Origin of the sequence: Planctomyces sp. SH-PL62 (assembly GCF_001610895.1) — a bacterium.
Taxonomy (GTDB): Bacteria; Planctomycetota; Planctomycetia; order Isosphaerales; family Isosphaeraceae; genus Paludisphaera.
The window spans coordinates 1,556,265-1,613,935 of the sequence record NZ_CP011273.1 but is presented as its reverse complement, the minus strand read 5'-3'; the positions used below and the strand labels follow the sequence as shown (position 1 = coordinate 1,613,935).

Sequence of the window (57,671 nt, the reverse complement as noted above, 5' to 3'; positions counted from 1 at the left end):
CGCCTCCGTCGAACTCGTCGAGGCGATGGGCCGCGCCGGGATGCTCGGAATTTTCGGCGCGGCGGGGCTCGGCGTGGACGCCGTCGAGAAGGCCGTCGACCGGATTCAGGGCAGTTTGGGCGACAAAGCGCCGTATGGTTTCAATCTGATCCACAGCCCGCAGGAACCGGCGATAGAGTCCGCCGTGGTCGACCTCTACCTCCGGAAGCAAGTCCGTCTGGTGGAGGCCTCCGCGTTCCTCAACCTGACGCCGCCGGTGGTCCGATACCGGGTCGCGGGGATCCATCGCGACGAGCGAGGCCGGGTCGTCGTCCCGAATCGGATCATCGCCAAGGCGTCGCGGGTCGAGGTCGCCCAGCGGTTCCTCGCCCCCCCGCCGGAGAAGATCCTGCGGACGCTCGTCGAGCAAGGGGCGATCACGGCCGAACAGGCCGCGATGGCCGCGACCATCCCCATGGCCGACGACCTGACCGCCGAGGCCGATTCCGGCGGCCACACCGATAATCAGCCCCTGGTCATCCTGCTCCCCACCTTCCTCGCCCTCCGCGACCGGATGGCGGCCCAGTACGGCTACGACCGGCGGCTGCGCATCGGCGCGGCGGGGGGGATCTCCACCCCCTGGGCGGCGGCCGGAGCGCTCGCGATGGGTGCGGGCTACCTGGTGACGGGCTCCGTCAACCAAGCCTGCGTGGAGGCCGGCACCTCCGACGTCGTCCGCACGATGCTCTCCCAGGCCCAGCAGGCCGACATCGCCATGGCCCCCGCCGCCGACATGTTCGAGATGGGGGTCAAGGTGCAGGTCCTCAAGCGTGGGACCATGTTCGCCATGCGGGCCGCCAAGCTCTACGAATACTATCGAGCCTACGACCGCCTGGAATCGATCCCCGACGCCGACCGCGCGACGCTCGAGAAGACCCTCTTCCGCATCCCGCTGCCCGAGGTCTGGGAGCAGACCCGGGCCTTCTTCGCCCGCCGCGACCCGGCCCAGATCGCCAAGGCGGAGGCCGACGCCAAGTACAAGATGGCGCTGGTGTTCCGCTGGTATCTCGGCCAGTCCTCGCACTGGGCGAACGTCGGCGAGCCGTCGCGGGCGGTGGACTACCAGATCTGGTGCGGCCCGGCCATGGCCGCCTTCAACGACTGGACGCGCGGGACGTTCCTCGAGAAGCCCGAGAATCGTCGCGCGGCCGACGTCGCCCTGAACCTGCTCCACAACGCGGCGGTGCTGCTCCGGGCCCGAACCGCCGCGATGCAAGGGGTCGTCGTCCCCGACGGCTCGCCCCGTTTGGCCCCGCTGCCGCGTGAAGAGATTGAGAAGCTGGGGTCGGATCTTTAACATAGAGCCCCGACCTCGCCCGCACCACGCCCGGACGACTGAGATCTCCCCACCCGGCCCGCATCGACGCTCGAAAGGGAAGTGACTTGACTCAGGCCGATTCCCCGCCTCCCGTTCCGGTGGCCATCATCGGGATGGGTTGCTTGTTCCCGATGGCCGAAGACCTCGAGCGCTACTGGTCCAACATCCGCGACCGGCTGGACGCCGTCATCGACGTCCCGGAGACCCACTGGCGGCCCGAGGACTATTTCGACGCCGACCCCAAGGCGGCCGACCGCACCTACGCCCACCGGGGCGGATTCCTCTCGCCGGTCGACTTCCCGCTCCTGGATTTCGGGGTCTCCCCCAACGCCGTCGAGGCGACCGACACGACCCAGCTCCTGGGCCTGCTGGTGGCGCGGAAGGCCCTGGAAGACGCCGGCTACGGCGCGGGGGGGCGGGACTTCGCCCGCGACCGCGCCAGCGTCATCCTGGGCGTGACCGGCACGCTGGAGCTGGTCATCCCCCTGGGCGCCCGGCTGGGACATCCAATCTGGCGGCGGGCGCTCGCCGAGGCGGGGGTCGAGGCCGGCACGGCCGAGGACGTCGTGCGGCGGATCTCCGACTCCTACGTCGGCTGGCAGGAGGCCTCGTTCCCGGGCCTGCTGGGGAACGTCGCGGCCGGCCGGATCGCCAACAAGCTGGACCTCGGCGGCTCGAACTGCGTCGTCGACGCCGCCTGCGCGAGCTCGCTCGGCGCGGTGAACCTGGCGCTCCACGAGCTGGCCTCCGGACGCTGCGACGTCGCCCTCTCCGGCGGCCTCGATACGTTCAATGATATTTTTATGTATATGTGCTTCAGCAAGACCCCGGCGCTCTCGCCCACGGGGGACGCCCGGCCGTTCTCCGCGGACGGCGACGGGACGATCCTGGGCGAAGGCCTGGGCATCCTGGTGCTGAAGCGGCTTGCCGACGCCGAGCGCGACGGCGACCGGATCTACGCCGTCATCCGCTCGATGGGGACCTCGAGCGACGGCGGCGGCCAGGCGATCTACGCCCCCAAGGCGGCGGGACAGGTCAAGGCCCTGCGACGGGCCTACGACCAGGCCGGGATCGCCCCGGAGACCGTCGGGCTGATCGAGGCCCACGGCACCGGCACCAGGGTCGGCGACGGCATCGAGGTCGAGGCGCTGGAGGAGGTCTTCCGGGGTGCGGGGGCCGGGGCCCGGTCGTGCGCCCTGGGCTCGGTGAAGTCGCAAATCGGCCACACCAAGGCGGCGGCGGGGGCGGCGGGGCTCGTCAAGGCGGCCCTGGCTCTGCACCACAAGGTCCTGCCGCCGACGATCAAGGTCGATCGCCCCGTCGACCTCCTGGCGGCCGAGGATTCGCCCTTCTACGTCAACACCGACAACCGACCCTGGGTCGCCCCGGCGGACCATCCCCGCCGCGCGGCCGTCAGCGCCTTCGGCTTCGGCGGCAGCAACTTCCACTGCGTCCTGGAGGAGGCCCGGCCCGATCGACCGGGCGTCGACTGGGGCGGCGACGTCCAGATCCTCGCCTACTCGGCCGACGACCCGAAGACGCTCGCCGCCGCCCTCCCCGCCTGGACCGAGGCGACGACCTGGGGCGAGCTCCGGGCCGAAGCGGCGCGGAGCCGCTCGACCTTCCGGGCCGACCATGCTCAGCGGCTCCTCATCGTGGCTCGTCGCGGCGAGACCGAACCGACCGCACTCCTCGCCGAAGCCATCGAACGCCTGGCGGGCCCGACGGCCCGTCCCTCGAAGCGAGTCTTCCTGGGGAAAGGCCCCGCGGCCGGACGGCTGGCCTTCCTGTTCCCCGGTCAGGGATCGCAGTACGTCGGCATGGGACGCGACCTGGCCTGCCGCTTCCCCCGCATGCTCTCCGCACTCGAACTGGCCGACCGTGAGACCGCCCCAGCACTCGACGGCGCCCGGCTGAGCGAGCGGATCTTCCCCGCGCCAAGCTTCACGGACGAGGGGAGGAAGCGGGACGACGAGCGGCTTCGCGACACCCGGTTCGCCCAACCGGCCATCGGCGCGGTCTCCCTGGGACTGCTCGGAATCCTTGAGGATTTCGGGATCCGCCCCGACCTGACCGGCGGACACAGCTTCGGCGAGCTCTCCGCCTTGCACGCCTCGGGACGGGTCGACGCCCCCTCGATGCTGCGGCTCGCCGCCGAACGAGGGTCGTTGATGGGCCGGCGAGACGGTCGCGACGCCGGCGCGATGCTGGCCGCGTTCGCCCCCGCCGCCCGCCTGGAGGAACTCATCCGCCAGAACGCCCTCGACGTGGTCGTCGCCAACAAGAACGCCCCGCTCCAGTGCGTCATCTCCGGGCCGGTGGACGAGATCGCCCGGGCGGAAACCGTGCTTCGCGAGGCCAGGCTCAGCACGAAGCGCCTGCCCGTCTCGGCGGCCTTCCACAGCCGGTTCGTGGCCGACGCCCGCCAGCCCTTCCGCGACGTCCTGGACGCCGTGACCTTCGGACCCTCGGACGTCCCGACCTTCGCCAACGCGACCGGGGAGGCTTACCCGGCCCCGGCCGAGGCGGCGCGTGAACTGCTCGCCGACCAGCTCGCCCAGCCGGTCGAATTCACCGCCATGATCCAGGCGATGCACCGCGACGGGGCGAGGCTGTTCGTCGAAGTCGGTCCCGACGCCAAGCTCAGCGGGCTCGTCGGCTCGATCCTCGACGGACACGACCACGCCGCGGTGGCGACGGACTCCTCACGCGAGGCGAACGGCCTCGTCGGCCTGGCCCTGGCGCTCGCGGCCGTCGCCGCGTCGGGCCGCCCGGTCGACCTTGCAGTCTGGGACGGAGATTTCGTCCCCGCCGTCGCCGGCAAGCGTCCCGGCCTCACCGTGCCGGTCTGCGGAGCGCACCCGGCCCCGAAGCGTAAGGCCGAGCCTCCCCGGCCGGTCGCGAAGGCCGCCGCCGCCGCTGGGCCCGTGGAGACGCCCGCCCCTCACGGCCATTCCCCCCGTGCGGCCGTTTCGATCGAGCGGCCGTCGCCGCGCGACGACGCACCGGCCCCGACGACCCGGACATCCCAGCCACGACCCTCCTTCGAGCGGACCATGAACGCCCCCGACCGCCTCCCCACCGCCTCGACGAACGGCAACGGCCACGCCCACGATCACGACCACGCGGCGGTCCCCGCCGCTGTCGCGCCTCGACGGCCGGAGCCGCAGCCGGCGCCCTCCGCGGGAATGGCCGCGGCGCTCCAGCAGACCCAGGACCATCTGGTCGCGCTTCAGCAACTCGCGCAGCAGACGGCCCGCCTGCATCAGCAGTTCCTTGAAGGTCAGGAAACCGCCCAGCGGACCTTCCAGACCCTTCTGGAACAGCGGCTCCACCTGGCCGGCGCCCCCACGACGGGACAACCGGCTCCGTCGGTCGCCCCGACCCACGCGACGGCTCGAACCGTCGAGCCCGTCGCCATCCCGGCCCCGCCGGTCTCGAAGCCCGCGCCGGTCGTCGCGGTCGCGCCCGTCGTCCCGACGACGCCCGTCGCCGCCCGTCCCGAGCCGCCCAAGGCCGAAACCCGCCGCATCGAGCCCGCCCCCGCCGCGAAGCCTGTCTCCGCTCCTGCTCGCGCGGTCGCGACGCCGGTCGTCGCGCCCGGCCCGGACGCCGGCCCCGCCCTTCTGTCGGTGGTGTCGGAGAAGACGGGCTATCCGGTGGAGATGCTGGAGCTGGACATGCAGCTCGACGCCGACCTGGGGATCGACTCGATCAAGCGGGTCGAGATCCTCTCGGCGCTGCAGGACCGGCTGCCGGGGACGCCGGCGATCGGCCCGGACCAGCTGGGCTCGATCCACACCCTCCGCGACATCGTCGCCCTCCTCGGCGCCGGCGCGGCCGCGACCGCGACCGCGACCGCGACCGTGACGACCGCCCCGGCTCCGGCGCCCGCGCCGGTTCAGGCTTCGGCCGGCCCGGCGGTGGCGGAGACGCTGCTGTCGGTGGTGTCGGAGAAGACGGGCTATCCGGTGGAGATGCTGGAGCTGGACATGCAGCTCGACGCCGACCTGGGGATCGACTCGATCAAGCGGGTCGAGATCCTCTCGGCGCTGCAGGACCGGCTGCCGGGGACGCCGGCGATCGGCCCGGACCAGCTGGGCTCGATCCACACCCTCCGCGACATCGTCGCCCTCCTCGGCGCCGGCGCGGCCGCGACCGCGACCGCGACCGCGACCGTGACGACCGCCCCGGCTCCGGCGCCCGCGCCGGTTCAGGCTTCGGCCGGCCCGGCGGTGGCGGAGACGCTGCTGTCGGTGGTGTCGGAGAAGACGGGCTATCCGGTGGAGATGCTGGAGCTGGACATGCAGCTCGACGCCGACCTGGGGATCGACTCGATCAAGCGGGTCGAGATCCTCTCGGCGCTGCAGGACCGGCTGCCGGGGACGCCGGCGATCGGCCCGGACCAGCTGGGCTCGATCCACACCCTCCGCGACATCGTCGCCCTCCTCGGCGCCGGCGCGGCCGCGACCGTGACCACGACGATCGCCCCGGCTCCGGCTTCCGCTCCCGTCCCTTCGGTCGTCGTGGAGGTGGCCGCCGACGCCGGCGTTCCGACCTCCTCAGCCCGGCTGGAGCGGCTCTCGGCGCGGGCTCGCGCCCTGGTCTCGCCGGATCGTCGCGAGGGCCTCGCCTTCGCTTCGGGCGCGGAGGTCTGGATCACGAATGAGGATTCGACGCTCACGCCGGCGATCAAGGCGGAACTGGTCGGTCGCGGATATCGCGTTCGTCTCATCGAGTGGGAAGAAACCGACGAGGCGCTCGCCGCGGGCGTCCCGGACGCCCTGATCGTGGCGGTGCCGGCCGTCGGATTCGATTCGGCCGCACTGAAGCGTGCGTTCCGGCTGCTCCGGTCGGTCGGGCCGAAGCTCCGAAGGCGTTCGCCGTCGGCCTTGCTGACGATCTCGCGACTCGACGGCCGGTTCGGGCTGGACGGCCTCGATACGTCGATCGATCCGATCGCGGGGGGACTGGCGGGGCTGGCGAAGACGGCGGGCCACGAATGGCCCGAGGTGAGCTGCAAGGCCGTCGACCTCGCGTGCGACTACGCCGACGTCGACGCCGCAGCCAGGGCGATCGTCGAGGAACTGCTCCGTCGCGGGCCGGTCGAGGTCGGGATCTCGTCGCAAGGAACCCGGGAGATCGTGCTCGAACGGGTCGAGTCGACCTCGGGCAACCACCGCCGCCGTCCGGTCCTGGATCGCGGCGATCTGGTCGCGATCACGGGGGGGGCGCGGGGCATCGCCGCCGAGGCGGCCGTCGCGCTGGCGAAGTCGTACCAGCCCACCCTGCTGCTGCTCGGTCGGACCTCGGCCCCGACCGGCCCCGAGCCGGCCTGGCTCGCCCGCGCGGTCGACGAACCCGCGATCCGCACGGCGATCCTCCGCCACACCCACGAGCCGACGACCCCGCAGAAGGTCAACGAGCAGGCCCGTCTCGTCCTCGCCCGACGCGAGATCGAGGAGACGCTCCGGCGGATCCGCGAGGCCGGCTCCGAGGCGATCTACGAGTCCGTCGACGTCCGCGACCGCGCGGCCGTGCGGGGGGCGATCGAGCGGGCCGAAGGCCGCTGCGGTCCCGTCCGGGGCTTCGTCCACGCCGCCGGAGTCCTCGCCGACCGTCGAATCGAAGACCAGACCGACGCCCAGTTCGACATGGTCTACGGCACCAAGGTCGACGGCCTGGCCTCGGTCTTCGAGGCGCTCGATCCGACCGCCCTACGGGCGATCGCGGTCTTCTCCTCGTCCACGGCCCGCTTCGGCCGGCTCGGCCAGGTGGCCTATGCGGCGGCCAACGAGGTGCTCAACAAGTGGTCTCAGGTGCAGGCCCGCCGGCTGCCGGATTGCCGCGTGGTGGCGTTCAACTGGGGACCCTGGGACGGGGGCATGGTGACGCCCTCGCTTCGCGCCGTCTTCGAACGCGAGGGCCTGGGACTGATCCCAATGGCCGAGGGGGCGGAGCTCGTGGCTCTTGAGATCCAGGAGTCTCGCGAGAACCCCGTCGAGGTCGTCGTGCTGGCCGACCCGCCGCCGTCGGGGCCGTCCCCGGCGTCGACGGAGGCGCCCGGGGCGTACGTGGAGCCGCCGGCCGCGGTCGACGACTTCGAGCCCGACCTGCGACCGGTCTTCGATCGACTGATCGACGTCGAGGCGTTCCCGGTGCTCAAGTCCCACGTGATCGACGGCCACGCGGTCCTTCCGATGGCCCTGATCATGGAATGGCTCTGCGAGGCCGCCGTGCACCGGCATCCGGGCCTCGTCGTCGAAGGGCTCGACGACCTTCGTCTGTTCAAGGGCGTCGTCCTTCGGGATCACCGACCGGCCCCGGTCTCGTTGCGGGCGGGCAAGGGGGAGCAGCGGGGAGGCTCGCTGATCGTCCCGGTGGAGATGCGCGGGACGCTCGGCGAGGGGCGCGAGGTCGTCCACGCCAGGGCGCTCGTCACACTGGCCGAGCGGCATGGCGACGGGGTTCGGAACCTGGCGGAGGGGCCGCTCTCGCAGATGGACGAGGATCGCAAGTCCATCTATGAGCGGATCCTGTTCCACGGGCCGGCTATGCAGGCTCTGGAACGGATCGAGGGTTGCAACGACCGGGCGATCGCGGCCTGGGTCGCGACCTCCCCCGCCCCGGCGGAGTGGATCGCGCGGCCCTTGCGGCGGGAGTGGCTGACGGACCCCCTGGCGGTCGACGCCGCGTTTCAGGTCATGGTGCTCTGGTGCCGGCGGCGGTCGAACGCCAATTCGCTGCCGACGGCCGTGGGCTCCTATCGCCAGTTCCGGCGCCGATTCCCGAGCGACGGGGTCCGCGTCGTCCTCTCGGTGAGGCAGGCGAGCGATCACCGGGCGGTGGCGGACGTCGAATTCCAGGACGCCGACGGCGAGCTGGTCGCTCGGATCGACGGTTACGAATGCGTGATCGACGCCTCGCTCGATCAGGCGTTCCGCAAAAACCGACTGGCTCACCCTCGGGCGGCTGCGAACCCGCGATGAACAAGCGACGAAACGACGGCGTGGCGATCGTAGGCTTCGACGCGGCCTTCCCGGGGGCGCGCGACCCGGACGGCTTCTGGCGACTCGTCGCCGAGGGTCGCGACGCCACGACCGAATTCCCCCCCGGCCGCTGGCTGCTCGACGCCGATCGGGCCTTCGACCCGACCGTCGGCCGCCCGGACCGCGTCTACACCACGCGCGGCGGATTCCTGGACGACGAGGCGCTCGAAGTCGACTGCGACGGCCTCGCCGTCGACCCGGCCCTGGTCGCCCGGCTCGACCCCGCCTTCCGCCTGGCCCTGCGCACGGCGGTCGGGGCCTGGCGATCGGCGAGGACCGACGGGCTCGATCGCGCGCGGGTCGGCGTGGTCTTCGGTCACATCGTCCTCCCGACCGCGACGACCTCGGCGCTGACTCGGGCCACGATCGGGCGGGACGTCGAGCAGGCGCTCGGCGTCGCGCGGATGGAGCCGGAAGCGTTCGAGCCGCGCAACGCGTTCCCGGCCGGGGCTCCGGCCCGGCTGGTGGCCGATGCCCTGGGCCTGGGCGGGGTCGCCTACACGCTGGACGCCGCCTGCGCCTCGTCGCTCTACGCGCTGAAGCTGGCGTGCGACGAGTTGAACTCTGGCCGGGCCGACGCGATGCTCGCCGGCGGCGTCTCGCGGCCGGACGCCCTCTACACCCAGATGGGCTTCTCGCAGCTCCGCGCTCTCTCGCCCCGGGGCCGCGCGGCGCCGTTCGACGCCGACGGGGACGGCCTGATCGTCGGCGAAGGCGCCGGCCTGTTCGTCCTCAAGCGGCTCGACGACGCGATCCGTCAGCGAGACTCGATCCTGGGCGTGATCCGGGGCGTCGGGATCTCCAACGACGTGGCCGGCGACCTGCTCGCCCCCAGCAGCGAGGGCCAGCTCCGGGCCATGCGCTCGGCCTACGACCAGGCCGGCTGGTCGCCCGACGAGGTCGACCTGATCGAATGCCACGCGACCGGCACGCCCGTCGGCGACGCCGTCGAGTTCGAGAGCCTGCGCGCGCTTTGGGCCGACCTCGCAGGCGCGTCGCGGCCGGCCGGTTGCGTCCTGGGATCGGTGAAGTCGAATACGGGGCACGCGCTGACGGCCGCCGGCGCGGCCGGGCTGCTCAAGGTCCTGCTCGCGCTCCGCAATCGTACGAAGCCTCCCACCGCCAACCATCGTGCCCCCTCGTCTCGGATCGCGCTTGAGGGGAGTCCGTTCCGCGTCCTCCAATCGGCCGAGCCCTGGGCCGAGCCCGAATCGGGCCGACCCCGGCGGGCGGCGATCAGCGGCTTCGGCTTCGGCGGGATCAATGCGCACGCCCTGATCGAAGAATGGACCGGGACGGGATCGGGGTCGGTTGCTCCCGTCTCGCCGGTCGCGCCCGAGCCCGTCGCCGTCGTGGGCCTGTCGGCGCGTTACGGAAAGACTCCCGGGCGCGACGCCTTCCAGCAAGGCGTCCTGGGCGGGATCGGACCTGGTTCGTCCGAAAGCTCCAAGCCGGACGGCGTGGTCGACGCCCTCCGGCTGCGGATCGGCCGCTTCCGCATCCCCCCGGTCGAGCTGGAAGCCATGCTGCTCCAGCAGTCGGTCCTGCTCCAGGTCGCCGCCGAAGCGATCGCCGACGCCGGCGGCCCCGCCGAATCCGGGCTCCGTTGCGGGGTGATCGTGGGCCTGGGCCTGGACCCGAACACGACGAACTACCACCTTCGCTGGTGGCTGGCGTCGCGGGCCCCGACCTGGAACGTCGAGCAGGGCTGGAACCTGTCCGAAGCCGATTTGGAGGCCTGGATCTCCGACGCGTGCGACGCGATCCAGCCGGCGCTCACGGCGAACCGGACGATGGGGTCGCTCGGCGGCCTGGTCGCCAGTCGGGTCGCCCGCGAGTTCCGCATCGGGGGGCCCAGCTTCAGCGTATCGAGCGACGAGGGATCGGGACTCGACGCCCTCCGCATCGCCGCCGACTGGCTGGATCGCGGCGAACTCGATTCGGCCGTCGTCGGGGCCGTGGACCTCGTCGCCGACCCCCGCACGGCCGTAGCGGCCCGTCGCCTGGCTGTCGCGGCCGGGCTCGGGCAGGGCGAGGAAGAATTCCGATCCGGCGAATGCGCCGTCGCACTCGTCCTCAAGCGACGTTCCGACGCCCTCCGGGACGGAGACCGGATCTACGCCGTCGTCGGGGAACTCGGCGGGGCTCATGAAGGGCCGACGGTCGTCATCGACGCCCCGCGTCCCGCCCTCGGCTGGACCGGCGCGGCGGAGGGGCTCGCGACGGTCGCCGAGGCCATCCTGGCGATCGACCAGGGGATCGTCCCGCCCAGCGGGCGATGGTCCGCGGACGAGGACGAAATCCTCACCCGCGATCCGAGTTACTGGGTCCGCAACCGCGAGGACGGCCCCCGAACTGCCCGCGTCCGCATACGAGGGCTCGACGGTGCCGCCCGCACCCTCGATTTGCAGGGCGTTGAGCGCGAAGCCGATCCGCGTACGCGACCCCTCGGTCCGGCGCGGCTCGCGCTCTTTCCGGTCTTCGGCGAGGACCCCGCGGCGCGACGGTCGCGGCTCGACGAACTGGCGGCCCTGATCGCCGCCGGGCCGGATCGACCGATCGAGGACCTGGCCGCGTCGTGGTGGGCCGCCGCGCGGGCGTCCGCCGGGAGCGGCCCGGCGCTGGCGTTGATCGCGGCCGACGCGGCTTCGCTGGCGGAGGCCGTCGCCGAGGCTCGCGACGGCGCCAGGCCGGCGCGAGCGGTCGTGAGGTCGCGGCCCGCGAGCTTCGAGGTGTTCGAACCCTCGGCGGCGTGGGACGGCCCGCCGCAGGTGGCCTTCACCTATCCCGGCCTCGGCGCGGCGTACCCCGACATGGGCGCCGAGCTGTCGGCGACCTGGCCCGAACTGGCCCGCGAGCTGGAATCTCGTTTTACGACCGCGCGCGATCAGATCGTCCCGGAGACCTGGTGGAACGGTCGACGCGCCGTCGGTTCCGAGGACCATCGGCCGGTCATCCTGGGGCAGATCTCGGTCGGCGCCCTGATGACGTCGCTGTTCCTGAAGCTGGGGGTCCGGCCCTCCGCGGCCGTCGGCTACAGCCTGGGCGAGTCGGCGGCGCTGGTGTCGCTCGGAGCGTGGTCCGACCGCGACGAGATGACGCGCAGGCTCCGGGAATCGCCCCTCTTCTCGACCGAACTCGCCGGTCCGTGCCTGGGCGCTCGTCGTCTGTGGGGGCTGGCCGACGACGAGGAGGTCGACTGGGTCGCCGCGATCGTCCCTCGATCGCGCGAGCAGGTCGAAGCGGCGATCGGCGACGAGTCGCGCGTCTACGTCCTGATCCGCAACGCCGACGACGAGGTGGTCATCGGCGGCCGGGGCGAGAGCGTCCGCCGGGTCATCGACGCGCTGCGATGCCCGTTCCTGCCCCTGCCCACGGTGAGCACGGTCCATTGCCCGATCGGCGTCGACGCCGAACCGGCCTACCGGGCGCTCCATGATCTTAGGACGTCGCCCGTCGCCGACGTGACGTTCTACAGCGGCGTCTGGGGGACCGGCTACCACCCCGACCACGGCACGGCGACCGCCGCCATCACGGCCCAGGCGTCGCGTCAGATCGACTACCCGGTCGTCGTCGAGAAGGCCTACGAGCAGGGCGCCCGCGTGTTCGTGGACATGGGGCCCGGCTCGGCCTGCACGCGCCTGGTCGGCCGCATCCTCAAAGACCGCCCGCACCTGGCCGTCTCGGCCGACGAGGCCGACGGCGGCGTCCTCTCGTCCGTCCTGAGGGCGCTCGGCGCGCTGATCGCGGCCGGCGTCCCCGTGAATCTCGATCTCCTCTACGACCGCGAGGCGGAAGCTCCCGCCGTGTCGACCGGCGCGAGCGCGCCGGAGATCGTCGTCGAGCGTCCGGACCTGCCGAACCGCTACCCCGATCCGCCGGCCGCCGCGCGGCCTTCCGCGTCCGTGCCCGAACCGGAATCCGAGCCTGAGATCGAGGCCCAGCCTGAGTTCCGGCCCGTCTCGGTCTGCGTCGACCCCTCCCCCGTCTCGGTCTTCGTCGAATCGTCCCCCGCCCCGGTCTTCGCCGCGAGTTTTGCATCCATTATGCCCCACCCCATCGTCGCGACCCCGAGCCTTACTCCCATGACTCGCAGCCACGTCGAGACGCAGCAGGCCTCGGCCGATGCGCATGAGGCGTTCCTGCGGCTCTCGCGGTCGTATTCCGAGACGATGGCCCGTCAGGTCGCCGTCGCGCTCGAGCTGATCGGCGGCGCTGAGGCGGGAAGCGTCGTGGTCGAGACGCCCGTCGCTCCCCCGCCGCCCCCGGCTCCCGTGGCGGCGGCCGTCGCTCCTCCGCAGCGTCGCGAGGACGTGGCCCTGGACCGCGAGCAATGCATGGAATACGCCATCGGCTCGATCGCGGCGGTCCTCGGCCCCCGCTTCGCCGAGGTCGATTCCTATCCGACGCGGGTTCGGCTGCCAGACGAGCCCTTGATGCTCGTCGACCGGGTGGTGACCATCGAGGGGACGCAGTTCACGTTGTCGGCCGCGCGGGTCGTGACCGAGCACGACGTTTTGCACGACGGCTGGTATCTCGACGCCGGCCGGATCGCCTCGTGCGTGGCGATCGAGGCGGGCCAGGCCGACCTGTTCCTCTCCGGCTGGCTGGGGATCGACTTCATCACCAAGGGGCTGTCGGTCTATCGCCTCCTCGACGCGACGGTGACCTTCCATTCGGAGTTGCCCGGCCCGGGCGACGTGATCCGATACGACATTCGGATCACAGATTTCTTCCGCCAGGGGGAGACTCACCTGTTCCGGTTCGAATTCGACGGGACCGTCGACGGCCGGCCGCTGCTGACGATGCGCGGCGGCTGCGCCGGTTTCTTCTCGGCCGAGGCGTTGGCCGCGGGCAAGGGGGTCGTACCCCGGCCGCTCGATGCCCTGCCGATCGCCGGCAAGCGCCCCGCGGACTGGCGAGAGCTGGCCCCGCCCGCCGCCTGCAAGCTCGACCGGAGCCAGGTCGACGCCCTCCGCGCCGGGGATCTCGCCGGGGCGTTCGGCGAGCCCTTCGATCGACTCGATCTCCCCCGCCCGCAACGGCTGCCGGGAGGGATGATGACGCTGGTGCATCGGGTCGAGGCGCTCGAGCCGGAGGGGGGGCGCTTCGGCCTGGGCCTGATCCGCGCCGAGGCCGACGTCCACCCCGACGACTGGTTCATCGTCTGCCACTTCGTGGACGACCGCGTGATGCCGGGCACTCTCATGTACGAGTGCTGCCTGCACACGTTCCGGATCTTCCTGATGCGTATGGGCTGGGTCGGCGACGCCGACCGCGTCCGCTTCGAACCGCTGACGGGCGTCGCCAACCGCCTTCGCTGTCGCGGGCAGGTCACGGAGACGACCCGGGTCGTGACCTATGAAGTGACGATCAAGGAGCTGGGCTACGGTCCCGAGCCGTTCGCGATCGCCGACGCGCTCATGTACGCCGACGGCAAGCCGATCGTCGAGATCACCGACATGGCGCTTCGCCTCGCCGGGACCGGCCGCGAGGAGATCGAGGCTCGCTGGGATCGGGTGCGCTCGACCGCCCCGGCGCTGACGACCGGCCCGACGCTCGTCTACGAGAAGAATCAGATCCTCGCGTTCTCCGACGGCCGTCCGTCCGACTGCTTCGGCGACCGCTACCGGCCGTTCGACGAGGGCCGGTTCATCGCCCGCCTGCCGCGCCCGCCGTATCAGTTCCTGGACCGGGCGACCGTCGTCCAGGGGACGCCGTGGGAGCAGGTGGAAGGGACGACGGCCGAGGTCGAGTACCTCGTCCCCGCCGACGCCTGGTATTTCGAGGCCGATCGCCAGCCCCACGTGCCGTACGGTGTCCTGATCGAGACGGCCCTCCAGTCCTGCGGGTTCATTTCGGCCTTCATGGGCTCGGCCCTGTTGAGCGACGAACCCCTGAAGTTCCGGAACCTCGGCGGGAAGTCGCGACAGCATCGGATCGTCGACCGTAACAGCGGGCTGCTGACCACGACGGCCAAGGTAACGAAGATCAACCGTTCGGCCGGGATGATCATCCAGCACTATGAGATGAGCGTCCGGGACCGCGAGGGGGTCGTCTTCGACGGCGAGACCTATTTCGGCTTCTTCCGTCTCCAGGCCCTGGCCGATCAGGTCGGCGTCCGCGAGGCGTCGCCGTACGCGCCGACGGCCGAGGAGCGGGCGGCCTTCCAGCCGTTCCCGACGCCCGATCGGGCCCCCCTGCCCGACCGCCGCTGGCGGATGGTCGACCGGATCACGGCGCTCTCGGCGAGCGGGGGGCCTCGCGGCCTGGGATTCGTCGAGGGGGAGACGGACGTCGATCCGTCCGCCTGGTTCTTCGAGGCCCATTTCCTGGGCGATCCGGTCTGGCCCGGGTCATTGGGCTTGGAATCGCTCCTGCAACTCCTTAAAGTCTTTGCTGAAGCGCGCTGGGGAGTGGATGCGCGCGCCGTGTTCGACTCGCCCGGCATCGGCGCGGAGCACGGTTGGAGTTACCGGGGCCAGATCACTCCCACCAGCCGTCTCGTGACGACGCAGGCGTGGATCACCGGCGTCGACGACGCTCGGCGCCGGGTGACGGCCGACGGGCTCCTGTCCGTCGACGGCAAGGTGATCTATCAGATGACCGGCTACACGCTCGACGCACGCTCCGAGTGATCGACCCCCTTCCAGCCTGGCGGTGGCGGCCCTGATGGCATCGATGAAATACCAGAACGTCTTTGTCGAGGCGTTCGGCTATGAGGTCGCTCCGGTGGTCGTCTCGTCGGCCGAGCTGGAGGAACGGCTCGCTCCGGTGTACGACAAGCTCCACCTGAGCGTCGGCCAGCTCGAGGCCCTCACGGGGATCGTCGAGCGGCGATGGTGGGAGGAGGGGTATCGGGTCTCCGACGGCGCCGTCGTCGCGGCCGAGCGGGCGCTCGAGGCGGCCGATTTCCCGGCGAAGGAGGTCGAGGCCGTCGTATACGGCGGCGTCTGCCGCGAGTACTTCGAGCCGGCGACCGCCTGCCGAGTGGCGTCGAAGCTGGGCGTGAGCCCGGGGGCGGTCGTCCACGACCTGAGCAACGCCTGCCTGGGCATGATCGACGGAATGACCGACGTGGCGAACCGGATCGAGCTGGGCCAGATCCGCGCCGGGCTGGTCGTGGCCTGCGAGACGGCCCGCGAGATCAACGACGTCATGATCGAGCGGATGATCGAGACCCCGACGATGGAATTCTACAAGCACTCGCTGGCGACCCTCACGGGGGGCTCGGGGGCCGCGGCGGTGCTCATGACGGACGGCTCGCGATCGCGGTCGAAGCGACGGCGGCTGCTGGGGGGCGAGGTGCGCTCCGCCGCTCGCCACCACGACCTCTGCCGCTGGGGCGTCGAAGAACTCGACTCGTCCGCGTCGGGCCGGCTCCGGCCGTACACGACGACGGACTCGGCCGCGGTGCTGAGGCACGGCGTCGACCTGGGCGTGAAGACCTGGCGGGCGTTCCTCAAGAGCCTGGGATGGGTCGAGTCGCAGGTGGACCGGGTGATCAGCCATCAGGTCGGCGGGTCGCACCGCGACCTGATCATGCGGTCGATCCGCGTGCCTCTGGAGAAAGACTTCTCGACGTTCTCCTACCTCGGGAACATGGGGACGGTCTCGCTCCCGTTGACGGCGGCGATCGCCGAGGACCGCCAGGTCCTCCGCCCCGGCGATCGGACGGCGTTCCTGGGTATTGGGAGCGGACTGAACTGCCTGATGCTGGGGCTGGAGTGGTGACCGGGATGACGTCGACGGCCTTGATCCGGAGTAAGAGCCCCGAGCTTTCCGAGTTCCTCGCCGCCCATCCGGGCCGCGACTGGGACCGCGACGGGCTTCGCCAGCATTATCTGGACGAGGGGGACGGCCCCCCCGTCGTCATGGTCCACGGCAATCCGACCTGGTCGTTCTACTATCGCCGACTGGTCGAGGCCCTCAGCCCTTCCCATCGCGCGATCGTGCCGGACCACATCGGCTGCGGCCTCTCGGACAAGCCCGACGACGCCCGCTACCGCTACACGCTGGAGAGCCGCGTCGACGATCTGGAGCGGCTGCTCGACCACCTGGGCGTGCGTGAAGAGATCTCGCTGGTCGTCCACGACTGGGGGGGGATGATCGGGACCGCGTTCGCCGCCCGCCACCCCGAGCGGATCGCCCGGATGGTGGTGATGAACACGGCCGGCTTCCACATGCCTCGCGACAAGACGTTCCCCTGGGCCTTGCACGTCTGCCGCGACACGCCGCTGGGCTCCCTGACGGTGCGCGGGCTGAACGCATTCGTGCGGGGGACGGCCTGGATCGGCTGCAAGAACGAGCGGATGCCCCGCTCCCTCCGCGACGCCTACGCCGCCCCATACGACGGTTGGGCCAACCGGATCGCCATCCACCGCTTCGTCCAGGACATCCCCCTCCGCCCCGGCGATCGGGCGTACGACCTGGTCACCTCGGTCCAGGACCGTCTGCCGCTTTTGGCCCACGCGCCGATGTTCGTGGCCTGGGGGATGAAGGATTTCGTCTTCGACGAGCCGTTCCTGAAGGAGTGGGAGCGGCGCTTCCCCGACGCCGAGGTCCACCGGTTCCCGAATGCCGGGCACTACGTCCTGGAAGACGAGGCCGAGGTCCTGATCCCGATGATCCGGCGGTTCCTCGACGCGCCGGTCCCCGGACCGCATCCGACGGAGAGCCGCGCCGATGGCCGCGAGAGCTGAGACGGGCGCCGCGGCGCAAGGTGGAGGCGTCGGCGCAGGAGATCTTTCGTCGGTCCCGCCGGCAGCTTCGCCCAATATCGCGGCCCATCTCCGCGAGATCGCGGCCCGTCATCCCCACCGCGCGGCGGTCGTCGTCCCCCAGGGCCGAGGGGCGGCGGGGAGGATGCGGTACGCCCACTTCACCTTCGACCAGCTCGATCGCGACAGCGACGCCGTCGCCGCCGGCCTGATCGCCGACGGCGTCGCGCGAGAGACTCGCGCGGCCGTGATGGTCCCTCCGGGGCTGGACTTCTTCTCGCTCGTGTTCGGGCTGTTCAAGGCGGGCGTCGTCCCGGTGCTGATCGACCCGGGGATGGGTCTGAAGAGCCTGGGGAGGTGCCTGGACGAGGCCGAGCCCGAGTTGTTCATTGGGATCGCCAAGGCCCTGGCCGCCCGCCGCGTGCTCGGCTGGGGGAAGCGGACCGTGCGCCGGACGCTGATCGCCGGGCGAGGCGGACGCATCCCCGGATTCGGGGCCCGGTCGCTCGACGCCGTCCGGTCCGGAGGCAGTCGGGCGATCGCCGAGGGTCGCGTCGCCTCCCCGGTGATGCGAGGCGTCGGGCCTGAAGATCCGGCCGCCGTCCTGTTCACCAGCGGGAGCACGGGGCCTCCCAAGGGCGCCGTCTACACCCACCCGATCTTCGAGGCCCAGGTCGCCTGCTTCCGCGACCTCTACGCGATCGAGCCGGGCGAGATCGATCTCTGCACGTTCCCGCTCTTCGCGCTCTTCGCCCCGGCGCTCGGGATGACCTCGGTCGTTCCCCGCATGGATCCGACCCGCCCGGCGAAAGTCGACCCTGAGAGCCTGTTCGAAGCGATCGACGACTTCGGGCCGACGAATCTCTTCGGCTCCCCCGCCCTGCTCAAGCGGGTCGGCCCGGCGGGGACCGCGAAGGGGATGAAGCTCCCCACCCTGCGACGGGTCGTCACGGCGGGGGCGCCGGCCTCTCCCCGCGTGCTGGAGACGTTCGCCAGCCTGCTCGAACCCGGGGCGCAGGTCTTCACCCCCTACGGCGCGACCGAGTCCTTGCCGGTCGCCTCGATCGGCAGCGACGAGATCCTGGGCGAGACCCGACTTGAGACCGAGCGAGGCCGGGGCGTCTGCGTCGGTCGACCGTGCGACGTCGTCCTGGTTCGGATCATCCGCATCAGCGACGACCCGATCCCGTCCTGGTCCGACGACCTGGAGCTCCCCCCGGGTGAAATCGGCGAGATCGTCGTCTCCGGCCCGGTCGTCACGCGGGAGTATTTCGGCCGTCCCGAGGCGACCGCCCTCGCCAAAATCGCCGACCCGGCCCGAGGGACGTTCCACCACCGCATGGGGGACGTCGGCTACCTCGACGAGTCGGGACGCATCTGGTTCTGCGGCCGGAAGGCCCACCGCGTCGTCCTGGCCGACGAGACCCTGTTCACGATCTGCTGCGAGGGGGTGTTCAACGCCCACCCCGAGGTCGCCCGCACGGCGATCGTCGGGGTCGAACGCCCCACCGGCAAGGTTCCGGTCCTCTGCGTCGAACCGGCCCGGCGCCTCGGCCGTCGCGATCGCGCGCGGCTTCGCGAGGAGCTGCTGGCGCTCGGCGCGAGGTTCGATCACACCCGGAAGATTCACACGATCCTGTTCCACCGTTCGTTCCCGGTCGACATCCGCCACAACTCGAAGATCTTCCGCGAGAAGCTGGCGACGTGGGCCGCGGGGAAGGCGCCATGACCCTTGATCCCTCCCGCCCGGTTCTGGTCACCGGCGGCGGCGGCTTCCTCGGCTCGGCGATCGTCGAGATGCTCCGAGGCCGCGGCCAGGCCGTCCGCAGCCTGACCCGCCGGCGGTACGCGAAGCTTGAGGCGCTCGGGGTCGAGCAGGTCCTGGGCGACATCGCCGAGGCCGAGGTCGTCGACCGCGCCGTGGAGGGCTGCGACGCCGTCTTCCACGTGGCCGCGAAGGCGGGCCTCTGGGGGCCGGTGGAGGAGTACCGCCGCACCAACGTCGTCGGCACGGAGAACGTGATCGCCGCTTGCCGACGGTTCGGCGTCCGCAAGTTGATCCACACCAGCTCGCCCAGCGTCGTCTTCCACGGCACCGACCTGGAAGGGGCGGACGAGTCGGCGCCCTATCCCGACCACTATGAGGCCGCATACCCCGAGACGAAGGCGATCGCCGAGCGGCTCGTCCTGAAGGCCGACGACGGCGCGCTTGCGACCGTCGTGCTGCGTCCTCACCTGATCTGGGGGCCGGGGGACAACAACATCCTCCCCCGGATCTACGCCCGCGCCCGGGCCAATCGGCTGTTCCGGATCGGCAGCCGCAACCCGCTCATCGACCTGACGTACATCGACAACGCGGCTGCCGCGCAGCTGCTGGCCGCCGACAAGCTCGACGTGGGCTCGCCGATCGCCGGCAAGGTTTATTTCATCGCCCAGGGCCAGCCGGTGCCGCTCTGGGATATGGTCGACCGGTTTCTGGAGATCGCCCACCTGCCGCCGGTACGCCGCACCGTGCCTCGCGGCCTGGCGATCGCGCTGGGCAGGGTGCTCGAGCTCGCCTACCGGACCCTCCACCTGCCGGGCGAGCCGAGGATGACCCGGTTCCTGGCCCACGAGCTTTCCACCGCCCACTGGTACAACCTCGACGCCGCTCGCCGGGACCTCGGCTACGCCCCGCACGTCGGGATCGAGGAGGGCCTGCGCCGACTGGCCGCCTCACTCGCCGAGCCGTCGTCCGCGCCTTGACTCGCGGCGAGGCCCCGGCCATCGTTGGTTGGGGATCCGGCGGCCGTCGCCGCGAGACGACCACGAGGGGGGTTGCGGCATGAGTTCGGCCGTCTACGCGATCGCCACGATGGATACCAAGGGTCGTGAACTGGGTTACGTCGCCGACCGCCTGCGCGCGGCGGGCGTGGTGGTTCGGACCGTGGACGTCGGCACGAAGGACGACCCGGAGGCGCCGGCCGACGTCTCGAGCCGCGAGGTCTTCGCATCTCTGGTCGAGACCAGCCCCGGCGAGCCTCGGACCCGGGGCGAGGCGATCTCGGCGGCTTCCCGGGCGCTCGTCCGGTTCCTCGTCGCGGAAGAGGAGCGGGGACGCGTCGCGGGAGTGATCGGGATCGGCGGCAGCGGCGGCACCGCGCTCATCACGCCGGCGATGCGGGCCCTGCCGATCGGGCTCCCCAAGCTTATGGTGTCGACGGTCGCCAGCGGCGACGTCTCGGCGTACGTCGGGTGCGCCGACATCTGCATGATGTACCCGGTCGTCGATGTGGCGGGCCTGAACGTCGTCTCCCGGACCGTCCTCGCCAACGCCGCCCACGCCATGGCCGGCATGGTGCGAGACGCGACGCCGATCCAGGCCGACCGCCCCGCGCTCGGCCTGACGATGTTCGGGCTGACCACCCCGTGCGTGGACGCCTGCCGCAAAGCCCTCGACTCCCTCGGCCACGACCCCCTGATCTTCCACGCGACCGGGGCCGGCGGCCGTTCGATGGAGCATCTCGTCGCCTCGGGCCTGATCCGAGGGGTGCTCGACGTCACCACGACCGAGGTCGCCGACTACTTCATGGGGGGGATCTTCGCCTGCACGGAGGACCGATTCGAGGCCCTGATCGCGGCCGAGGTCCCCTGCGTGCTGAGCCTCGGGGCGCTCGACATGGTGAACTTCGGCGGGCTCGCGACCGTGCCGGAGAAGTACCGGGATCGCCGGCTTTTCAGCCATAACGACCAGGTCACCCTGATGCGGACGACCCCCGAGGAGAACCGCCGCATGGGCCGCTGGATCGGCGAGAAGCTCAACCGATGGCGGTCCCCGGTCGCGATGCTGATCCCCGAGGGGGGGCTCTCGGGCCTCGATGCGCGGGGGGGCCGTTCCACGATCCCGAGGCGGACTCGGCGCTGTTCGAAGCGATCGAGACGGTCGTCGACGCGAGCCCGGACCGGATGATCCGCCGGCTCCCCCTGCACATCAACGACCCGGAATTCGCGCGAGGACTCGTCGCGGCGTTCCTTGAGGTTTCAGGCCGAATGCAAAGTCGATCGGAGGCATGAGAATGGCGGAGTCGCGTGAGACGATCCTGGAACGATTCCGCGAGAAGGTGGCCGCCGGCCTGCCGATCGTCGGCGGGGGCGCGGGGACGGGCCTGAGCGCCAAGTGCGAGGAGGCCGGCGGGATCGACCTGATCGTGATCTACAACTCGGGCCGGTTCCGCATGGCGGGCCGGGGCTCGCTGGCGGGGCTCATGCCCTACGGCAACGCCAACGCGATCGTCAAGGAGATGGCCTACGAGGTCCTCACCGCCGTGAGCCGGACGCCGGTCGTCGCGGGGGTCTGCGCCACCGACCCGTTCCTGATCCTCGACCATTTCCTGGGCGAGTTGAAGGCGCTGGGGTTCGCCGGAATCCAGAACTTCCCCACCGTCGGCCTGATCGACGGCGTCTTCCGGGCCAACCTTGAAGAGACCGGCATGGGGTTCGATCGGGAGATCGAATGTATCCGCCGCGCGCATGAGTTGGACCTGCTGACGACCCCTTACGCCTTCGACCCCGACCAGGCCCGGGCGCTGACCGAGGCCGGGGCCGACGTGATCGTGGCGCACATGGGGCTGACGACCAAGGGGAGCATCGGCGCGACCACGGCGCGCTCGCTCGACGATTGCGTCGCCGAGATCGGCGCGATCCTCGACGCCGCGCGGTCGGCCCGGCCGGACGTCTTCGTCCTCTGCCACGGCGGCCCCATCGCCATGCCCGAGGACGCCCGTTACATCCTGGACCGCGTCGATGGGCTCGACGGATTCTACGGCGCCAGTTCGATGGAGCGGCTTCCCACCGAGGAGGCGATCGCTCGCCAGACTCGCGATTTCATGAACCTCCGCCTGCGCCGGACCCGGGACGAACGCGGCTGACGTCGGAGTCGATCGGGGCCGTCGACCGTCAGGCGGCCGGGTCGTCGAGGGGGAGAAGGACCGAGAAGCAGGCCCCCCCCTCGGGATTGTTGGTCGCGCCGAGGCGGCCTCCCAGGTCGCGGATGATTTCGGAAGCGAGATACAGACCGTATCCGCTCCCCCCCTCCCGGGTCGTGAAGAAGGGCTCGAAGATCCGGCCCAGGTAGGTGTCCGGGACTCCGGGGCCGTCGTCGACGACCTCCAGCTTGACCCAGTCGCGGTCGTCCTCTCGCACGCAATCGGTCCTCACCAGGACCCGGCCCTCCCGGCCCGCGCCGGTGATGGCCTGATAGGCGTTCGTCAGGAGGTCGAAGAAGACCTGCATCAGCCGTCCGGCGTCGCCCTGGATCTGCAACGATCTCGGGCAGTCGCACTTCACGACCACGCGGCGGGGGTAGGGTGGCAGTCCGCGTACGAACAGGTCGACCGTCTCGTTGAGGAGCGATGAGACGTCGAGCGGCTGCATCTGGATCGGGCCCGAGCGCACCGCCCCCATCAGGTGTTCGAGCCGGAGTTGGAGCAGGCTCGACCCGCGCAAGATGGAGTCGACCCACTGGCTGTCGTCGGGGCGGTCCTGGAGGCTCAGCCGCAGCAGCTCCGCGCTGCCGCGGATCACCGAGAGCGGTCCTCGGATCTCATGGACGATCCCCGCCAGCAAGCGGCCGATCTGCACCAACTGGCGGTCGAGCATCGCCAGGCCGGCCATCTTGTGATACTCGATCAGCCGTCGGACGCGGGCGAGAATCAGTTGGGGCGCCGAATCGAAGCGGACGTAATCGTCCGCCCCGGCGTCCAGGCCGGCGAGCACGGCGGAGTCCGCGTGCGCGGAACTCATCATGAGGATCGGGGTGCCCGTCACACCCCCTCCCGTCCGGATCGCGCGACAGAGCGCGGTCTCGTCGGCCTCGCTGAGGCTCGGCCCGAGCACGATCAGGTGGGGGCGGATGTGGATGGCCTCGGCGACGGCGTCGGCCGGGTGGGACGTCTCGTGGACCGTGTAGCCCCCGGTCGCGAGAGTCTCGCGCAGCGACGCCCGCTGGGATTCGACGGGATCGACGACCAGGATTGTCGCCTCGGACTCCACGGACGGTTTCCCTCGCGGCGAGCGCCGACGGTCCTCGACGATGCCATCTCCGAGGCCCGGCCCGCGGCGATGAAACGCCCGCACCGCCGCCCGATCATCGTCGCCCAAGGACCGACCGTCACACTTCTTTTCTCGATACTCGGATATAATACCCGGGGCGGTCAATGCCGCGCCCGAATTTGGTCGCGGCGACGCCGCGCCGACAGGATCCGAATTCCGGCCCGAGCCTCCAGCTTCGGCCCCGCTCCAGGAGACCCCCAGGCCGATATGAGCGCCATCACCACCGCCAACGACGCCGCGAGCCTCCCGTTCGAGGACTTCCGCCAGGCCCCCGACGCCGAACTCGATGCGCGGATCGAGGCGGTCCGGCGCGAGCTCGGGGACGCCCTGCTGATCCTCGGCCACCACTACCAGCAGGACGAGGTGATCCGCCACGCCGACCTTCGCGGCGACAGCCTCAAGTTGAGCCAGCTCGCGGCCCAGAGCCGCGACTGCCGGGCGATCGCCTTCTGCGGCGTCCACTTCATGGCCGAGACCGCCGACGTCCTGACCCGCGACGAGGTCACCGTCCACCTCCCGGACATGTCCGCCGGTTGCAGCATGGCCGACATGGCCGACCTCGACTCGGTCGAGGCCGCCTGGGCCGACCTGTCCGAGCTGATCGACGTCGAGGAGGTGACCCCCGTCACCTATATCAATTCGACGGCCGAGCTCAAGGCGTTCTGCGGCCGGCACGGCGGCATCGTCTGCACCAGCTCGAACGCCCGCAAGGTCCTCGACTGGGCGTTCGCCAACCGCCGCCGGGCCCTGTTCTTCCCGGACCAGCACCTGGGCCGGAACACGGCGCGCGCGATGGGCGTCCCGCTCGAACAGATGCCCCTCTGGGACCCCCGCCGCGAACTCGGCGGCAACTCGGCCAGGGCGATCGAGGAGAGTCGGGTGATCCTCTGGCGCGGCCACTGCTCGGTCCACCAGATGTTCAAGCCGGCGCACGTGGCCCAGTTCCGCCGGCAGCACCCGGGGATCAAGATCCTCGTCCATCCCGAATGCTCGATGGAAGTGGTGGACGCGGCCGACCTCGTGGGTTCGACCGAGTTCATCCTCAAGACCGTCGCCGAAGCCCCCGCCGGCTCGTCGTGGGCGGTCGGCACCGAATTGCACCTGGTCAATCGCCTGGCCGCCTCGCATCCCGACAAATCGGTGCATTTCCTCTCGCCGATGGTCTGCATGTGCTCGACCATGTATCGGATCGACCTCCCCCACCTCGCCTGGTGCCTCGAAAACCTGGCACGTGGGACGCCGGTCAATCGGGTGCAGGTCCCCGACGACGTGAAACACTGGGCACGGATTTCGCTCCAGCGGATGCTCGACCTGGGATGACCCCGACGACCAGCGGCGCCGAGGCCGACTTCGCGGTTTCGTGAGGCGGTCCGGGGCCGCTCCGTTGCACGGCGTCGCGAGGACGGCTAAGTATGGACGAACGGCGTAGGCGCCGCACGATCCACGGCGGAACCAACATCGAACGAGAGAGCGAGTCGCGAACCATGGCCCTGATGACACGGCAGCATTCGACGGTCTCCCAGGCGGATCTCGACCTGATCACCCAGGCGGGCCACTGGAACCCCTTCCTGGTCATCGGCCCCCATCCGATCACGACGGCCGACGGCGCCAAGGCCTGGACCATCCGCGCGTTCCTGCCGGAAGCCCGCAAGGCCGGCGTCGTCGACATCTCTCGGGGCGAGCCGGGCAAGCTCATCCCGATGGAGAAGACCCACGCCGACGGGTTCTTCGAGGCCGTCTTCCCCGGCCGAACGGGACCGTTCCCCTACCGGCTCCGGATCGAGAACCACGAAGGCCATTCGTGGGAGTCGGTCGACCCCTACGCCTTCGATCCGATCCTGACCGACTTCGACCTCCACCTGCTCGGCGAGGGGACGCACCTCCACAACTATGAGAAGCTGGGCGCGCACCTGATCACCCATCAGGGCTTCCGCGGCGTCCTCTTCGGCGTCTGGGCGCCGAACGCCCAGCGCGTCAGCGTCGTCGGCAACTTCAACCACTGGGACGGCCGCCGCCACCCGATGCGCAGTCGGGGCGCGACCGGCATCTGGGAACTCTTCATCCCGGACCTCGGCCAGGGCGAGGTCTACAAGTTCGAGATCAAGAGCCGCAACCACGGCTACACCGTCCAGAAGGCCGACCCCTACGGCCTCGCCTCCGAGGTCCGCCCCAAGACGGCTTCGGTCGTCTGGGACATCGATCGCCTCTCCTGGGGCGACGGGGAATGGATGGCCCGCCGCGCCGAGCGCCAGGCCCTCGACAAGCCGATGGCCTTCTACGAGCTGCACCTCGGCTCCTGGAAGCGGGCGGCCGAGAAGGAGAACGGCTTCCTCAGCTACCGCGAGCTGGCCGAGCAGCTGGTCGAGTACCTCGACAAGACCCATTTCACCCACGTCGAGCTGCTGCCGATCACCGAGCACCCCTTCGATGGGAGCTGGGGCTATCAGCCCGTCGGCTACTTCGCGCCGACGGCCCGCCACGGCACGCCCGACGACTTCGCCCACTTCGTCGACCGCCTGCACCAGCACGGCTACGGCGTCATCCTGGACTGGGTCCCCGCCCACTTCCCCACCGACCTTCACGGACTGGGCTACTTCGACGGCACCCATCTCTACGAGCACGCCGACCCCCGCCTCGGCGAGCATCGCGACTGGGGCACCAAGATCTTCAACTACGGCCGCCCCGAGGTCCGCAACTTCCTCCTGGGGAACGCCCTCTTCTGGCTCGACCGCTACCACATCGACGGCCTCCGCGTCGACGCCGTGGCCTCCATGCTCTACCTCGACTACTCCCGCAACGCCGGCGAGTGGGTCCCCAACATCTTCGGCGGCAACGAGAACCTCGAAGCCATCGACTTCCTCAAGACCCTCAACGAAATCTGCCACCGCGAGCACCCCGGCATCCTGACCATCGCCGAGGAATCGACGAGCTGGTCGGGCGTCTCCCGCCCCACCTACCTGGGGGGCCTGGGCTTCAGCCTCAAGTGGAACATGGGCTGGATGAACGACACCCTCCGCTACATGGCGAAGGACCCCGTCCACCGCAAGTACGAGCACGGGGCGCTCACCTTCAGCATGATCTACGCCTTCACCGAGAACTTCGTCCTCCCCCTCTCCCATGACGAGGTCGTCCACGGCAAGAAGTCGATCCTTGACAAGATGCCCGGCGACCTCTGGCAGAAGTTCGCCAACCTTCGCCTCCTCTACGGCTACATGTACGGCCACCCGGGCAAGAAGCTCCTGTTCATGGGCGACGAGATCGCCCAGTGGCGCGAGTGGAACCACGACGAGAGCATCGACTGGCACCTCCTCCAGTGGAAGGACCACCAGGGGGTCGCGCAGATGGTCACCGACCTGAACGCCCTCTACTGCAGCGAGACCGCCCTGCACCAGATCGACTTCGACTGGCAGGGCTACGAGTGGCTGGAACTCCACGACTGGGAGAACAGCGTCATCGCGTTCCTCCGCCGGGGCAAGGACCCCGAGGAAGCGATCGTCGTGGTCTGCAACTTCACGCCGATCGTCCGTCACGACTACCGCGTGGGCGTTCCGACCGGCGGCTTCTACAGCGAGATCTTCAACTCCGACTCGGAGATCTACGGCGGCTCGAACGTCGGCAACCAGGGGGGAGTCGAAGCCGTCCGCGAGCCCCACGCGGGCCGGCCGTTCCACATCTCCCTGAAGGTCCCCCCGCTCGGCGTCCTCTTCCTCAAGGCGCCGAAGTCCGCCCCGGCCCAGCTGGGCAAGTGATGCAGACCGCCGCACCGGGGCTTTCCCCACGCCGGGGGAGGCCCCGCGGCAGGGCGCGGGAGGTGCGGGGACCAGGGCCGATCGCCCGAGCGGTCAGCCCTCGAAGTCTTCCAGCCGGGTCCCCTTGGGCCGCGCGGCCTTGCCCGACCCGACGGGGGCCGCGACGTCTTGCGGCAGCAGCTCGTCGATCGCGACGTTCCAGTTCATGTGGCCGATCGCGACGGTGGCCATCCGCTTGCGGGGGTCGATCTTCACGATCCGGCCGGGGCGATCGTAGCCCATCTTCGGGACCACCACCTTGTCGCCGGGCTGGAGCCGGGCCCGAGCCTCGGCGAGGTCCTCCTCGCGGCGGCCTTCGAGCTGGAGCGACTGGAGCCGCTCGGTGAGGGCGTCGCGCGCCCGCTCGGCCTCGGCCTGGGCCGCGATGGCCTCCTGCCGCGCCGCCTCGGCCTCGCGCTTCATCCTGGCGATCAGGTCCCACTCGGGGACCGTCGACCCTTGCGCCTGATCCAGGTATCGCTCGGCGCGGGAGACCAGATGCTCGGGCATGCTGAGTCGTCGGGCGATCTTCAGCGCGTTCGACTGCCCGACGTCGCCGATGTGGACGTGGTAGCGGGGCTGGAGGGTCTCGACGTCGAATTCGACCGCCGCGTTCTCGGCCCGAGGGTTGGTCAGGGCGTAGGTCTTCAGGTCGCCGATATGGGTCGTGACCATCGCCAGCCCGCCGATCGAATCCAGCTCGTCCAGGATGGCCCTGCCGAGCGCCGCGCCTTCCGCCGGGTCGGTCCCCGCCCCCATCTCGTCAAGCATCACCAGCGATCGCTCAGAGGCCTTGCCGAGGATCTCTGAGATCCTCCTGACGTGCGACGAGAAGGTCGAGAGCGACTGCTCCAGGCTTTGCTCGTCGCCGATGTCCGCCAGCACCTCGTCGAAGACCGGGACCTGGGTCCCCTCGGCGACGGGGATGTGCAGCCCCATCTGCGCCATGATCGCCAGCAGGCCGACCGTCTTGAGCGCAACTGTCTTGCCCCCGGTATTCGGGCCGGTGATGACCAGCATCTGAAATCGAAGGCCCAGATGCACGTCGATGGGGACGACCTCGCGTTCACGCTCGGGCGGGGGCGGCGGGGAAGGTACGACCGCCGACGGCTCTCCCTCCTGCGGCGCGGGCGCGGTGGTCGGCTCCTCCAGCAGCAAGGCCGGGTCGCGACGGAGGATCGCCTCCAGCAGCGGGTGTCGCGCCCGCCTCAGCACGAGTCGACGCTCCTCGTTGATCTCGGGGGCTCGCATCTGGTAGTCGACGCTGTACCGCGCCTTGGCGTAGATCAGGTCGAGCTCCGCCATGACCTCCAGGGTGGAGAGCAACGGGCCGGCGACGAGTCCGAGCTGGGCGCTCAGCCAGCGGAGGATACGACGGATCTCCTTGGTCTCGCGGGCGCGGAGGTAGGAGAGCTGCGCCGACTTCTCGGCGATGGCGGTCGGCTCGATGTAGACCGTCTCGTTCGTGGAGCTGGTGCGCTGGACCGAGCCGGCGATCTCCCCGCGATGCTCCTTGGCGACCGGGAGGACGTAGTGATGGCCGACCATCGAGAAATTCGAATAGCGAAGCGCCCGTTTGATCTCCGGTGATCGGAGCATCGAGCGGAGCTTCTCCTGGATCTTCGCCTCGACTTCCCCCATCTCGTTGCGGATGGCGGAGAGCCGTCGGCTCGCGGTGTCCATCACCTTGGCGCGGTTGTCCAGGCAGCCCTCGATGGCGGTGCTCGCGGCCGAGAACTGGCCGACCTCGGCGCGCATGCCGCCGAGCCGGGGGAAGTGCTCCCCCATGCGTTCGAGCCAGGTCGCGAGCCCGCTGATCGAACGGAGGGTCTCGGCCGCCTCGGCCAGCTCCTCGGCTTCGAGCATCGCGCCGACCTGGGCCCGGCGCACCAGCGGTCGGATGTCGTGCAGCCCGCCCAGCGGGGGGCGAAGTCCCGAGCGGAGCGCCTCGACCATCTCGGAGACGACGGCGAGTCGGGCGTGGATCTCCCGGAAGTCGACGGACGGCTCCAGGTTCCTCGCCGCTTCCTTGCCCAGCGAGCACGCGGCCCTTGCGGCGACCAGCGCGCGGACCTTGGAGACCCCTAGAAGATCGAGCGTATGACTGTCCATTTCGCCTCTCGGAAGCCGACGCGCGAAGGGGCCGCCGGGCGTCGCCTCGCGACGAGTCGGCCGCGTGCGCCCGTCTCTCGACGACCGAGGTCGAGAGGAGGTTCGCGTCGACTTTCGATTATGCCGAAACGGCCCCGTGCGAGACCATCCCAGACGAACCGGACGGCCGTCAACGCGGGGGCGACGGCGAGGTCCGAGCCGCGGAGGTCCTGGACGCGGCGTCGTCGGCCGCGGACGTCCCCGTGCTCGGGGCGGCCAGGTCGGACGGCGTGGCGGCGAGCCTCGGCTCCATCTCGGCCCGCCAGGCGGCGATGTCGGTCCCCAGGTCCTTGCCGATGATCTTGCGAAGGGCGTTGAGCGAGGCCAGGCGGATGGCCGGGTCGTCGTGCTCCATCGCGTCCAGCAGGAGCTTGAGGATCCGCGGGTCCTCGGTCTTGAGGTCGGCCAGGCCCTCGATGGCGGCGATCCTCGCGTCTTCCAGGTTGTCGAGCGTCATCGTCTGGGCCAGGACCGTCGCGTCCTCGGGCAGTCCCACTTTGCCCAGGGCGCGGCAGGCCTCGATCTTCACGACCGGCTCCTGGTGATGCACGGCCTTGAGGAGAACGCCGCGCGCGGCCGGGTCGCCCAGCTCGCCCAGGGTGCGGCAGATGATGGCGCGGATGGCGAGGGGCTCGCGTCCCTTTTCGTATTTCTCGATCAGCGTCGCCACGGCCTCGCTGCGCTGCTCGTCGGTCTCGTAGGCGTCCTTGGAGGCCAGCTTGGTGTAGGCGATGTAGCGGACGTTGGGGTCGGGGTTGTTGCGGACGTGGCCGAGGAAGCTCCGCGCGGTGGTGCCCACGTACGTGGTGCAGCCCGAGGCGCACGCGGCCAGGGCGAGGACCCAGCAGGCCGCCGCGCGTCGCGTCGCGACGTTCCAGTAAGCTCGATCGTCCATGATCGGAGACCATCCTTCGGCGAAGGTCGGGAGTCGGTGACGCGCTCGACCCGGCGTCGAGCCCGAAGGCGCGCCCGGGGCCGCGCGAGGCGGCGAGGCGCGGGGATCATAGCGGGGATCGGTCGTCCCGCCAAGAGCGGCTTGCGCAGGCCTTGCCGCGCCGCCGGGACGGCCGACGATCGCCGCGCAGCAAAAAGGGCCGTAGCCCGTCTCGGATGCGGACTCGGCCCGTTCACGTCGCTTCGCGCGCGGCCTTCGTTCAGGCCGAGGCGCCCGAGGCGGTCCCGGAGGCGAGGTGCTTCGCGCCGATCTTCGTGACGTGGTACTTGAAGAAGTCGCCTTCCTTCTTGCCCTTCTTGATCAGCTTCTTGGCCTGGAGGCCGTCGAGCTGCTTCTGAAGCTTCTTGGTCGCGGTGAGGCCGGCCTCGCTGGCGCCGCTGATCTCCTTCAGGAGGTTCGCCTGGGAGTCGGTCAGCTTGATGGCGGGCGCCTTCTTGGGGGCGGCCTTCTTCGGCGCGGCGGCCTTGGCGGCGGGGGCGGCGGCCTTCGGCGCGGCGGCCTTCGCGGCGGGGGCGGCGGCCTTCTTGGGGGCGGCCTTGGGGGCCATGGCCTTCTCGGCCTTCTCGACCGCCTTCGGAGCGGCGGCCTTCTTGGGGGCGGCCTTGGGGGCGCTGCTCTTGGGTGTCGCTTTCTTCGTGGCCATCGGGGCACCTCGTCGTCAGACATGTTCTCGTGACGGACCTTCTCTCATTGATCGGTCCCTGCGCCAATTACTACCAAATCCTCGACCGAGTGGAAGGGGAAGATCAGCGGAAACCGCCGTTTTTTCCGGGAATTTTCGGGTTTTTCGGCCTGCCTCGGCCTTCGCATCAGCGTAGTCTGGTCCTCTTGCACGGTATCCGTGATGGTTATGTACGTATTTAGACACGACGATTCGTAAGCGTTTCCCCGCATGAAACACTGGGTCTGCGTCGAACGCGCGCAGCGGGCCCGCGCGCTGATCGGCCGACATCGAGCGCCGGGCGAGGTCCCGGAGGGGAGCGTCGAGGAGAGGGGCGCTCGGAGCCGCGCCGGAGCGACGACGGGCGCGCGTCCGGGGGTCGAGAGGACTCGTATCGATGATGGTCCGGCCCTGCCATGTGACGACGCGACGAGCGCGAGGGGCGCGCGATCGTCGGTTCGCGACGCGCCGTCGCGCGCCCCGGGTCGCCCCGACGCCGGTGGTCTTCGGAGTCCTCAGCGCGGGTCGCGCGGCTCATCATCTGGAGCCGACGTGGGACGACCGCCGAGGTCCTGGGCGACGCGCGATCGCGAGAGCGACGAGCGCCGCATCGGTCGAGCGAAGGCCCACGCGAGGCGGCGCCCTTCGGTCGGTCGACCTGAAGCCGGCGCGCCTCGTCGGTCGCCTGGAGGGACCACGACGACGCGGAGCCCGGACACTCCGCCACCCCCGAGTCGGCCGAGACGGCGAGCTGCGGCGGGTCCGCGATCGTCGTCGAATCCACTTCGATGCGCCGCGGTCGTCTCGACGATCGAAGCCCCGGACGGAGGACGGGCGCGGCGTCGATCGCGCTTCCCGAACCACTCCGCGATCGCCACAATCGATCAGGTCGACGGCGCCCCTCGGGATGGCGCCGCCAGCCGGGGGAAGCTTGGGAAATACTGTCTTGCCCGCGCGGCGGGCGTCGACTACAATTACTGAACAAAAACACACAGGCGATGTCAGGGGCGAGGGGCTCTGGTGATCACTCAGATTCAAGGCGTTCTCCGCGCGGTGGCCGAAGAGAGTCTGACCCTGGCGGTCGACCCGTTCGAGCTGGAGGTCCTGATCCCCGAGCACACGCGGAGGCAGGTGCAAGGGAAGGTGGGGGAGGCGATCACGCTCCACACCACGTTCTTCATCGAAGGCCAGGCGATGGGGGGGCGGATGAACCCCCGGCTGATCGGCTTCCTGTCGACGGTCGATCGCGAGTTCTTCGACACCTTCTGCTCGGTGGACGGCGTGGGGGTGCGCAAGGCGCTTCGGGCGATGGTCCGGCCGGTGCGCGAGATCGCCCGAACGATCCAGGAGCAGGACGTGAAGATGCTGGCCACCTTCCCGGGCATCGGCGAGGCGATGGCCGAGCGGATCGTCGCCAAGCTCCGCCGGAAGGTGGGCATCTACGCCCTGATCGTGGGACCCGACGGCAAGGCCGCGCCCCCGGCCCCGACCAACGGCAAGGCCGAGAACGCCGCGCCCGACGTGGTGAGCGACGTCTACGCCCTGCTCCTCTCGGTGGGGCATTCGGAGATGCAGGCCCGCGCCGCCATCGACCGGGCGCTCGCGGGGAAGAAGAAGTTCAAGTCGGTGCCCGATATGATCGAAGCGATCTACCAGCAGGACAAGGATTGAGCCGGCCTCCGGCCCCGCCCCAGGCGGTGAGAGGGACCACGCCATGGCGAGAGAAGTGAAGATCAAGGGGAAGTCGGGCGACGACCGCGAGCCCAGGCCCGAGGCGGACACGACGGCCGCCGGCCCGGCGGCGGCCCTGCCGGTCGACGCGGTCGAGGAGAAGCTGCGCCCTCAGCGGCTCTCCGAGATCATCGGCCAGCGCGCCGTGGCCGAACGGCTCTCCATCGCGCTGGCCGCCGCCAAGAAGCGCGGCGAGCCCTTGCCCCACATTCTCTTCGACGGCCCCCCCGGGCTGGGCAAGACGACGTTCGCCGGCGTGCTCCACAATGAGCTGGGCGTCGAGCTGAACCTGACCAGCGGCGCGTCCCTCGACAAGAAGATGGACGTGATGCCGTACCTGACCAACGCGGCCGAGGGCTCCATCCTCTTCATCGACGAGATCCATCGTCTGCCCCGCGCGGTCGAGGAGTTCATCTACCCCGTGATGGAGGATTTCCGCGTCGACGTCGTCCTGGGCGAGGGGATGGCGGCCCGGACGATCAACCTGCCCCTGAAGCGGTTCACGATCATCGGCGCGACGACTCGCAGCGGCATGCTCTCGGCCCCGCTCCGCGAGCGGTTCCACATGCACGAGCATCTCGAATTCTACGACCCCGACGACCTCGCCCGGATCATCACCATCAACGCCGCCAAGATGCGCGCGACGATCAGCGAGGACGCGGCCTGGGAGCTGGCGGAACGCAGCCGGGGCACCCCCCGGATCGCCAACGCCCGGCTCCGCTGGGTGCGCGACTACGCCATAGCACGCGCCGACGGCTCCATCGACCTGACCGTCGCCCGCGACGCTCTCGACATGCAGGAGATCGACTCCGAGGGGATGGACAAGCAGGACCGCCGCTACCTCGACACCCTGATCCGCGTCTTCAAGGGGGGGCCGACCGGCGCCGAGGCCCTCGCCGCGACGATGACGCTGTCGGTCGACACCATCCGCGACGAGGTCGAGCCCTTCCTCCTCCGTCGCGAGTTCGTCGTGCGGACCCCTCGCGGGCGCGTGGCGACCTCGGCCGCCTATCGCCACCTCGGAATGGCCGAACCCCAGCGAGACGTGATGGACGACATCCTGGAAGGCCAGCGCCGGCTGTTCCTCTAATAAGGGAGCGTCGCCCGCGACAGCCGGTCGCGGACCGCGTCCCACTCTTCCCCGGCCGGCGGCTCGACCGTGACGATCAGGTCGAGTCGCCGGTCGTCGAGTTCGTGAAGGGCGTCGTAGAACCCCCTCGCCGCGGACTCGGGCTCGGCGAGAATCCGCCGCTCCACCCCCTCGGGAGTCGCTCCGACCGCGATCGGTACGAACGCCAGCAGTCCCGCGCGAGCGGGCCAGTCGATGCGGGCCAATGCTTCCGGCGACTCGACCCGGATCGCATGGGTCCGTGGCGCGTAGTGGACGGAGAGCTGGCCAGGGCTCGGCAACGGTCCCGACTCCTGCTCGCGCAAGGCTCGTCGCGGGGCGGCGATCGACGTTTGCAGGGCTGCGGAAAGCGTCTCGCGGCCGATCGGGCCGGGTCGAAGGATGGCGGGCGGGTCGCTGGCCAGGTCGAGGACCGTGGATTCCAGGCCCAGGGTCGTCGGGCCGCTGTCGAGGATCAAGTGGACCCGCCCGTCCAGGTCGGCCAGGACATGCTCCGCGCGGGTCGGCGAGATCCGATTCGATCGGTTGGCGCTCGGTGCGGCCAGGGGGAGCCCGACGCACTCGATCAGCCGGCGCGCGACCGTCGGCGCGGGGACGCGAAGTCCCACGGTCGGGCCGCCCCCCGCGACGATGTCGGGGATCGCCTCGGTCCGAGGGAGGACGAGGGTCAGAGGTCCGGGCCAAAAGCGTCGGGCCAGGACTTCCGCCCGGTCGTCCCAATCGAGCGCGAACCCGCGAGCCTGGGCGATGTCGGCCACGTGGACGATCAAGGGGTTGTTCGAGGGCCGGCCCTTGGCGCGGAAGATCCCCAGGACGGCGTCGGCGTCGGTGGCGACGGCGCCGAGGCCGTAGACCGTCTCGGTCGCGAACGCGACGAGGCCGCCGCCGAGAAGGACGGCGGCGGCCTCGGATAGCACTTCAGGATCGGGCTCCCTGGGAGCCACGGCGACGACCCGCGTTTTGATCACGGCGATGGGGCCTGCGCGGGGTCGAGAGTCCGAATCCAAGAAGAACGGCGGGGCCGACTCAGGGGAGGAGGACGGCGGCCGCGATCACGGTCGTCCAGAGGCCGTCCTTGTGGCCGACGGCGGTCTGGGTGACTTCCTTCGTCTTGTAGATGACGTCGGCGATCTTCCAGAGTTCCCGCTTCTCGTCCCACGAGCTGTTCGGGTTGAACTCGACTCCCAGGATCGTCGCCAGCATTTCGGCGGCGAGGTCCTCGGCGTAATCGGCGGCCGTCTTGGCGGTCTGCCCGTAGGCGTGGTGCTCGGACAGGTAGCCGAACTGATCGCGGTCGCGCGGGATGGCGACCCCGACGCTCGACGCCACCAGACGATTAGGCTCGGCCGAGGCGCACTCGCTGATGACCACGTGGACGATCTGGCCGGGACTCAGTTCCTTGAGCCCCTCCTCGATCGTGACTTCTTCGCAGCGCGGCGGGAAGATGCTGGAGACCCTCACCAGGTTGTAGCAGGCGATCTGGGCGTCCCGAAGCGCCAGCTCGAAGCTGGTCAATTTTTCGCGGTGAGTACCGACTCCCTTGGTGAAGAACAGCTTCGCTGGTACGTACATCTCTGGCTTGAATCCTCCCGCGTCGGCCGGTCCTTGATCTGGACTTCAGCCGACCCGCTGGCTGCGATAGGGCCGCGTCGTCTCCGCACGTCGCGCTCGTTCTGACGAAGGTTCAATTATCGCTGCCCGGGCCCCTCCACTTCAAGATCACCCGGAAAGTCTGAGGACGGTTCTCCACGACGTCGGCCCCTGCAGCCCGTCGCCCCGGCACCATCTTGTAAGCCTCCACGGCCCCTCAGCCCCGCGGAATCACGATCGACTACCCGGCGAGATCGAGGGTGCGATCGGATCTCATCGTCTCGCCCCTGCCCGCGGGCCGGCCCACTCGGGACGGCTCGCCCAGGCCGTGACCGGACATGTCCGAGTTCGTGCGTTTGGAGGTCGTCTCGATGTGAAATGAGATCGACCACCTCCCTGGGATGGTGGGGTTTGGCCTCGAAAGGCCTTTCGGTTGGCCCCGTATCGATACGACGCCAGACGGGTGACCCCGAAAGCGAGTGTTTCAGTGTAACGAAAGAGGGTTCTATGAAATATAAAACACAGGAATCGTCGAGAGGAATATTGACATGACTCAATACCCCAGTAATCCTAAATATCCGGTGTCGCGCGGGTGCTAGATCCCTATTCAGACTTCGTAAGTCCCGCATGTTCCGCAATCGATTCGCCTTCCCGGTCCGTTGCAGCTCTTGGCACCTGAATTCGAGGGCGTCAAGCCTGGTGCACCGGCCTCGAATACTCATCTGGAGGAGACCACGCATGGCTGGATCATGGCGTCGAAAGCGGGCCGAGTTGGGAGAGGATCGTCGTTCCTCGGCGACGATCAAGCGCGTCGAAATCGAGTCCCTCGATCTATTCGTCGTCCCGATGGTCGGAGGGATCTCCGGGGCCGAGGTCGGCTCGGGGGGATCTCGCGGGATCAAGGTGTCCGGATCTCGACCGATTTCCGAGGGAGGGCGCAGGCGGAGTGCGGCTCGGAATCGCGCGGCTCGCGGCGGTCGACGCGCGGGAGCCTTCGGCCTGACCCTCGCGACGGTGGAGTCGCTGGAAGCCAGGCGACTTCTGACGAGCATGTTGTATCTCGATTATGGGGACCTGTTCCCCAGCGGCGTACTCGACGGGATCGACGCCGGCCAGATCAACAGCCACGACGTCGCCGGCGGCGTGAACATCAACGGGCCGCAGCTCGACGGGCCGGACGGCACCTTCGATTCCGGCGCCTCGGTGCAGCTCACCGCGTTCGACACCCTCTACGGCACCGACGCGGCGAGTTTCCGGGCCGCGATCAGCGTGCACGTGCGTCAGATGCTGGCGCCCTTCGACGTGACCGTGGTGGAACTGACGTCCGCCACGACGATGATCGAGGGAAATGAGGTCCGGGCGGCGGCCAACCTCGACGACGTCTCGCGGACGCTGGCCGCCAACAACGCCACGTCCAAGCACAACGACAGTTACATGTTCATCGTCCAGGCCCTGATCGGCGGCACGACCGACGACGACACGACGAATCCGCAGCGATTCCCCGATAACGGCTACGGCGGGATCGCCAACAGCCTGGACATCGGCAGTACGAATCAACACGAGGGCTCGGCGTTCACGCTGCTTCGCGACGACGACCTCTCGGCCGAGCGGCTTGGAGACGTCATCGTCCACGAGGCGGGGCACCTGCTCGGGTTCCGGCACGTCTACCGCCAGGACTCGAGCGATCCGCCGCCGCCGGGCCTCGGCGTCGACGGCCCCCTTTGGGACCTCTACAGCAAGTCCGAGGTGATGTCCTACCTCAGGAATCGTGAGGACTCCAACGTCATCTCCCGACTCCCGATGATCCGGGGCGACGGGAACACGGACCCCGCCGTCCTGAACACGACGCCGAACCCGTACGACCATTTGGCGGCGGACCCGGAGGTGGGCGCCTCCGCGATGGAGTACGTCACCGGCAGCGCCGCGCACGACATCATCACGATCACGAAGATCGGCCCGTCGATGGGCCAGGTCGTGGTCCAGCCCTTCTTCAACGACGACTACACCACCCCGATCACGATCCCGGGGACGACGGGGACGTCGTATTCGTACCTGATCGACCTGACGAAGCCGCTGGTGATCGACGCGGCCGCGGGCGACGATCGGCTCGTCCTGGACGGCGACCTGAACACCGTCGTCACCGTCCGGGGCGGATCCGGCACCGACAGTCTGGTCGTCGACGGCAAGGGGGCCGCGTCCGCCACGTACACCCCGTCGAACAACGTGATCATCGTCGGGGCGACGACCTTCAATCTTGAGGGATTCGAGTCCGACGGGGGCGTTCGGCTGACCGACCTGGTCGACGTTTCGGTCGTCGGCTCCGGCGCCGCCGATTCGTTCACGGCTTCGAACCCCGCCGACGCCGACGTCCGCGTCACCGGGACGGTCGCGGGGGTTTCCATCGTCCCGCTGCTCCTCGAAGACGTGGCCGCGATCCTCTTCGACGCCAGGGGGGGCGACGACAGCCTCTCCATCGACGCCTCCACGGACCTGATCTTCATTCCGATCACGTATGACGGCGGAGCCGGCTCGGACAGCCTGACCATGTCGGGCTCGCCGGCGACGTCCGTCGACGAACTGATCTACACCCCCGGCCCCAACCCGGATCAGGGCCGGCTGGCCTATGAGGACGTGTTCGACGACGCCCTGATGCGGATCGCTTTCGCGAACCTGGAACCTCTCTTCGCTTTCATCCCGGCCGCGACTCTCACCGTCTACGGCACGAACGGCGACGACGCGATCACCTACACCGCCAGCCTCATGAACTCCAACTGGGGGCGTGTGGCGGTGAACGGCTTCGAGTCGATCACCTTCGCCAACAAGGCGAACCTCAACATCCAGGCGCTCGGAGGGACCGACGCCGTCGCGCTCCAGAACGCGTCCACGCCGACGGGATTGACCTCGATCACCGTCGACGGCGGGCCGCCGGCCGACGCGGACCACCTGACGTACACCTCCCGCGTGGGCCTGGCCACGACCCTCAATCTGGCGCTGGGGACCATCGCCGAGACCTCCGCCCCGACCGTCACCTACAGCGGGGTCGCCTCGATCGCGATGGTCGGTTTCGGGACGGCGGCCCTGGCCGTCGTCGGCACGGCGGGGGACGAGCGATTCGAGGTGACCGGGCCGATCACCGGCAGCGGGCGCGTCACGACCGTCGACACGATTCCGACGGTCAGCTTCAACGGCTATCGGGGCGGCCTGACGGCCGACGGCGCGCTCGGCTTCGACACGGTGAGGCTCGTCGGCGGCGATGGGCCGACCCAGGTGACCTCGGCCGGAAACGTCGTCACCATCGACGGCATGCCCGTCACCCTCGCGGGCGGGATCGAACGGCTGGAGGTCGAGACCAGGGGCGGGAACGACGCCGTGACCCTCGGGCTCGCCATCGCCGGCCTCTTCGTCTACGTCGATGCAGGCGACGGCAACGACGTGGTCACCCTGAGCGGGTCGACGACCGCCGCCGAGATTCGTGGCGGAATGGGCGACGACACCCTGACCGGCGGCGACGGGAACGACCGGATCGAGGGCGGACCCGGCAACGACGTCCTGACCGGCGGACGCGGCTCCGACCAGATGTTCGGCGGTGCCGGCTCCGACCGCTTCGTCTGGAACAACGGCGACGGCAGCGACGTGATCGAAGGCGGCGGCGGGAACGACGTGGTCCGAGTCTTCGGCGCCCCGGCGGCCGGAAATGACTTCCTGGTCCAGGCGAACGGCACCCGCGTCCTCTTCCGGCGCACGAACCTCGGACTCTTCGCGCTGGACATCGGCGCGGTCGAGCAGCTCGACGTGACCGGCTCGAACGCCTCCGATTCGTTCGTCGTGGGCGACCTCCGCGACACCGATCTGCGGCGGGTCAACGTCGACCTCGGCGCCGACGCCGTCCGCGACCTCGTCGTCGTCGGCGGCACGAGCCTCGGCGACGTCATCGGCGTCACGTCGCCGAGCGCGGGCGTCGTGGACGTCCAGCAATCGCAGAACGCCCGGGTCGTCATCTCCAACAGCTCGGCGAACTGCCCGCTCCAGCCCGGCGACGACGTCCTCACGATCAACGCCGGCCAGGGCGACGACTCGATCCAGGCGTCGATGGGAGTCGAGGAGGAGATCGGCCTCATCGTCTACGCCGGCGACGGGGACGACTTCGTCCGCGCCAATGGCAGGCTCTTCGGCGAGGCCGGCAACGACCGGCTCGAAGGGGCCGGCGGCGACTGCCCGTTGTTCATCGACGGCGGCGCCGGCAACGACTCGATCTGCGGCAACGACGGCGTCGACGTTCTCCTCGGCGGTCTCGGCAACGACTCGATCTGGGGAGCCGGCGGGAACGACTACATCGACGGCGGGGCGGGCCGCGACCGGCTGGCCGGCAACGACGGCCACGACGTCATCGAGGGTGGGATCGGCTCCGACGTGATCCTCGGCGGCGCCGGCGATGACAAGCTCTCCGGCGGCGACGGCGACGACGTGATCCTCGGCGACGCCGACTCCGACTGTGGGTCGACCGTCATCTACAAGATCGGGGCTGGCCAGGGGAACGACTACATCGACGGCGGCGCCGGTGACGACACGCTCAACGGCGATGCGGGGTATGACGTCATCTTCGGCGGCGACGGCGACGACCTGATCGGCGTCCTCTCGTATCAAGGACTCGCCTTCGGTGAGGACGACATCGACGTCATCCTCGGCGGCGCCGGCGACGACCGGATCTCCGGCGGCGCGGGGGCCGACGTGATCGACGGCGGAGACGGCGACGACACGATCTTCGGCGATGAAGACGCCGACCAGATCTATGGCGGACCCGGCGACGACGTTCTCGAAGGAGGAATCGGCGACGACCGGATCGAGGGGGGGCTCGGCGCCGATCGGATCTCCGGCGGTGACGGCGACGACCTCATCGCCGGCCAAGAGGGCGACGACATCATCTCCGGCGATGCGGGGAACGACCAGATCGACGGCGGAGACGGCGCGGACCAGATCGACGGCGGCGACGGCGACGATCGGATCTGGGGATCGGCCGGCGACGACGTCATCCGCGGGGGAGCCGGTAACGACACGATCGACGCCGGGACCGGCGCCGACCTCGTGATGGGTCAGGACGGCGACGACGTCATCCTGGGCGGCGAGGGCGACGACCGCATCTGGGCCGGCGCGGGCGACGACGTGGTCCACGGCGGCCTCGGCGCCGACTTCATCTACGGCGGAGCCGGTCGCGACCGCCTCTGCGGCGGCCTCGACGACGGTGAACCCGGCGATCCCACGACCGACGGCAACGACTACATCGAAGGCGGCGACGACGACGACGTGCTCGTCGGCGACGCGGGCGACGACACGCTCCTCGGCGGCTCCGGCAGCGATCAGATCTGGGGCTCGGTCGGTAACGATTCCCTGTCCGGCGGCGACGGCGACGACTTCCTGGTCGGCGGCGACGGCGACGACTTCATCGACGCCGGGAACGGCGCCGACGTCGCCTGGGGCCTCGCCGGCAATGACGTGATCTGGGGCGGCTTCGGAAACGACCTCCTCTACGGCGGCGACGGCGACGACGTCATCCTCGGCGGGACTCCCGAGACCGCCAACGTCGTCCACGCCCCGCGCGACCCGAGCCTGCCGAACGACGGCGCCGACGTCATCTACGGCGGCTTAGGCGACGACCAGGTCGACGGCGGCAACGGCGACAACGTCCTCGACGCCGGCGACGACGGCATCCGCGAAATCGTCCTCGGCGGCTTCGGCAACGACATCGGCTACTCCCACCAGCGCACCGACCCCCGCACCTACGACGTCATGGCGCTGGACGGCGGGCAGAACCACGACTTCCACGGCGGCGGACTCTTCGAAGTTCCGCCCCCCGAAGAGGTCTGCGACTTCGTCACCTTCGTCATCCCGGCCTCGGCCTACACCGGCTGGCAGGAGCGGCACGACGGCGTGGTGGTGGCCCACCCGCCCCGCAGGCCCAACCGCTCGGGCCCGGCCCGCGTCCAGTTGAACGGCAAGGCCCCGCTCACGAAGCCCTCACCGTTCGCCGGACGTCAGGCCCTCATCCAGTCCGTCGGCGTCGGCCGCCGTCCTGGCAAGGCCTGATCCTCAACCGACCGCGCCCCCCGTCCCCACGGGGGGCCGACCGACGCGCCGAAGCACGTCGCCGTTTCCAGAGGCTGAGCGGTTCATCCGTGAAGCTCGGGACACGGCGACGGGCGGCGCGTTTTTTTTGACACTCCTCACCTAACACCACCACCTCGAAGGGTCGGGAGGCGGCGATCGGGGTGCCACGGGTTCTGGGAACCCTGGTACGCCAAGGTCTTCCGCCGGAACTCGGTGGAGTTGACTGAGGAGGCTCCTTTTTTGGATGGCTCGTCGATCTCCGACGGTCCATCCAAGGATTCCGGTGCGGAGCGCACCAATTCGTCCATCCCGCCGCGAGGGTGGCGGACGAACCGCCGGAAGGTGGGCGCTCCCGGCCATCGGCGCTTCATGACCAGGCCCGGCGAAACGCCCGATTTGATGCCCAGGCCTGAAACGCAACAACGCCTCCGCGATATTCCCATGTTGGGAGTCGGGAGGCGAAGAAATCGCGATCGGATTGTGTGGGGTGGACTTGAAGATCCACCCTTAAGGACTAGCGAGGATGATGGGGCTCGAACCCACAACCTCCGGCGTGACAGGCCGGTGCTCTAACCAATTGAGCTACATCCCCAAGAGCGTCTGGCCTCGCTTGTGTTTGCGTTGCCGTGTGCTGCGTTGGAATAGTCATAGATTATTGTCCGCGGGGGAGGAAGTCAACAGGGCAGTCCCCGAGTTCCCCGAAATCCGTTCTGGGGGGCCGAAGGGGGGGATGGCCGCGAAGTGGAAGCGGGGGGGCAACCGCCTTTCCCGGCCGTCGCGGCGGTGATTAGACTGCAACCGGGATGCGCGCGGTCGCGCGAGGACGCCGAGCGAAGGCGACTCTTGCGACGCTCCGCGGGGCGCGGCGTGCGGGTCGGGGTTTTCGAGGGGAGCGGGTCTTTCCGCCGAAGGGGTAGGGACGTGTTCATCACGAAGGCAGTCATCACCGCCGCGGGCCGGGGCGCCCGGCAGTATCCGGCGTCGGACACGGTCCAGAAAGCCATGCTGCCGATCGTCGACCGCGACGGCCTCACCAAGCCGGTCATCCAGATCATCGCCGAGGAGGCGCTGGAGAGCGGGATCGAGGAGATCTGCGTCGTCAGCGCCCCCGGCGACGAGGCGGTCTACCGGAGCCATTTCCGCAACTACGCGGAGAATCTCCGCACGGCCTTCCGCGAGGTCGAATGGGCCGACGAGCAGGCCCAGCGGCTGCTGCACCTGGAGGAGCGGCTGACGTTCGCCGTACAGGACGAGCCCCGGGGCTACGGCCATGCCGTCTGGTGCGCCCGACAGTTCGTGGGCGGAGACCCCTTCCTCCTTCTGCTGGGGGACCACCTGTATCTCTCGTCCGACCCCCGGCGCTGCGCCCGCCAGCTCATCGACCTGGCGACGGCCGAGTCGTGCGCGGTCTCGGCGGTGCAGGCGACCCGCGAGCATCTGATCCACCAGTACGGCACGCTGACGGGCCGTCGGCTGGCGGATCGGCCCGACGTCTACGCGATCGACGAGATCCTCGAGAAGCCCAACCCCACCCTCGCCGAGCTTCGGCTGCACGTCCCCGGCCTCCGCGCCGGGCATTACCTCTGCTTCTTCGGGATGCACGTCCTGACGCCCACGGTGTTCGAGCTGCTGGACGAGGCCGTGAACCAGGACCGCCGCGAGCACGGCGCGATCCAGCTCACCTCGGCGCTCAACCAACTGGCGAGGCGCGAGAAGTACCTGGCGCTCGAGACCCACGGCCAGCGGTTCAACCTCGGGGTCAAGTTCGGGACCATCGAGGCCCAGGTCGCGCTGGCGATGTCGGGCGTCGACCGCGAGCGGATCCTGGCCGTCCTGCTGGACGCGGCCGCCCGGATCGAGCCATCCTCGTCGTCGCGTTGAACGGCCGTCCGCCGGCGCGCGTCCCCTCCCCCGCCCCATCACCCGTGAATCGCGGACGATCATGGCATCACTCGGCTCCATCCTCATCGAGACCATCACCGGCTCGGACCCCGCGATCCGCGACCGCTCCGCCCGCTCGCTCGTCGCGGGGGCGAGCCTCGCGGAGAAGCTCCAGGCCTGCGAGGAGCTGGAGCGATTCCGACGACGCTCCGAGAACCTCTACGAGCGGGTCCGCGCCTCGCTCTTCCTGCACGCGATCTATCGGTACGACGTCCAGGAGGACGCCTCCGTCCGCCGTACCGGGCTGATCCCGTTCGACGGCTACATGGACCTGATGGAGCGTCGCTACGAGCAGGCCGTGACCGCGTTCCGGGCCGTGCTCAAGGAGCACCGGCCCAACGGCGCGATCTGCAGCGCCCTGGCGCAGGCGTACGACCAGATCGCGTTCCAGACGCTCGCCGACCAGGTCCGCCGGTCGGTCCGAAGCTGCCCGGGGAACCGCTGGATGTTCCGGGTGGGGGGCGTCGACGAGCATCCGCTCCGGCTCGACGCGAGGCTCCTCGAACGAGACTCGGCCGACGGCCTGCACCCGATCCTGATGGAGCGGACGCCGGTGCGGCTCGACCTCTCGCACAGCGGCTGGTCGGACATCTTCTTCCTGGGGATGGACTTCCCCGAGGGGGCGCGGGTCCTGAACATCTCGGTGGACCTGGGCGTCCACGGCCGCGACGACGCCCCCACGCCCCCCATCGAGTGCCGGCTCCGCGTGATCTCCGAGCCGATCCTCCGCCTCACCAGCATCGACCTCGACGCCACCAAGGACGTCGACACGCTGGAGGAGCTGTTCAACTTCGGCAACGACTATCTCGGGCTGGTGAAGGCCGGGGTGATCGCCTCGGGCCTGGTCCCGCCGTCGCTCGAAGGGACGACCGCCACGCTCGCCGACCTCCTGGCGCGGGTGGTCCGCCCGGGGCACGGCCTGGAGATCGTCAGCAAGGTCAACGACATCCCCAAGGGGTCGCGGCTGGCGGTCTCGACGAACCTGCTCGCCTCGCTGATCGCCTTGCTGATGCGCGCGACCGGCCAGACCACGAACCTCGTCGGCCCGCTGGACCTGGAGGAATCCCGGGTCGTCGTCGCCCGCGCGATCCTGGGCGAGTGGCTGGGGGGCTCGGGCGGCGGCTGGCAGGATTCGGGGGGGGTCTTCCCCGGCGTGAAGCTCATCATGGGCGTCCCCGCCGGAGAGGGGGACCCGGAATGGGGAGTCAGCCGGGGGCGCCTGCTCCCCGAGCACCGCCTGGTCGACGTCGAGCTCAAGTCCCGGGCCGCCGACGGGGCCGGGCCCGGCCTCTCGTTCGCCGAGTCGCTGGCGAGCAGCATGGTCCTGGTCCACGGCGGCATGGCCCAGAACGTCGGGCCGATCCTGAACATGGTGACGGCCAAGTACCTCCTCCGCGACGAGGCCGAATGGCGGGCGCGTCGCGAGGCGCTCCGGATCTTCGAGGGGGTCGTCGAGGCCGTCGACAAGGCCGACGTCCGGGCCCTGGGGGGCTGGACCACGGCGAACTGGGAAGGGCCGCTCAAGGGGATCATCCCCTGGATCACCAGCGCCTTCACCGAGGGGATCATCCGCGAGGCCCGCGAGGCCCTGGGCGACGACTTCTGGGGCTTCCTGATGCTCGGCGGCATGTCCGGCGGCGGCATGGCCTTCATGGTCGACCCCGCGCGGCACGAGGAGTTCAAGGCCCGGATCGGCGACATCATGCGGCGGGTCAAGCGCTCGCTCGACGACGCGCTGCCGTTCGCGATGGAGCCGGTCGTCTACGACTTCCGGATCAACCCGCGAGGGACCTGGGCGACGCTCCAGCAAGACGACTCGGCGCTTATGCCCGCGCGGTACTACACGCTCCAGATCCCCCGGATGATCGCCGAGGGCACGGCGGGCCTCGACCCGCTCCGCAAGGCCGACGTCGACGCCTTCGCCAACCGCCAGGACGAGACGCCCGAGCTGCTGCGGGTCTTTCGGACCATGATCAACAAGCTCTTCCCCGTCGCCCGCAGCGCCATCGACTCGACCTCGACGAAGTGGGACCAGGAGGCCGAGGCCGTTCGGCTCGCGAACGGGTTCGACGCCGTCCAGCACGAGGCGCTCCGCGAGGACCTGATCCGGGGCCGCATCGGCCTGGCGCGCAATCGGCTCCCGGTCGACATGCAGATCCACGACGTCGACGACTCGGACCTGATCGACGCCCACGACCACGCCCCGAAAGAGGCCGTCGCGCTGGGCGAGCGGCTGATCCGAAACGGCGAGGTCGCGGTCGTTTCGCTGGCCGCGGGCGTCGGCAGCCGTTGGACCAGCGGCGCGGGGGTCGTCAAGGCGATCAACCCGTTCGCGATCTTCGAGGGCCGCCACCGCTCCTTTCTGGAGGTCCACCTCGCCAAGACGAAGGCCGTCCAGGACGCCCTGGGCGCGACCATCCCCCACGTGGTCACCACCAGCTACCTGACGCATGAGGCCATCGCCCGCCGACTTGCGATCACCGGCAATTACGGTCACGACGGTCCCGTCCACCTCTCGCGAGGCCAGTCGATCGGCCAGCGGCTCGTGCCGATGGCCCGCGACCTGACGTTCCTCTGGGAAGAGTCGACGCACGAGACCCTCGACGAGAACAAGCAGAAGGTCCGCGAGGCGGGCCGTCGCGCGATCCTCGACTGGGCCAGGTCTCAGGGCGAAGGGGCCGACTACGTCGACAACGTCCCGCTCCAGCGATTCAACCCGCCGGGGCACTTCTACGAGGTCCCCAACCTCCTTCGCAACGGCCTGCTCGCGAAGCTTCTGGTCGACCATCCGAACCTCAAGTGGCTGATGGTCCACAACATCGACACGCTGGGCGCGTCCGTCGATCCGGGCGTGCTCGGCCTGGTCGTCGAGGCCGGATCGACCCTGAGCTTCGAAGTGCTCCCGAGGCGGATCGACGACCGGGGGGGCGGGCTGGCGCGGGTCGGCGGGCGGCTTCGGCTGCTCGAAGGGCTGGCGCAGCCGCGCGAGGATTCGGAGTTCGCCCTCCGCTACTACAATTCGATGACGACGTGGGTCCGCATCGACGGCCTGCTCCAGGCGCTCCACCTCTCGCGGGACGACCTGGGCCGCTCTCCCGAGAAGGTCGCCGCCGCCGTGCGCTCGCTGGCCGCGCGGGTGCCGACCTACGTCACCATCAAGGACGTGAAGAAGCGCTGGGGGCACGGCCAGGAGGACGTCCTCCCGGTCGCGCAGTTCGAGAAGCTCTGGGGCGACCTGACCTCGCTGCCGGACCTCCCCTGCTCGTTCCTGTCCGTCGACCGCCGCCGGGGTCAGCAGCTCAAGGACGCCGCCCAGCTCGACGGCTGGGTCACCGACGGCAGCCGAGACTACGTGGCCTCGCTCTGCAAGTTCCCCGGCTGATCCCAGCCCCGACCGGCTCAGGCCGGGCAGAGGCCGGCGAGGTCGCGGATGGCGGCCTGGGCGATCGGCGAGGGGCACGACCAGACCAGGAAGAAGAGGGCCTGGCGCGCCCAGCGCTGGGCGGGGTCGGTGCGGAGGAAGCCGCTGCCGCGCCGGGCGGTCAGGAAGGCCTGCGTCGATTTCAGGGCCAGGGCGTTCGCCTGGGCGCGGAGCGCGGCGGCGGTCGCCGCGTCCCCCTCGCCCCGGGCGCAGCGCATCAGGGTGGACCAGGCCTGGCCCCAGTTCTCGCGGAGCAGCTCGACCGGCTCGATCAGGTCCACGCGGTCGGCGGTCAGCGACGCCATCCCGCCGATCGCGGCGGCGGCCTGTCCCAGCGCCAGCGCGGAGGTTTCCAGCCCGGCCGTGCCGACGGCCCCCGTCTGCGCGGAGATTTCCCGCGTCGGTCCCATGAGCACGTCGTCCGCCGCGATCTCCACACCTTTCACGACGACCTCGGCGGTGCGCGAAGCCTGGAGCGCGGCCAGCTCGAACGCCGGCAGGACGGTCAGGCCGGGGCGATCGCTGGGGAGGCCGACGAGGAGCTGGCGGCCGTCTTCCAGGAGGGCGCCGGTGACGAACACGTCGGCGCGCTCGGCGCCGGTCACCCAGGGCATCGAGCCGTCGAGCCGGTAGCGGTCGGGGCCGATTTCGGTCGCGACGAGCGCCTTCGCGCCCAGTCGTCGCGAGGTCGTGAGCTGCGAGATGCCGACCGTCGCCATCACCTCGCCCCGGGCGATCGCAGAGAGCCACTCGGCCGCCTTCGACCGCTCGGCGACCGTCGCCAGCCGTCGCACGGCGGCGTCGTGCTGCGAGAGCAGGAAGACGGCCGTCAGGCTGGCCTCGGCCAACCTCGCGTAGCGCTGGACCGCCAGCGGGCGCGGGCAGGCGTCCCCCCCCTGCTCCCTCGCGACCGACCAGCGGGTCGCGCCGGCGTCGACCAGCCGCGACCAGAGGGCCTCGGGCCAGCCGCCCGCGAGGTCGGCCGGGCCGTCCTCGGCGCGGAGGGCGTCGGTCAGCGCGACGATCCGCGATTCCTCAGGGTCGATTTCCGTCCAGAAGCCGTCGTGCACCGTCTCGTCGCCCATGCTACCCTCGACCGGGACCATCCGAACGCGCCGCCCGAATCGTCAATCGTCGCACAAGGCCGCGAACCATGTCATCCCCTCCCTACTGCTACCCGTATCCCCGGCCGGCCGTCACCACCGACCTGGTGGTCTTCGCCTGGCACGACCACGCGCTCCAGACGCTCCTGATCCGCCGCGGGAAGCCGCCGTTCGAAGGCCGCTGGGCGATCCCCGGCGGGTTCCTCGACATGGAGGAAGACGCCGAGGCCGGCGCCCGTCGGGAGCTGGAGGAGGAGACCGGACTGGTCGTCCCGGGCGCCGTCGAGCCCCTCGGCTTCTTCGCCAGGCCCGGCCGCGACCCGAGGGGAAGGACGATCACCCTGGCGCACGTCGCCGTGCTCCCGGCCGGCGAGCACGCGATCCAGGGGGGCGACGACGCGGCCGAGGCGGCATGGCGCCCCGTCGAGGCCGGCCTGGACCTGGCGTTCGACCACGCCGAGATCCTGGGCGTCGCCCGGTCCTGGCTCCGCGAGGAGGTGGTCGACAGGTCGCCCATGACCCGGGCCATGCTCCCCCGGCCGCTCGACCCGGCGGACGTCCGCAAGCTGTTCCGCGTCCTGGCGATCTCGACCCGAGGCGCGGCCGGTTGGATCGCCGCGGCCGGCCGTTGAGCGCGCCGGCGACCGTTCGGTTCACCTTGCCGGATCGCGCCCCTGGCGTTAGAGTCCCCGACGAATCGGCCGCCAGCAGGCAAGACAGGGCGCGAGACGCGCAGGACGAGGACTGACCGATGACCGCTCTCGGATCGAAGGGGACCCATCACCGGCCGGCCCGAGGGACGTCTCCGACTCCCGCCGACCACGCCGCCGAGGCCGCCCTGATCCGCGAACTCTGGTCCGCGCAGAAGGCCCACGTCGCCGCCAACGGGCTCGATACCGAGGAGCAGGGCTATCTCGACGCCCATTTCTCGATGCCGCTGACCCTCCGCCGACGGCTGGCCGTGATCGACTGGCTGGCGCGCGGGATCAGGCCGGGCGACCGCATCCTCGAATGGGGGTGCCGCCACGCCGTCGATTCCTGCATCTACCGCCGGCGTTTCGGCACCTCGCTCGAACTCCACGGCTGCGACTACGTCGAGGCCGACTTCTACAAGCCGTTCCACGATTTCAGCGGACTGCGGTACGCCGTGATCCGTCACCCCTACCGGCTCGACCACCCCGACGAGTCCTTCGACGTCGTGACCAGCAACGGCGTCTGGGAGCACGTCGACGACGAGGTGAACTCGCTTCGCGAGGTCTTCCGCATCCTCAAGCCCGGCGGGCTGTTCCTGGTCGCCTGCCTGCCCAATCGGTTCAGCTACACCGAGGCGATCCAGCGGCGGCTGGGCCACGAGTCGCACGACCGGCTTTACACGATCGGCTCGGCCTCCACAATGCTCAGGGCGGCCGGATTCGAGGTCCTGGCGCGGGATCGCCGGCTGATCGTGCCGACCATGCTCAACGGGTTCCCCAGGGCCGTCAAGGACGCCTACGGGAAGCTCCACGGCCTGGTCTGGGGGTGCAACGGCGTGCTGGAGCGGCTCTGGCCCGTGAACCGACTGGCCAGCAACCTGATGTTCGTGGCCCGCCGCCCCGCCGACGGCTGACGTTCCAGGTGGTCGGATGCCGTCCACCTGGAACCGTCGATTCGCGAGACGCCGGTCGGCTCAGTTCGACAGGTCGGCCTCGCAGAGGATCTCGATGCCCATCTCGTGCAGCGCCCGGCTGGCCTGCTCATTGTTGTCGATGTGCATGGCGACCGCCGCACGGCCGTGGGGCTGGACGATCAGGGGATAGGCGTAGTGGATGTTGATCTCCGCCCGCAGCAGCGCCAGGCACAGGTCGGCGAGCGAGGTGGAGGTGGCGCCAAGCTCGGCGGCCACCAGCTCGTTCTCGGCGAACGGGTGCTTGTTCAGCGAGAGGATCTCTCGCCCCTGCTCGGGATGGCTGAGGATGAGCCGCAGGATCGAACAATCGGCGGAGTCGGAGATCGTCAGGCCGACGATCTTGACCTTGCTGCCATGGAACGACCGGACGACCTCAAGGACCTGCCCGACCCGATTCTCGAGGAAGACCGAGAACTGGGTCACGGTCGGCCAGTTGCGGCCGTGGATCGTCTCGATGTCGATTTCGTTCTCGCCGCCCTCTCCTAAGCTCATAAAGTCCCTCGCCTGCTTGCCAGGACTGTTCAAGCCGAATCGCGTCCTTCAAAATTAATGGGGCTCATCCACCCACGTCAATGCGAACTCCTCGCGGAACGTCGCAGGAAGGAACGCTCGTATGAGAAGCGCCGCCTCCGCCTGGCTGGCCGCCGGCATCGTCCTCTTCGCGATCGAGCCCGTCGTCGCCGCGGCATTCGACGAGCCCGCGGCCCCGCCGACGCTCCAGGCGCTGCTCGACGGCCATAACAAGGAACGGGCCGCCGAGAAGCTGCCCGCCCTCGCGCTCGACGAGAAGCTCAACGAGGCGGCCCGACTCCACGCCGCGGACATGGCCGAACATGGCGAGATGACCCACGAAGGGAGCGACGGCTCCACGCCCTCGGAGCGGGTCAGGCGCGTGGGCTACCACTACCAGCGGACCGGCGAGAACGTCGCGAAGTGGCAGGACGACGTGCCGGCCGTGATGGCCGCCTGGATGGAGAGCCCCGGCCACAAGCAGAACATCCTGGGCGAATTCACGCAGATGGGCGCGGCGAGGGTCGACGACGAGGACGGCCGGAGCTACTGGTGCGTCGAGTTCGGGACCCCGCTCCCCCGCCTCGATCCCGACGACGCCGAGAAGGACGCCCTCTCGCGGATCAACGACGCGCGCAAGGAGGCCGGCAAGGAGCCGCTCCGACTCGACCCGAAGCTGGCCGCGATCGCGCGGAAGCTCGCCGAGGCGTCGGCCGCGACCGCGGCGAGGGCCGCCGAAGCGGAGAAGGCGGAAGACCCGGACGCGAAGAAGGAGGAGCCGAAGCCGGAGGAGGCCCCCGATCTCGTCGCCTTGATGAAGGAGTCCGGCCTCTCGTTCAAGAACCTGGCGCAGTCGGTGGCGATCGGCGAGCCGACGGCCGAGGAGTACGTCCGGTTCCTGCTCGGCGACGAGGGCCGGAAAGAGCTGGTGACGGGGGCCTTCGGGACCGCTGGGATCGGTTATGCCCGAGACGCCGAGGATAGGCCCTCCTGGTGCCTCCTGCTGGTGGAGGAATGACGCGCCCGTCGACCGAAAGTCCCCGCTTGGGAGGATTTCACTCGAAGCCGAGCGTCGCTCGTGCCGAAGAATCTGAGGTGACGAGTTCGAATAACCGCGCCCCGGGGGACGTCTCTGCGAGAGACGGCCGTAACGGCCCGGACGCGTGGGACTCGGTCGACGGATTCCGGTCAAACGATGACGCATGAAGGGCCGGGAGCGGGGACGCCCCCCATCGTCCGCGGCCTCGTCCAGAAAGGGAACACCCCCATGCCGTGGCGACGCCTTCACCTGATCCGGGCCCTCGCGGCCGCGGGACTGGCCAGCAGCTTGATGTTCGTGGGTAGTCCGGGCGCGACGGCCAGGCCGATCGACGAGGTCGAGCCCTCGACGGCCCCGTCCGAGGCGACGGCCACCGAGACCGTCGACCTCCTCAAGGCCGCCAAGGCCGGCGACCTGAACGTGACCGCGCGGGGGCAGGGCCAGGACAAGGTCCGGCTGAGCATCCAGAACAACTCGGGCAAGCGGCTCAACGTGATCGTCCCGCCGGGCCTGGTCGCCTCCAGCGGCGTCGCCCAGCGCGGCGGCGGCGGCGGTTTCCAGAGCATGGGTCTGGGCATGATCACCAATCGTCCCGGGAGCTTCGGCCGGTTCCAGGGCTCCGGCGCCCCCGGCTTCCGCTCGATGCCGGTCGACGGCGCGGGCCAGCCTTCGGTCGCGGTCCCCGTCGGCGAGTCGCTCGACGTCACCGTGCCGGCCGTCTGCCTGAACTACGGCGTCGACGCCCCCTCCCCGCGCGACCAGTTCACCCTCATGGACGTGGAGGACTACACCGAGGACGTCCGGATCCGCAAGGCCCTCCGCAGCCTGGCTCTGCTGGGGACCAGCCAGGGGGTCGCCCAGGCCTCCATGTGGCGGATCTGCGACGACGTCCCGTTCGAGACGATGTCCTCCCGCGACGCCAAGTTCCTGAACGATTACGAGATCGCCCTGGCCTCCCGGTTCGTCGACGCCGTCGACTCGGCCGGCGCCGAGGACCTCGTCAACCCCGCCCTCCTGACCGAAGGCCGCGTCTTCGTCCAGGTCGAGGGCGAGGGCGCCGCCGTCCAGGGCGAGGCCCAGCGGCTCGCTGACAAGCTGGCGGGGCTCCGCCTCTTCAACCTGCCCATCCAGGTCGTCCGCGACGACGAACTCCCCACGGCGAAGGCCCCCGCGGTCCTCATCAAGGTGGCGCTCAGCGAGTCGCAGGCCGGCGAGACCATCGGCCGGCTCCAGGTCGGCTGCACCCTCCAGGACGACCAGTGGCGTCCGCTCGGCAAGTCCGCCTTCAAGGACTCCTCGTCGATGGCCGTCCTGGACTCTCAGACCCTCGTCCGGCTGATGGAGCAGGAACTCGTCGCCCGCTTCGTCACGGTGAAGCCGGCCCGCCGCACGGCCACCAGCACCACGCTCCGGATCGAGAACCGCCTGCCGTTCACCCTGTCGGCCCTGACGGTCCGCGCCGGGACTTCGGCCGGCTCGCCGATCGTCCCGTTCGAGGCCGTCGGCATCGGCCCGGCGCGCTCCACCATGCTGCCGATCCAGGCGGCCCAGGCCCAGATCGCGGGCGTCGACCTCAACGGCCTCTGAGCCGTCGTCGATCGCACCCTCACGGGATCGCACAAGGGGCGGCGGCGGGCTCTCAGGCTCGCCGCCGCCCCTTTCGTCGAATCGAGATTCCCGACCGCCTTCCGAACCTTCGGGGGACGGCCGCCGTAGCATGCGAGACGCGCCGCCCGGCGGCTCGCCTCGGGCTTGCCGGGGTCCCGTCGACGCCGCTAAGATAACGGTAGCGTGCAGCTTGCGACCTTTCGCGCGGCTCGGCCGCCAACGATTCCCGATCGAGTCACGCCCCGACATGGCTCTTGAACGACGACGCATCGTGTTCTCGGGACGCGTCCAGGGGGTCGGCTTCCGGGCGACCACGAGCTGGCTGGCCAGGGGCTTCGAGGTCGCGGGCTACGTCCGCAACCTCCCCGACGGCCGGGTCGAGGTCGTCGCCGAGGGGGACGGGCCCGAGATCGACCGCTTCCTCGACTCCATCCGATCCGACCTGGGGGGGTTCATCCGCGACGTCGCGTCCTCCCCCCTGCCGACTGAAACACCCCCGCTGGAAGAATTCGGCGTCCGCTACTGATCTTGATTCCGATCCGATCCGACCCGGGCGGCGCCCGCCCGCCGCCGTTCCGTCCTTCGTCCTTGTACCGGCTCCCTCGATCCTTTCTTCCGACCAGAGCACTCATGAAATCCATCACCATCGCCCTTGCGACGGCCAAGGAAACGATCCGACAGCCCGCCTTCTTCGTCATCGCGTTCTTCGCCGGAGCGCTGCTGGTCGGCACGGTTTTCGTGCCGTACTTCACGTTCGGCGAAGACATCAAGATGTACAAGGACACCGGACTGACCACGATCTCCTTCTTCTCGATGCTGCTGGCGCTCTTGACGTCCAGCTCGACCGTCGCGGAGGAGATCGAGGGCAAGACGGCGATCACCCTGCTCTCCAAGCCGATCAACCGCCGCCAGTTCATCGTCGGCAAGCTGATGGGGATCCTGCTGGGGGTCGTGCTCCTCTACCTGATCCTGGGCAGCCTGTTCGCGGCCGGCGTCTGGTACAAGATCCCGTACGACCTGCGCGAGTCGGCCGGGACGCTGGAGAGCGGCATGCGGACGGGCCAGGTCTTGCAGGTCCTCCCCGGCCTGGCGCTGGGCTTCTTCGAGGTCACCATCCTGACGTCCGTCAGCGTGGCGCTGTCGACCCGGCTGCCGATGCTGGTCAACCTCATCGTCTGCATCATGATCTTCTTCCTGGGGCACCTCAGCCCGGTCCTGGTGACGGCGACCCAGAACGGCCAGCAGTTGATCCACTTCATGGCCCAGCTCTTCGCCTGGGTGCTGCCCCCGCTGGAGCTGTTCAACGCCGGGCCGTCGATCGCCACCGGGGCCGTGATCCCCTGGGTCGGCTACGTTCTCCCGGCGCTGGGCTGCTGCGTGTTGTACAGTGGAGCAGCGCTCTTCTTCGCCTTCCTCCTCTTCGAGGATCGTGACCTGGCCTGAGAAGGCCCGGGACGGCGCGGTCGCCGCGGGACGCCCACGCCTTTGAGGCGGCGGCCCGTCGGCGGCTGCGCCCCATCCGGGGTGCGGAACGGTCCGCGGCGAGACGGAGCGCAGACTCGAATTCCGGCCCTGGACCCCTTGGGGGGGAGCCTCCCGCATGCAAGCCGAAGCGTACCTGCGTGCCAAGAACCTCCTGAGCACAAGCCGATCGCCCCTGATCGCCAGGATTCTTGGTGCGTGCGAAGCCCTCCTGGTCCTCCTGCTGCTGATCACAGCGGCCCTCTTCACGTCGCTCCTGGCTTCCCGAGGCGAGGTGATGATCACCCGCGAGGCGGCGGACCGCCTCCCCGCCTGGACCCTGAGTCGACAGGTGGGCGAGACGACCGACGCCTTCCAGTACGCCGACTCCGGCCTCTTCCCGCTGATCGCGGCGAACCTCGAAAGCCCGAACCCCGTGCAACGGGCGGGCGCCCGGCTGCTCTCCGGCCTGACCCGGGTCCTGCCCCCGCTCCGGAACAATCTGGGGGCCCTGGCCTCCCTGCTCGCCTCCGGGCTGGCCCTGATCCTGCTGCTGGCCCTGGTCTCCCAGGCCCGGCGCTCGGTGGCCGCCACGGCCGTGGCCGACCTCGCCACCAACCTGCGGCACCAGATCCACCGCCAGATGTATCGGCTCGGCCAGTCGTCCCTGCCGACCGAGGGGATCGGGCCGGTGGTCAACATCTGGACCCGCGAGGTCAACGACATCCGCGACGCCCTGCTCGCCGACTTCCACGTGCGCCCCGGCATGATCGTCCTGGGCGTCGGCCTGGCGGCCCTCGCGCTTTCCACCTCGCCGATCCTCACCCTCTTCCTCGCCTCGCTGGGCCTGCTCGTCTACCTGATCTCGCGGACCATCAACCGGGACGCCCGGGACGCGTACGAATCGGCGCTCCGCGACGCCTCGATCCAGCTCTGCCTGCTCCACGAAGACCTCGGCCAGCTGCGCACGGTGCGGATCTACGGCGTCGAGGACTACGACAGGCGACGGTTCGACGAACACCTGGAGCACTACCGCGCCGCCGACGTCCGACGGATGCTCACCCACGGCCGACTCTCGACGACCGCCGCCCTGCTCTACGGCGCGGCGCTCGCGACGGCCCTCGGCCTCCTGGGCTACAACGTCCTCGTCAAGGAACAGATCTCGATCGCCACGATGTTGATCCTGACCGCCTCGCTCTCGGGCCTGGCCGTGCCGATCCTCGAATGGGACCGGATGCGCCGCGCCGTCCGCCACGCCGACCGCTCGGCGACCGAGATCTTCGAGTTCCTGGCGCGGTCGCCCGAACTCCATCAGGAGGTCGGCGCCGAGTTCCTCCCCCCCCTCCGCACGGCGATCGTCCTGGAGGACGTCTCCCTGGAGAGCCGCTCCGGCCGCGTCCTGCTGGAGCACTTCTCGGCCGAGATCCCCGCCGGCGGACGCACCGCCCTCGTCGGCGTCGACGAGGACTCGAAGCTGGCCCTCGCCTGCCTCATCCCCCGCCTGATCGACCCCCAGGCCGGTCGGGTCCGGATCGACGGCCGCGACCTCCGCGAGATGACCCTGGAATCGGTCCGCGCCCAGGCCGCGATGGTCCTCCAGGCCGACCTCGTCTTCACCGACTCCATCCTGGTGAACATCGGCCTCGGCGACCCCCGCAACACGCTCCAGCGCGTGATCGAGGCCGCCAAGCTGGCCCACGCCCACTACTTCATCCAGGACCTGCCCCACGGCTACGACACGGTCGTCGGCCCGCTCGGCCATTACCTCAAGCCCGACGAGCAGCTCCGCCTCGCCCTGGCCCGCGCCTACCTCCACGATCCCTCGATCCTCATCGTCGAGGAGCTCCCGTCGACGATCGACGACGAGGTGAAGCTGCTGCTCGACGACACCCTCGCCCGGCTCGCCGTGAACCGGACGTTGATCGTGATCCCGCACCGGCTCTCGACGATCCGATCGGCCGACCACGTCCTCCTGCTGAACAACGGCCGGCTCGAAGCGATGGGCACCCCCTCGAAGCTCCAGGCCGAGAGCAAGCTCTTCCGCCACATCCTCTACACCGAGTTCAACGAGTACGTCACCGGCGACATCGAGGCGATCTAGCCCGCCGGCCGACTCCTGCCGGCCCGACCCCGCCCGGCCCGTCTCAAGCGGTCCGGGCGGGTCTGGTCCGTATGGATCAGCAGAAGTCGTCGACCGTCGGCGTGAGGACCAGCTCCGGAACGCGGGCGCGGGGGTTGAGCTCCACCAGGAACTTGACCGCCGCCGCCACGTCCTCGGGCTGGAGGATCGCCGCCTTCCGATCGGCGGGGACCGGAACGGGCCGAGCGTCGAGGATCGGCGTGTTGACCTCGCCGGGATAGATCACCGTGGATCGGATCCCCTCCTCGCGCGCCTCCCGTCCCAGGCAGAGCCCCAGCGCCGCCTGGCCGAACTTGGAGGCCGAGTAGCCGGCCCCGCCCAGCGTGCTCGCCCGCAGGCCCGACAGCGAGCAGATCTGGACCACGAGCCCGTCCTTCCGCGCGCGCATGCCCGGAAGGATCGCGCGGACGACGTGGAACGGACCGGTCAGGTTGGTCGCGATCATCCGGTCCCAGTCCTCGGGCGTCAGGACGTCGAGCCCCCGGTTTCGCACGTTGGTGCCGGCGTTGCAGATCAGGACGTCGATCCGCCCGAACGCCTCCTCGATCGACGCGGCCGTCGCCTCCACCGCCTCGCGGTCGGTGACGTCGCAAGGGGCGACCAGCGCGCGGTCGTCCGCGACGTTCAGGAGGGCTTTGGTCTCCTCAAGCTTGCCGCGATCTCGGCCCACCAGGGCCACGCGCAGCCCCATCCCCGCCAGGGCCGCGGCCACTCCCCTCCCGATCCCGCTCCCCGCACCCGTGACGACCGCGGTCTCCGGCTTCCGACTCATGGCGCTTCCTTCCTGAAAAAAACGAAGGCCCCGCGCTCGAAGACCGGCGCGGGGCCTGGGATTCGTCCCGAATTGTAACGCGGATCGGCGGCCCGTGCGATCGACGGGCCGCCTTCCTCCGCTCGGCCTCACCTGGTCGTGGCGACGCTCCACGCCCGGACCGAACGGGAGCCGCTGGAGGAGCTGGCCCACCGGCTCATCGCTCGGAGGAGTTGATCGACGTCAGCCTTGGCCAACTTCGTAGTCGATGCAGCCTCATCCACCGAGGTCGGGGTGAGCTGCTCGACGGCCTTGCCGTTGAGATAGACCGGGACCTCCAGAAAGGTCGGCGTCGGTTCGACAGACTCCTCTCCCGGCGGCTCGCCGGTGCCGGGCGTCGTCGGGGCGGGAGCCGGGGGCGTCGGCGTCGGAGTCGGCGTGCTCGGCGCCGGCGTGGGCGTCGTCGGGATCACCGGCGTGTAGTCCACCGGGGGCGTCGGCGGGATCAGCACCTGCTCGGCCGGAGGGACGACGACGGGCTTCGTCGGGACCGGCGTCGGCGTGGGCGTCGGCTTGGGGGTCGGCGTCGGCGTCGGCGTCGGCTTGGGAGTGGGCGTCGGCGTCGGGATCGGAGTCGGCTTGGGCGTGGGCGTCGGTGTGGGCGTCGGCTTCGGGGTGGGAGCGGGCGTCGGCGTGGCGGAGCCGCCG

Annotated in this window: 32 protein-coding genes, 1 tRNA gene and 1 pseudogene (2 of these 34 cut by a window edge); 23 read left to right on the top strand and 11 right to left on the bottom strand. The window is 70.1% G+C overall.

What is annotated here, in order from left to right:
• The 9 genes and pseudogenes from VT85_RS06245 to VT85_RS06205 form a co-directional block, all read left to right on the top strand.
• Positions 1–1,336: the 3' portion of a PfaD family polyunsaturated fatty acid/polyketide biosynthesis protein gene (locus VT85_RS06245; RefSeq protein WP_231871463.1), read on the top strand. Its footprint begins 242 nt before the window's first position; only the last 1,336 of its 1,578 coding nucleotides appear in the window; the start codon falls outside the window, past its left edge; it ends in the stop codon at positions 1,334–1,336.
• 119 nt (positions 1,337–1,455) lie between these two features.
• A complete protein-coding gene (locus tag VT85_RS06240; protein ID WP_068412088.1) occupies positions 1,456–8,346 on the top strand; it encodes a type I polyketide synthase in 6,891 nt (2,296 codons plus the stop codon).
• The gene (locus VT85_RS06235; RefSeq protein ID WP_068412086.1) at positions 8,343–15,044 is read left to right on the top strand and encodes a beta-ketoacyl synthase N-terminal-like domain-containing protein; all 6,702 of its coding nucleotides are present in this window, start codon (positions 8,343–8,345) and stop codon (positions 15,042–15,044) included. Before VT85_RS06240 ends, VT85_RS06235 begins: the two co-directional genes overlap by 4 nt.
• A 43-nt stretch (positions 15,045–15,087) precedes the next feature.
• Positions 15,088–16,140, top strand: coding sequence for a 3-oxoacyl-ACP synthase III (locus tag VT85_RS06230; RefSeq protein WP_068421499.1), 1,053 nt, complete (start codon positions 15,088–15,090; stop codon positions 16,138–16,140).
• Positions 16,141–16,145: 5 nt separating this feature from the next.
• The gene (locus VT85_RS06225; RefSeq protein ID WP_068412084.1) at positions 16,146–17,108 is read left to right on the top strand and encodes an alpha/beta fold hydrolase; all 963 of its coding nucleotides are present in this window, start codon (positions 16,146–16,148) and stop codon (positions 17,106–17,108) included.
• Positions 17,092–18,855: a fatty acid CoA ligase family protein gene (locus VT85_RS06220; RefSeq protein ID WP_082858394.1), complete on the top strand. Its 1,764-nt coding sequence runs from the start codon at positions 17,092–17,094 to the stop codon at positions 18,853–18,855. The genes VT85_RS06225 and VT85_RS06220 overlap by 17 nt, the downstream gene beginning before the upstream one ends.
• Positions 18,852–19,871: an NAD-dependent epimerase/dehydratase family protein gene (locus VT85_RS06215; protein WP_068421493.1), complete on the top strand. Its 1,020-nt coding sequence runs from the start codon at positions 18,852–18,854 to the stop codon at positions 19,869–19,871. Before VT85_RS06220 ends, VT85_RS06215 begins: the two co-directional genes overlap by 4 nt.
• A gap of 79 nt (positions 19,872–19,950) precedes the next feature.
• A pseudogene (locus VT85_RS06210) lies at positions 19,951–21,086 on the top strand (Tm-1-like ATP-binding domain-containing protein); the annotation flags it as partial.
• A gap of 95 nt (positions 21,087–21,181) precedes the next feature.
• Positions 21,182–22,033, top strand: a complete 852-nt coding sequence (locus VT85_RS06205; protein WP_068412082.1) for a phosphoenolpyruvate hydrolase family protein — start codon at positions 21,182–21,184, stop codon at positions 22,031–22,033.
• Between the two features lie 28 nt (positions 22,034–22,061).
• Here VT85_RS06205 and VT85_RS06200 read toward each other — a convergent pair whose 3' ends face one another.
• Positions 22,062–23,156, bottom strand: a complete 1,095-nt coding sequence (locus VT85_RS06200) for a sensor histidine kinase (protein WP_068421490.1) — start codon at positions 23,154–23,156, stop codon at positions 22,062–22,064.
• A gap of 267 nt (positions 23,157–23,423) precedes the next feature.
• Between VT85_RS06200 and nadA the strand changes: the two genes are divergently transcribed.
• Positions 23,424–24,536, top strand: coding sequence for a quinolinate synthase NadA (gene nadA / locus VT85_RS06195; RefSeq protein ID WP_068412080.1), 1,113 nt, complete (start codon positions 23,424–23,426; stop codon positions 24,534–24,536).
• 164 nt (positions 24,537–24,700) lie between these two features.
• Positions 24,701–26,965: a 1,4-alpha-glucan branching protein GlgB gene (gene glgB / locus VT85_RS06190; protein WP_068421487.1), complete on the top strand. Its 2,265-nt coding sequence runs from the start codon at positions 24,701–24,703 to the stop codon at positions 26,963–26,965.
• Between the two features lie 93 nt (positions 26,966–27,058).
• Here the strand turns inward: glgB and VT85_RS06185 are convergent, their stop codons facing one another.
• From VT85_RS06185 to VT85_RS06175, 3 genes are all read right to left on the bottom strand, one after another.
• Positions 27,059–29,116, bottom strand: a complete 2,058-nt coding sequence (locus tag VT85_RS06185) for an endonuclease MutS2 (RefSeq protein WP_068412077.1) — start codon at positions 29,114–29,116, stop codon at positions 27,059–27,061.
• A 169-nt stretch (positions 29,117–29,285) separates the two neighbouring features.
• Positions 29,286–30,050 (bottom strand): HEAT repeat domain-containing protein, encoded by a 765-nt coding sequence (locus tag VT85_RS06180; RefSeq protein WP_082858393.1) that lies wholly within the window; start codon positions 30,048–30,050, stop codon positions 29,286–29,288.
• A 259-nt stretch (positions 30,051–30,309) separates the two neighbouring features.
• Entirely contained in the window at positions 30,310–30,753 is a 444-nt protein-coding gene (locus VT85_RS06175; protein WP_068412074.1) for a hypothetical protein, read from the bottom strand.
• 1,038 nt (positions 30,754–31,791) lie between these two features.
• On the opposite strand from VT85_RS06175, the gene ruvA reads away from it, so the two are divergent.
• Positions 31,792–32,442, top strand: coding sequence for a Holliday junction branch migration protein RuvA (gene ruvA, locus VT85_RS06170; RefSeq protein ID WP_068412070.1), 651 nt, complete (start codon positions 31,792–31,794; stop codon positions 32,440–32,442).
• Positions 32,443–32,485: 43 nt separating this feature from the next.
• A complete protein-coding gene (gene ruvB / locus VT85_RS06165) occupies positions 32,486–33,592 on the top strand; it encodes a Holliday junction branch migration DNA helicase RuvB (protein WP_068412067.1) in 1,107 nt (368 codons plus the stop codon).
• Here ruvB and VT85_RS06160 read toward each other — a convergent pair.
• Both VT85_RS06160 and VT85_RS06155 read right to left on the bottom strand, forming a co-directional pair.
• Positions 33,589–34,599 (bottom strand): L-threonylcarbamoyladenylate synthase, encoded by a 1,011-nt coding sequence (locus VT85_RS06160; RefSeq protein WP_068412064.1) that lies wholly within the window; start codon positions 34,597–34,599, stop codon positions 33,589–33,591. The two genes, ruvB and VT85_RS06160, sit on opposite strands and share 4 nt — an antisense overlap.
• 58 nt (positions 34,600–34,657) lie before the next feature.
• Entirely contained in the window at positions 34,658–35,203 is a 546-nt protein-coding gene (locus VT85_RS06155) for a pyruvoyl-dependent arginine decarboxylase (protein WP_068412061.1), read from the bottom strand.
• Positions 35,204–36,271: 1,068 nt separating this feature from the next.
• Here VT85_RS06155 and VT85_RS06150 point away from each other — a divergent pair.
• Entirely contained in the window at positions 36,272–41,302 is a 5,031-nt protein-coding gene (locus tag VT85_RS06150; RefSeq protein WP_197491123.1) for a hypothetical protein, read from the top strand.
• A 539-nt stretch (positions 41,303–41,841) separates the two neighbouring features.
• Here the strand turns inward: VT85_RS06150 and VT85_RS06145 are convergent.
• Positions 41,842–41,915 (bottom strand) — tRNA-Asp (locus tag VT85_RS06145).
• A gap of 329 nt (positions 41,916–42,244) precedes the next feature.
• Between VT85_RS06145 and VT85_RS06140 the strand changes: the two genes are divergently transcribed.
• Together VT85_RS06140 and VT85_RS06135 are read left to right on the top strand one after the other, a co-directional pair.
• Positions 42,245–43,204 (top strand): sugar phosphate nucleotidyltransferase, encoded by a 960-nt coding sequence (locus tag VT85_RS06140; RefSeq protein WP_068412055.1) that lies wholly within the window; start codon positions 42,245–42,247, stop codon positions 43,202–43,204.
• A gap of 61 nt (positions 43,205–43,265) precedes the next feature.
• Entirely contained in the window at positions 43,266–46,646 is a 3,381-nt protein-coding gene (locus VT85_RS06135; RefSeq protein WP_068412052.1) for a UTP--glucose-1-phosphate uridylyltransferase, read from the top strand.
• 17 nt (positions 46,647–46,663) lie between these two features.
• Here VT85_RS06135 and VT85_RS06130 read toward each other — a convergent pair whose 3' ends face one another.
• A complete protein-coding gene (locus VT85_RS06130; RefSeq protein ID WP_068421484.1) occupies positions 46,664–47,770 on the bottom strand; it encodes an acyl-CoA dehydrogenase family protein in 1,107 nt (368 codons plus the stop codon).
• 68 nt (positions 47,771–47,838) lie between these two features.
• Here VT85_RS06130 and VT85_RS06125 point away from each other — a divergent pair, with 68 nt between their 5' ends.
• Together VT85_RS06125 and VT85_RS06120 are read left to right on the top strand one after the other, a co-directional pair.
• Positions 47,839–48,420 carry an NUDIX domain-containing protein gene (locus tag VT85_RS06125; RefSeq protein WP_068412049.1) on the top strand — a complete coding sequence of 194 codons (582 nt, stop codon included), beginning with the start codon at positions 47,839–47,841 and terminating at the stop codon, positions 48,418–48,420.
• A 119-nt stretch (positions 48,421–48,539) separates the two neighbouring features.
• Positions 48,540–49,394 carry a class I SAM-dependent methyltransferase gene (locus VT85_RS06120; RefSeq protein WP_068412046.1) on the top strand — a complete coding sequence of 285 codons (855 nt, stop codon included), beginning with the start codon at positions 48,540–48,542 and terminating at the stop codon, positions 49,392–49,394.
• 60 nt (positions 49,395–49,454) lie between these two features.
• Here the strand turns inward: VT85_RS06120 and VT85_RS06115 are convergent, their stop codons facing one another.
• On the bottom strand, positions 49,455–49,946 hold the full coding sequence (locus VT85_RS06115) for an acetolactate synthase (protein WP_068412043.1): 492 nt from the start codon (positions 49,944–49,946) through the stop codon (positions 49,455–49,457).
• A 121-nt stretch (positions 49,947–50,067) separates the two neighbouring features.
• Here VT85_RS06115 and VT85_RS28275 point away from each other — a divergent pair, with 121 nt between their 5' ends.
• The 5 genes from VT85_RS28275 to VT85_RS06090 all read left to right on the top strand — a co-directional run bounded on the left by VT85_RS28275 (position 50,068) and on the right by VT85_RS06090 (position 56,173).
• Positions 50,068–50,982, top strand: coding sequence for a CAP domain-containing protein (locus VT85_RS28275; protein ID WP_197491122.1), 915 nt, complete (start codon positions 50,068–50,070; stop codon positions 50,980–50,982).
• Between the two features lie 249 nt (positions 50,983–51,231).
• Positions 51,232–52,590 (top strand): hypothetical protein, encoded by a 1,359-nt coding sequence (locus tag VT85_RS06105; protein ID WP_068421482.1) that lies wholly within the window; start codon positions 51,232–51,234, stop codon positions 52,588–52,590.
• A 268-nt stretch (positions 52,591–52,858) separates the two neighbouring features.
• Positions 52,859–53,137 carry an acylphosphatase gene (locus tag VT85_RS06100; RefSeq protein ID WP_068412041.1) on the top strand — a complete coding sequence of 93 codons (279 nt, stop codon included), beginning with the start codon at positions 52,859–52,861 and terminating at the stop codon, positions 53,135–53,137.
• Between the two features lie 104 nt (positions 53,138–53,241).
• A complete protein-coding gene (locus VT85_RS06095; RefSeq protein ID WP_068412038.1) occupies positions 53,242–54,054 on the top strand; it encodes an ABC transporter permease in 813 nt (270 codons plus the stop codon).
• 157 nt (positions 54,055–54,211) lie between these two features.
• A complete protein-coding gene (locus VT85_RS06090) occupies positions 54,212–56,173 on the top strand; it encodes an ABC transporter ATP-binding protein (protein ID WP_068412035.1) in 1,962 nt (653 codons plus the stop codon).
• Positions 56,174–56,249: 76 nt separating this feature from the next.
• On the opposite strand, the gene VT85_RS06085 is transcribed toward VT85_RS06090, so the two are convergent.
• Positions 56,250–56,984 (bottom strand): SDR family oxidoreductase, encoded by a 735-nt coding sequence (locus tag VT85_RS06085; protein WP_068412031.1) that lies wholly within the window; start codon positions 56,982–56,984, stop codon positions 56,250–56,252.
• A gap of 128 nt (positions 56,985–57,112) precedes the next feature.
• A protein-coding gene (locus tag VT85_RS06080) for a S8 family peptidase (RefSeq protein ID WP_068412029.1) crosses the window boundary here: on the bottom strand, positions 57,113–57,671 show its 3' end. The gene runs 1,265 nt beyond the window's last position; 559 of the gene's 1,824 nt are visible here — the last part of the coding sequence; its start codon lies beyond the right edge, outside the window — the gene reads right to left on this strand; it ends in the stop codon at positions 57,113–57,115.

Coding starts and splice junctions, on each gene's coding strand:
- VT85_RS06130 (WP_068421484.1), bottom strand. CDS start 47,770: ATGGGCGACGAGACGGTGCACGACGGCTTCTGGACGGAAATCGACCCT.
- VT85_RS06230 (WP_068421499.1), top strand. CDS start 15,088: ATGAAATACCAGAACGTCTTTGTCGAGGCGTTCGGCTATGAGGTCGCT.
- VT85_RS06185 (WP_068412077.1), bottom strand. CDS start 29,116: ATGGACAGTCATACGCTCGATCTTCTAGGGGTCTCCAAGGTCCGCGCG.
- VT85_RS28275 (WP_197491122.1), top strand. CDS start 50,068: ATGAGAAGCGCCGCCTCCGCCTGGCTGGCCGCCGGCATCGTCCTCTTC.
- VT85_RS06150 (WP_197491123.1), top strand. CDS start 36,272: ATGTTGTATCTCGATTATGGGGACCTGTTCCCCAGCGGCGTACTCGAC.
- VT85_RS06105 (WP_068421482.1), top strand. CDS start 51,232: ATGCCGTGGCGACGCCTTCACCTGATCCGGGCCCTCGCGGCCGCGGGA.
- VT85_RS06215 (WP_068421493.1), top strand. CDS start 18,852: ATGACCCTTGATCCCTCCCGCCCGGTTCTGGTCACCGGCGGCGGCGGC.
- nadA (WP_068412080.1), top strand. CDS start 23,424: ATGAGCGCCATCACCACCGCCAACGACGCCGCGAGCCTCCCGTTCGAG.
- VT85_RS06125 (WP_068412049.1), top strand. CDS start 47,839: ATGTCATCCCCTCCCTACTGCTACCCGTATCCCCGGCCGGCCGTCACC.
- VT85_RS06205 (WP_068412082.1), top strand. CDS start 21,182: ATGGCGGAGTCGCGTGAGACGATCCTGGAACGATTCCGCGAGAAGGTG.
- VT85_RS06115 (WP_068412043.1), bottom strand. CDS start 49,946: ATGAGCTTAGGAGAGGGCGGCGAGAACGAAATCGACATCGAGACGATC.
- ruvB (WP_068412067.1), top strand. CDS start 32,486: ATGGCGAGAGAAGTGAAGATCAAGGGGAAGTCGGGCGACGACCGCGAG.
- VT85_RS06175 (WP_068412074.1), bottom strand. CDS start 30,753: ATGGCCACGAAGAAAGCGACACCCAAGAGCAGCGCCCCCAAGGCCGCC.
- VT85_RS06220 (WP_082858394.1), top strand. CDS start 17,092: ATGGCCGCGAGAGCTGAGACGGGCGCCGCGGCGCAAGGTGGAGGCGTC.
- VT85_RS06100 (WP_068412041.1), top strand. CDS start 52,859: ATGGCTCTTGAACGACGACGCATCGTGTTCTCGGGACGCGTCCAGGGG.
- VT85_RS06120 (WP_068412046.1), top strand. CDS start 48,540: ATGACCGCTCTCGGATCGAAGGGGACCCATCACCGGCCGGCCCGAGGG.
- VT85_RS06155 (WP_068412061.1), bottom strand. CDS start 35,203: ATGTACGTACCAGCGAAGCTGTTCTTCACCAAGGGAGTCGGTACTCAC.
- glgB (WP_068421487.1), top strand. CDS start 24,701: ATGGCCCTGATGACACGGCAGCATTCGACGGTCTCCCAGGCGGATCTC.
- VT85_RS06085 (WP_068412031.1), bottom strand. CDS start 56,984: ATGAGTCGGAAGCCGGAGACCGCGGTCGTCACGGGTGCGGGGAGCGGG.
- VT85_RS06095 (WP_068412038.1), top strand. CDS start 53,242: ATGAAATCCATCACCATCGCCCTTGCGACGGCCAAGGAAACGATCCGA.
- VT85_RS06135 (WP_068412052.1), top strand. CDS start 43,266: ATGGCATCACTCGGCTCCATCCTCATCGAGACCATCACCGGCTCGGAC.
- VT85_RS06235 (WP_068412086.1), top strand. CDS start 8,343: ATGAACAAGCGACGAAACGACGGCGTGGCGATCGTAGGCTTCGACGCG.
- VT85_RS06180 (WP_082858393.1), bottom strand. CDS start 30,050: ATGGACGATCGAGCTTACTGGAACGTCGCGACGCGACGCGCGGCGGCC.
- VT85_RS06225 (WP_068412084.1), top strand. CDS start 16,146: ATGACGTCGACGGCCTTGATCCGGAGTAAGAGCCCCGAGCTTTCCGAG.
- VT85_RS06090 (WP_068412035.1), top strand. CDS start 54,212: ATGCAAGCCGAAGCGTACCTGCGTGCCAAGAACCTCCTGAGCACAAGC.